General features: G+C 41.1%; 35 protein-coding genes and 1 other RNA gene. 15 read left to right on the top strand and 21 right to left on the bottom strand.

Annotated elements, in window-relative coordinates; all coding sequences use genetic code 11:
- Positions 1 to 11 precede the first annotated feature (11 nt).
- The 4 genes from V7K61_RS07225 to V7K61_RS07210 all read left to right on the top strand — a co-directional run bounded on the left by V7K61_RS07225 (position 12) and on the right by V7K61_RS07210 (position 10,179).
- Complete coding sequence (locus V7K61_RS07225; protein ID WP_335052247.1) at positions 12 to 2,822, top strand: ATP-binding protein; 2,811 nt, start codon at positions 12 to 14, stop codon at positions 2,820 to 2,822.
- Positions 2,823 to 3,209: 387 nt separating this feature from the next.
- Positions 3,210 to 6,158 (top strand): COR domain-containing protein, encoded by a 2,949-nt coding sequence (locus V7K61_RS07220; RefSeq protein ID WP_335052245.1) that lies wholly within the window; start codon positions 3,210 to 3,212, stop codon positions 6,156 to 6,158.
- Positions 6,159 to 6,385: 227 nt separating this feature from the next.
- A complete protein-coding gene (locus tag V7K61_RS07215; protein WP_335052243.1) occupies positions 6,386 to 8,479 on the top strand; it encodes a hydantoinase/oxoprolinase family protein in 2,094 nt (697 codons plus the stop codon).
- Positions 8,480 to 8,613: 134 nt separating this feature from the next.
- Positions 8,614 to 10,179 (top strand): hydantoinase B/oxoprolinase family protein, encoded by a 1,566-nt coding sequence (locus V7K61_RS07210; RefSeq protein WP_335052241.1) that lies wholly within the window; start codon positions 8,614 to 8,616, stop codon positions 10,177 to 10,179.
- 4 nt (positions 10,180 to 10,183) lie between these two features.
- Here the strand turns inward: V7K61_RS07210 and V7K61_RS07205 are convergent, their stop codons facing one another.
- The 3 genes from V7K61_RS07205 to V7K61_RS07195 form a co-directional block, all read right to left on the bottom strand.
- Positions 10,184 to 10,999: an alpha/beta fold hydrolase gene (locus V7K61_RS07205; RefSeq protein WP_335052239.1), complete on the bottom strand. Its 816-nt coding sequence runs from the start codon at positions 10,997 to 10,999 to the stop codon at positions 10,184 to 10,186.
- Between the two features lie 55 nt (positions 11,000 to 11,054).
- Complete coding sequence (locus V7K61_RS07200) at positions 11,055 to 11,447, bottom strand: carboxymuconolactone decarboxylase family protein (protein ID WP_292728612.1); 393 nt, start codon at positions 11,445 to 11,447, stop codon at positions 11,055 to 11,057.
- Between the two features lie 145 nt (positions 11,448 to 11,592).
- Positions 11,593 to 12,249, bottom strand: a complete 657-nt coding sequence (locus tag V7K61_RS07195; RefSeq protein ID WP_335052237.1) for a class I SAM-dependent methyltransferase — start codon at positions 12,247 to 12,249, stop codon at positions 11,593 to 11,595.
- Between the two features lie 92 nt (positions 12,250 to 12,341).
- On the opposite strand from V7K61_RS07195, the gene V7K61_RS07190 reads away from it, so the two are divergent.
- Positions 12,342 to 12,758, top strand: coding sequence for a (2Fe-2S) ferredoxin domain-containing protein (locus V7K61_RS07190; RefSeq protein ID WP_335052235.1), 417 nt, complete (start codon positions 12,342 to 12,344; stop codon positions 12,756 to 12,758).
- A 149-nt stretch (positions 12,759 to 12,907) separates the two neighbouring features.
- Here the strand turns inward: V7K61_RS07190 and V7K61_RS07185 are convergent, their stop codons facing one another.
- From V7K61_RS07185 to V7K61_RS07175, 3 genes are all read right to left on the bottom strand, one after another.
- Positions 12,908 to 13,570, bottom strand: coding sequence for a nuclear transport factor 2 family protein (locus tag V7K61_RS07185; RefSeq protein ID WP_335052233.1), 663 nt, complete (start codon positions 13,568 to 13,570; stop codon positions 12,908 to 12,910).
- Positions 13,571 to 14,002: 432 nt separating this feature from the next.
- Complete coding sequence (locus V7K61_RS07180) at positions 14,003 to 19,429, bottom strand: trifunctional serine/threonine-protein kinase/ATP-binding protein/sensor histidine kinase (RefSeq protein WP_335052231.1); 5,427 nt, start codon at positions 19,427 to 19,429, stop codon at positions 14,003 to 14,005.
- 185 nt (positions 19,430 to 19,614) lie between these two features.
- Entirely contained in the window at positions 19,615 to 20,151 is a 537-nt protein-coding gene (locus V7K61_RS07175) for a nucleotidyltransferase family protein (protein WP_335052229.1), read from the bottom strand.
- Positions 20,152 to 20,345: 194 nt separating this feature from the next.
- Between V7K61_RS07175 and V7K61_RS07170 the strand changes: the two genes are divergently transcribed.
- From V7K61_RS07170 to cobO, 3 genes are all read left to right on the top strand, one after another.
- The gene (locus V7K61_RS07170) at positions 20,346 to 21,614 is read left to right on the top strand and encodes a plasmid pRiA4b ORF-3 family protein (protein WP_335052227.1); all 1,269 of its coding nucleotides are present in this window, start codon (positions 20,346 to 20,348) and stop codon (positions 21,612 to 21,614) included.
- Positions 21,615 to 21,855: 241 nt separating this feature from the next.
- A complete protein-coding gene (locus V7K61_RS07165) occupies positions 21,856 to 22,311 on the top strand; it encodes a GFA family protein (protein ID WP_335052225.1) in 456 nt (151 codons plus the stop codon).
- 340 nt (positions 22,312 to 22,651) lie between these two features.
- Positions 22,652 to 23,329, top strand: a complete 678-nt coding sequence (gene cobO, locus V7K61_RS07160) for a cob(I)yrinic acid a,c-diamide adenosyltransferase (RefSeq protein WP_335052223.1) — start codon at positions 22,652 to 22,654, stop codon at positions 23,327 to 23,329.
- A gap of 279 nt (positions 23,330 to 23,608) precedes the next feature.
- On the opposite strand, the gene V7K61_RS07155 is transcribed toward cobO, so the two are convergent.
- Both V7K61_RS07155 and V7K61_RS07150 read right to left on the bottom strand, forming a co-directional pair.
- Positions 23,609 to 24,439, bottom strand: a complete 831-nt coding sequence (locus tag V7K61_RS07155; protein ID WP_335052221.1) for a peptidoglycan-binding domain-containing protein — start codon at positions 24,437 to 24,439, stop codon at positions 23,609 to 23,611.
- A gap of 265 nt (positions 24,440 to 24,704) precedes the next feature.
- Complete coding sequence (locus V7K61_RS07150) at positions 24,705 to 25,256, bottom strand: 2'-5' RNA ligase family protein (protein ID WP_335052220.1); 552 nt, start codon at positions 25,254 to 25,256, stop codon at positions 24,705 to 24,707.
- A 210-nt stretch (positions 25,257 to 25,466) separates the two neighbouring features.
- Here V7K61_RS07150 and V7K61_RS07145 point away from each other — a divergent pair, with 210 nt between their 5' ends.
- The 5 genes from V7K61_RS07145 to queF all read left to right on the top strand — a co-directional run bounded on the left by V7K61_RS07145 (position 25,467) and on the right by queF (position 27,340).
- A complete protein-coding gene (locus tag V7K61_RS07145) occupies positions 25,467 to 25,733 on the top strand; it encodes a YciI family protein (protein ID WP_335052218.1) in 267 nt (88 codons plus the stop codon).
- Between the two features lie 37 nt (positions 25,734 to 25,770).
- Positions 25,771 to 25,867, top strand: an RNA gene (ffs, locus tag V7K61_RS07140) — signal recognition particle sRNA small type.
- 25 nt (positions 25,868 to 25,892) lie between these two features.
- Entirely contained in the window at positions 25,893 to 26,279 is a 387-nt protein-coding gene (locus tag V7K61_RS07135; RefSeq protein WP_335052216.1) for a phasin family protein, read from the top strand.
- A 157-nt stretch (positions 26,280 to 26,436) separates the two neighbouring features.
- Positions 26,437 to 26,838, top strand: coding sequence for a hypothetical protein (locus V7K61_RS07130; RefSeq protein ID WP_335052214.1), 402 nt, complete (start codon positions 26,437 to 26,439; stop codon positions 26,836 to 26,838).
- Between the two features lie 121 nt (positions 26,839 to 26,959).
- Positions 26,960 to 27,340 carry a preQ(1) synthase gene (queF, locus tag V7K61_RS07125; protein WP_194046690.1) on the top strand — a complete coding sequence of 127 codons (381 nt, stop codon included), beginning with the start codon at positions 26,960 to 26,962 and terminating at the stop codon, positions 27,338 to 27,340.
- A 37-nt stretch (positions 27,341 to 27,377) separates the two neighbouring features.
- On the opposite strand, the gene pstS is transcribed toward queF, so the two are convergent.
- The 3 genes from pstS to V7K61_RS07110 all read right to left on the bottom strand — a co-directional run bounded on the left by pstS (position 27,378) and on the right by V7K61_RS07110 (position 30,826).
- Positions 27,378 to 28,475 carry a phosphate ABC transporter substrate-binding protein PstS gene (gene pstS / locus V7K61_RS07120; protein ID WP_335052211.1) on the bottom strand — a complete coding sequence of 366 codons (1,098 nt, stop codon included), beginning with the start codon at positions 28,473 to 28,475 and terminating at the stop codon, positions 27,378 to 27,380.
- Between the two features lie 182 nt (positions 28,476 to 28,657).
- Positions 28,658 to 30,055, bottom strand: coding sequence for a cytochrome c biogenesis protein (locus tag V7K61_RS07115; protein WP_335052208.1), 1,398 nt, complete (start codon positions 30,053 to 30,055; stop codon positions 28,658 to 28,660).
- 30 nt (positions 30,056 to 30,085) lie between these two features.
- Entirely contained in the window at positions 30,086 to 30,826 is a 741-nt protein-coding gene (locus V7K61_RS07110; RefSeq protein WP_099101020.1) for a cytochrome c biogenesis protein CcdA, read from the bottom strand.
- 182 nt (positions 30,827 to 31,008) lie between these two features.
- On the opposite strand from V7K61_RS07110, the gene V7K61_RS07105 reads away from it, so the two are divergent.
- Complete coding sequence (locus tag V7K61_RS07105; RefSeq protein WP_335052207.1) at positions 31,009 to 38,133, top strand: AAA family ATPase; 7,125 nt, start codon at positions 31,009 to 31,011, stop codon at positions 38,131 to 38,133.
- A 146-nt stretch (positions 38,134 to 38,279) separates the two neighbouring features.
- Here the strand turns inward: V7K61_RS07105 and V7K61_RS07100 are convergent, their stop codons facing one another.
- The 7 genes from V7K61_RS07100 to V7K61_RS07070 all read right to left on the bottom strand — a co-directional run bounded on the left by V7K61_RS07100 (position 38,280) and on the right by V7K61_RS07070 (position 51,543).
- Entirely contained in the window at positions 38,280 to 44,939 is a 6,660-nt protein-coding gene (locus tag V7K61_RS07100) for a HAMP domain-containing protein (protein WP_335052205.1), read from the bottom strand.
- 451 nt (positions 44,940 to 45,390) lie between these two features.
- Positions 45,391 to 45,615, bottom strand: a complete 225-nt coding sequence (locus V7K61_RS07095; protein WP_196525443.1) for a hypothetical protein — start codon at positions 45,613 to 45,615, stop codon at positions 45,391 to 45,393.
- On the bottom strand, positions 45,599 to 46,084 hold the full coding sequence (locus V7K61_RS07090; RefSeq protein WP_335052203.1) for a PIN domain-containing protein: 486 nt from the start codon (positions 46,082 to 46,084) through the stop codon (positions 45,599 to 45,601). The genes V7K61_RS07095 and V7K61_RS07090 overlap by 17 nt, the downstream gene beginning before the upstream one ends.
- A 65-nt stretch (positions 46,085 to 46,149) precedes the next feature.
- Positions 46,150 to 46,386, bottom strand: a complete 237-nt coding sequence (locus tag V7K61_RS07085) for a type II toxin-antitoxin system HicB family antitoxin (RefSeq protein ID WP_335052201.1) — start codon at positions 46,384 to 46,386, stop codon at positions 46,150 to 46,152.
- Positions 46,387 to 46,454: 68 nt separating this feature from the next.
- Positions 46,455 to 46,859 (bottom strand): hypothetical protein, encoded by a 405-nt coding sequence (locus V7K61_RS07080; RefSeq protein ID WP_335052199.1) that lies wholly within the window; start codon positions 46,857 to 46,859, stop codon positions 46,455 to 46,457.
- Positions 46,860 to 47,003: 144 nt separating this feature from the next.
- Positions 47,004 to 50,720, bottom strand: coding sequence for a magnesium chelatase subunit H (gene bchH / locus V7K61_RS07075; RefSeq protein ID WP_335052197.1), 3,717 nt, complete (start codon positions 50,718 to 50,720; stop codon positions 47,004 to 47,006).
- Between the two features lie 565 nt (positions 50,721 to 51,285).
- A complete protein-coding gene (locus V7K61_RS07070; protein WP_335052195.1) occupies positions 51,286 to 51,543 on the bottom strand; it encodes a hypothetical protein in 258 nt (85 codons plus the stop codon).
- 559 nt (positions 51,544 to 52,102) lie between these two features.
- Here V7K61_RS07070 and V7K61_RS07065 point away from each other — a divergent pair.
- Complete coding sequence (locus tag V7K61_RS07065; RefSeq protein ID WP_335052193.1) at positions 52,103 to 53,044, top strand: N-acetylmuramoyl-L-alanine amidase; 942 nt, start codon at positions 52,103 to 52,105, stop codon at positions 53,042 to 53,044.
- On the opposite strand, the gene V7K61_RS07060 is transcribed toward V7K61_RS07065, so the two are convergent.
- The 3 genes from V7K61_RS07060 to V7K61_RS07050 form a co-directional block, all read right to left on the bottom strand.
- Positions 53,033 to 53,182, bottom strand: coding sequence for a hypothetical protein (locus V7K61_RS07060; RefSeq protein WP_335052191.1), 150 nt, complete (start codon positions 53,180 to 53,182; stop codon positions 53,033 to 53,035). The genes V7K61_RS07065 and V7K61_RS07060 overlap by 12 nt on opposite strands.
- Positions 53,183 to 53,529: 347 nt before the next feature.
- On the bottom strand, positions 53,530 to 55,188 hold the full coding sequence (locus V7K61_RS07055) for a mechanosensitive ion channel family protein (protein ID WP_335052189.1): 1,659 nt from the start codon (positions 55,186 to 55,188) through the stop codon (positions 53,530 to 53,532).
- Between the two features lie 142 nt (positions 55,189 to 55,330).
- Positions 55,331 to 56,914: a mechanosensitive ion channel family protein gene (locus V7K61_RS07050; protein WP_335052187.1), complete on the bottom strand. Its 1,584-nt coding sequence runs from the start codon at positions 56,912 to 56,914 to the stop codon at positions 55,331 to 55,333.
- Positions 56,915 to 57,671: the final 757 nt, after the last annotated feature.

Here is a 57,671-nt window from a genome sequence, read left to right as displayed (position 1 = left end):
CACTGCTAATCATGTCCAACTTTGCTCACTCCACATTGGGCCAATCTTCTTACCCTCGCTTAACTAGAAGCTTGAGTGCTGTTGAAAGTTGGGGCTTTGGTTTGACAGCTCATATTTCTTGGACAGCATTGGTTCCAGCGATTCATGCTGCTCTCGGTTCCCAAGCTATTTTTGTTTGGATACCTGCGGTGATTTTTGGAATGCTGCTTAATTATCAGGTAAAACGCTTAGGTATGCATTTCATCAATGTAGCTGGAGGAACACCTAACTATGCTACCAAGCTACTGCAAAACTACCCAGGACTAGCTCGTTATGCAGCAATTGGATACCTCCTCAACTGGGTTTCTTACCTGTCAGTGAATACAATCGTACTCAGAGATTTAATTAAAGTAAATTTGGAGGCGCTGGGTATTGTCTGTCCAGACATATTTCTGGATATTAGCTTTACACTGTTGCCCTTTATTGTGGCCTTTAGTGGGACTCGCGCCCTGAGTATTTTACATTTGTTTTTTGTCATTCCAGCCTTTGGATTGCTAATGACCTTCTGTGTGCAAGGTCTTGGCTGGTTGGCATTTTCTCCTGTTAGTCCTGGGTTTTTTCCTAGCAGTTGGTCATCTTTGAGCTTTGTAGATTGGGCAAAGTGGTTCTTTTTCGTCACCTATGCAACCTACAGCTGTGAAACAGCTTCTTCATTTGTTGCCGATAGCCGCAACCCCACTCAAACACTGCGCTTTCTAGACATTGCCGCCTGGATGATGCCACCCATCTTTTTGGGAGGGTCTTGGGTAGTAATGCGGTTGGCAACAAATCCCAACCTGAAAGACAATGCTTTCTTGAATCTTGTGGCAGCTTCCCAGCCATTTTGGGGAAGATTCGCTGGTGTAAGTATTTCTTTTTTGCTAGTAGCTGCTTGTCTACTCGGTTCGGCAACGGTGGTTTCTAATTGCCCGCGAATTTTGTATCAACTGGCTTTAGATAACCACATTTCACCAGTATTTTCCGTTGTCTCCCGTCGGGGCGTGTTTGTCCCAGCATTGACATTGACAATGCTATTGTGCTTAATCTATTTGATTTGGGGAGATGTGGCGCGAATCGTCGCTGTTGGGAACATCGGTTGGTTTGTCTCCTTTATGTTACTGCATTTGGGGCTTTGGCTCCGGCGCGATCGCCCGGAAGTTTTGTTTCCTCGCATATCTCTGGCCATTCTGCTATTAGAAGTTGTAGTGCTGTTCGTGGGCGGATTTGCCTGGGGTTGGCTCAACTTGCTAATTGGGCTATTATTTCCCATTGGTGTTATGGGCATAGATGCAGTAATTCGCCGTGTGGACTTCCCTGCTTTCCATCCTGATTGGTGGATGCGGCGATATCGCACGCGCCCTGTAGTAATTATCAAAGATTCAGTTATTCTTCAGGTGAGTATCCTGATTTTTTTACTGTGCAGCGCCGTGGCAGTTGGTTGGTTATTTGGCGTCAAACTTAATAAAGTAGCAACTGCGGGCGGTGAGAATATATTTGTGGTGCTACTGATGAGCGTGGCATTTGTGGGAGTAGCGATCGCTTGTTGGACAAGTTTACCGCAAGTGGTGGCGATCGCAGAAGCCAGAGAATCTGCTGAACACCTGTTTACTGTCGCCCAGGATGGTATTTTAGTCGTAGATAATCAAGGCATTATCCGACAAGCTAACCCAGCCACCGAATCGTTCTTTGGTGTCAACCCATCTGAGTTACCAGGAAATCACCTCAACAAATGGCTACCTGCATTAGTCTACTATCCAGAGCAGTGGACAAAGCGTAGCGAACAAATTTTAATCGGTAATGGGAAAAACAGAACTCTAGAAGTTTCCATCTCAGATAGACCCCATCAGAATTTTCAAGAATATGTCGTCATTCTCCACGACATTACCCAGCGCAAACAAGCAGAGCAGATATTGCGATATTCAGAAGCACAATTGCGCCAAGAAGCAAAGCAGCTAGTATCTCAACTAGTGCATAGTGAAAAAATGTCCAGTTTGGGGCAGTTAGTAGCAGGTGTAGCGCACGAAATCAACAACCCAGTCAACTTTATTTATGGCAATATCAATTATGCCAATCAATATATCCAAGATTTATTGAGACTGCTGCAACTATACCAGCAAAACTATCCTAATCCAGTCACGGAAATTCAAAAACAAACAGAAGCAATCGACTTAGATTTTCTGATTGCAGACTTGCCCAACTTGCTAACTTCGATGACAGTTGGTGCGGAACGAATCACAGAAATTGTCTTATCTCTGCGAAACTTTTCCCGGTTAGATGACGCAGAGATGAAAGCTGTGAATATCCATGAGGGTATAGATAATACCTTGATGATTCTGGAACATCGCCTCAAACCTAAATCTAACAATCAAACAATTGAGGTAATTAAAGAATACGCCGACCTGCCATTAGTAGAATGTTATGCCGGACAACTCAATCAAGTATTTATGAATCTTCTCGCAAATGCGATCGATGCTTTAGAAGAGGCAGTGGACAATGGTGAGTGGGAAGTAGGGGAAAAAGCGCTTTCTACTCCCCAGATACGCATTCAGACTAAACTTACTAGCGACAATCAGGTAGTTATTTGCATTGGCGACAATGGTATAGGCATTCCAGAAAAGGTACAAAAACAATTATTTGAACCATTTTTTACGACTAAACCAGTTAATAAAGGTACTGGGTTAGGTTTATCTATTAGTCATCAGATTATTACCCAAAAACATCAGGGAAAATTAGAATGTATTTCTGCTCCTGGAAAGGGGACAGAATTTGTAATTGTAATTCCGCTAAATCAGCAAGCTATCTAATTGTCAGCATTATTTGACGTGGTTAAACTTTTAACCAAAATAAAATATAGCGTTTATTGTTTGCATACAATACACTTTGACCTCTCTCCTTTTAGGAGAGATGCTTTAAGTCTTACTCCCCTTCCCTTGCAGGGAAGGGGCTGGGGTTAGGTCTGTATTTCATACAATTGAGAACCACTAGAGGTACAGTTTTGCGTAAAAGCGTAGCGTTTTTAATACAGGATGACGCATTAATAATGCAAGGCGACGCATTAACAATGCAAGGTATCGCCAAATTTAATTTGCTATAAATTAATGAAATTCTGTACCAAGCTGAATCTACTTTTGACATTAGAATAAAAGTCTGGTTATTACTCCGATTTTGGTAGTGAGAGAAAGGATTTGCTCATGGCAAGAGATAAGGCTTATCAAGAAGCAGAGCAGCGCATTGAAAAGGCACGGCAAGAGGGAGCAATAGAACTCGATCTCAGCAACATAAAACTTACTGAGATACCAGAAGCGATCGCATCCCTGACTCAGTTGCAACAGCTTGACCTCCGCAACAACCAACTGACCGAACTGCCAGAAGCGATCGCATCCCTGACTCAGTTGCAAGAGCTTAACCTCCGCAACAACCAACTGACCGAACTGCCAGAAGCGATCGCATCCCTGACTCAGTTGCAAGAGCTTTACCTCTTCAACAACCAACTGACCGAACTGCCAGAAGCGATCGCATCCCTGACTCAGTTGCTACAGCTTTACCTCGACAATAACCAACTGACCGAACTGCCAGAAGCGATCGCATCCCTGACTCAGTTGCAGGTGCTTTCCCTCGACAACAACGAACTGACCCAATTGCCAGAAGCGATCGCATACCTAACTCAGTTGCTACAGCTTTACCTCGCCAACAACCAACTGACCGAACTGCCAGAAGCGATCGCATCCCTGACTCAATTGGAAGTGCTTTCTCTTCGCAAGAACCCTCTTAACCCTGACCTTGCAGCCGCTTACGAACAAGGCACAGAAACTGTTTTGCAATACCTGCGGGCACAGGCAGAAGAAAAAATAACTCTGAATGAAGCCAAGCTGATCCTAATTGGTGAGGGTGAAGTGGGCAAAAGTTGTCTGTTGGGTGCATTGCGGGGAGATGAATGGGTGGATGGTCGCCCCACGACTCACGGGATTGAAATTAAATCTGTAATCGTCACCGATCCCGACAGTGGCACAAAGATATCACTCAATGGTTGGGATTTTGGCGGTCAACGGGTTTATCGACCAACGCACCAGTTGTTTTTCAGCGCGCCAGCCGTGTATCTGGTGGTTTGGAAAGCACGGGAAGGCCCACAGCAGGGCTTTGTCAAAGAGTGGATTACGCTGATCAAAAATCGAGAACCAGATGCAAAGGTGTTGGTAGTTGCAACCCACGGCGGCCCCGGACAGCGACAACCAGACATTGACAGACAAGAAATTCTCGATCAATTCGGCAAAGATACGGTAATCGATTTCTTCCATGTAGACAGCAAACCCAACCAAGATACGACGCATTGCACTGGGATTGCAGAATTAAAAGATGCTATTGCTCGTATCGCTGCATCTCTTCCCGAAATGGGGCGCTCCGTTCCAGCAAAGTGGCAACGGGTGCGGAAAATCTTACAGACAAGTGACAAAGCCTATCTGCCCTACAATGATGTCATTGCCATCTGCGCTAAACAGGGAATCGATGAGGAGCAAGCAGAACTGTTCCTTCGCATCTCCCATATATTAGGGCATTTCATCCATTATCATAACGACTCAACACTACGCAATATCGTCATCCTCAAACCCGACTGGCTGGCAAAGGCGATTAGCTTCGTGCTAGATGATGCAATGACACGTAAACGCAACGGTTTGGTGGAATTTGAGCATCTCAGTCAGTTGTGGAGCCATCCACCATTTGCAGGCGAAGAAGGCTACCCCTCAAAATTGCATCCAATCTTTCTGCGACTGATGGAACGCTTTGATCTATCCTACAAAGTGGTTTTCGATCCGGCAGAAACTAGCAATACCAGCCTCATTGCTCAACTCGTTCCCGACACACGCCCAGAGCCATTACCCAATTGGGGAGAGCAACCGGAAGCGGGAGACAGACAACAGGTGCAAATCTGCCGCATTGTGGATAGTCGCGGACAGTTTGCAGTTGCAGAAGGATTGTTTTACCAGTTGATTGTCCGGTTGCACAAATACTCACTGGGGCGGACTAATTACGAAGACAGCATCCACTGGCAACGCGGCTTAATGCTTGACAATGACTACAACGGTCGGGCATTGCTGGAGTATGTTGGCACTGATGTAAAAATTACAGCCCGGGCAGCTTATCCTGAAAGATTCCTGTCTTATCTCACGGAAGAGATTAAATGGCTAGTCGAGAATTTCTGGGAAGGGTTGCGTTGTAATGTGATGGTTCCCTGCATTGAAACTTGCGGTATGAATGCCCCTGGAAACGGACTGTTTGAGGTACAAAAACTAATTGAAAGCAAAAAGAAAAATCGCCATGAGTTCCCGTGTCCCATTTCCGGGTGTGGTGAATGGCAAAACATCGATCAATTGCTGAATAACGCGCCGACTGCTCAACCCCCATCTCAAGCAATTGGCATTGAGCAGTTCCGATACATTGTGAAAGACGAGTTAAACGTCATCCGCCAAGATTTGGTTATGTACGATCGCCTAGATCAAGCACGCTTTCAGGTATTATCTCAGGAGCAACGCACCATTTTAAGCCAAGTCGATCAGCAGTTTGCAGAACTGATGCAGATGCTCACCGATGAAGCAAAAGACGGCCCGCGCCTGTTCAGCTTTCAGCCTGTCGATCCGAAATTTTTCGATCGCCCCAAATGGATCAGTGCCAAGTTTCAACTCACCCTCTGGTGCGAACACGCACGTCAGCCACTTCCAGCCTTAAATCCCAACGACAAGAAAAAGGGAGTCTATGAATTAGACTTGCCGCGTGAGTGGTTCACCAAGGCAGTCCCCTATCTCAGAATTTTGACTGGAACTTTGAGCTTAGTCTTACCTGTGGCAGGTTCGGCAACTAAATTTATACTGGATGATACTACCTACAAAGCCATTGAAGAACAACTCGATTTGGGACAGAAAAGCATCGAGTCTACTTTAAAGGGAAGTGATATGGCTTTGGCTGGAAAGTCCAAGAGCGATGCCTCATTCTTGGAAGGCGATGCAATCCGCGCTCAAGGCTCGATTTTGCGAGAATTACACGCCTTATTGAAAGAAAAAGATCCTAGTTTTGGTGGTCTAGTGCGGGTGCAGAACAAACGCCGCGAATTTCTGTGGGTTCATCCTCAATTTGTAGATGAATATTAATTGACAACGGATATTAGAGAATGTTTGAAAAGTGTTTGACTGTGATTTTAATCACCCCCCTTAATCCCCCCTTGTAAAGGGGGGAAACAAGAAAAATCCGGTTCCCTCCCCTTTACAAGGGGAGGGTTAGGGAGGGGTAAAAAATATTTGATACATCAATCACGACTTTTCAAACATTCTCTTAGAGCTATTTCGTAATTTTTCATGATTATACAGGAAACAGAATAATGTTGAAGGTTTTTGCTGACCGTGGTGGTACATTCACAGATATTGTTGTTGTTACTAATAATCAAGCAATTATCGATGGAGTTTCAAAACATCCCGAACGTTTTTTAATTGTCCCTCTGCCTAATCAGCAATGGATTATAGTCTACAAACTACTTTCAGAAAATCCCGAACAATATCAAGATGCAGCCATCCAAGGTATTCGAGATATCATGGGGATTGCTAGCAACGAACCCATTCCTACTGAAGCGATAGAAGTTGTAAAAATGGGGACAACAGTAGCAACAAACGCGCTGTTAGAAAGGAAAGGCGATCGCGTCGTTCTTCTCGTCACTAAAGGATTTAAAGACGCCCTACGAATTGGCTACCAAAACCGTCCTAACATCTTTGCCCGTCATATCATTTTACCAACAATTCTTTATGAACAGGTAATTGAAATAGATGAACGCTACGATGCTAACGGAAATGAATTAATACCCATAAATATTGAACAAGCAGGAAATAACTTACAAGCAGTTTACCATACAGGAATTCGGAGTTGTGCTATTGTTTTTATGCACAGCGATCGCTATCCTAAACACGAACAACAAATAGCCCAGCTTGCCCAAGAAATCGGCTTTACCCAAATATCCATATCACATCAAGTTAGTCCGTTAATGAAATTAGTCAGCCGGGGAGATACAACAGTAGTCGATGCTTATTTAACTCCTATTCTGCGCCGCTACGTTAACCAAGTAGCGAGTCAGTTACCCAGCATCAAATTAATGTTTATGAAATCTGATGGCGGTTTAGTCGCAGCCGAACAATTTCAAGGAAAAGATAGTATTTTAAGCGGCCCGGCTGGTGGTATTGTTGGCGCAGTTCAAACTAGTAAAAGAGCAGGCTTCGAGTTAGTTATTACCTTTGACATGGGAGGTACAAGTACAGATGTTGCCCACTTTAAAGGAGAGTATGAACGACAACTAGATTCAGAAATTGCTGGGGCGCGGATGCGAGTTCCTGTATTAGCAATTAATACTATTGCTGCTGGTGGTGGTTCAGTTCTCTTTTTTGATGGTTCTAGTTATCGTGTCGGCCCTAAATCTGCTGGTTCAAATCCTGGGCCTGCTTGTTATCGGCGTGGCGGGCCATTAGCGGTTACTGATGCCAATGTGATGTTAGGTAAAATTCACCCACAATATTTTCCCTCAGTTTTTGGCATTGATGGAAATTTACCTTTAGATAAGGATATTGTTATTCAAAAATTTACCCAATTAACCCAAGACATTCAAGCCGCTACATTAAATGATTGTACTCCCGAACAAGTAGCCGCAGGATTTATTGCGATCGCAGTGGAAAATATGGCGAATGCAATAAAAAAAATCAGTCTGCAACGCGGTTATGATGTTACCCAATATGTGCTTTGTTGTTTTGGCGGTGCAGGTGGGCAAGTTGCTTGTTTAATTGCCGATACCTTGGGAATGAAAAAAATATTTCTACATCCTTATGCTGGTGTTCTATCTGCTTATGGAATGGGATTAGCTGATGTGCGGGCGATTAGAGAAGGAGGAGTTGAACAACCTTTAACTCAAGCATTGATCTCTCAACTACAGCAGTTAATGGCTTATTTAGAAACCCAAGCTAGAAGGGAAATAAATGAGGCACTGAGTCAAGTAGAAGTAATCCGAAAAGCTAACTTAAAATATCAGGGTACTAACTCTACCTTGACCGTTAATTTTGCCAATAATGTGCTAGTAATGCGACAAAAATTTGAGACTGAACATCAATCTCGCTATGGTTTTATTCAATTAGATAAAAACTTAATTGTCGAATCTGCTTCAGTGGAAGTAGTTCAGAAAATGGATACTCCCGAAGAACCTTTAATTATTCGTATCCGTTCTCTAGATGAAGCTCCCGTATCTGTTGAGACAGTAAGGATATTTACTGCTGATAGATGGTATAATACTCCTGTTTATCGACGGGAAGATTTACAACCAGAAGATAGAATTAATGGCCCTGCGATCGTTATCGAAAAAATTAGCACAATTGTAGTTGAGCCTAACTGGCAAGCGAGATTAACTGCACAAAATCATCTAATTTTACACCGTAAATATTAATTAATTCATCAGGATTAGTCTGTAATTTACAGGATAATCATCCAGGCATCATTCTATATAGTTTTTAGCATCCTATTACAATGCATTTTTAACAATTTGGCATAACAAGTACTGAATAACCATAAAATCTCAAAATGCACACAACATCTCAACCCGATCCTGTTCGCTTAGAAATCTTTAAAAATCTCTATCAATTTATCGCCGAACAAATGGGAATTGTGTTGCAAAACACGGCCACATCAGTGAATATCAAAGAGAGGCTGGATTTCTCCTGCGCTATTTTTGACTCATCGGGATTATTAGTAGCAAATGCTCCCCATATACCCGTACATTTAGGCTCAATGAGTGAAAGTGTCCGCAGTTTAATTAACGATAAAGGCGACACCCTAAAACCGGGAAATGTCTATCTATCTAATAACCCCTATAACGGCGGTACACACCTTCCTGATGTCACTGCAATTACCCCTGTTTTTTTGGAAAGTAGTGAAAATACTCTATCCTCCACTCCCCTATTTTTTGTTGCTTCTCGCGGACACCAAGAAGATATTGGCGGAATTACTCCCGGTTCAATGCCTCCCCATAGTACCACAGTAGAAGAAGAAGGAATTCTCTTTGATAATTTCCTCTTAGTGGAAGAGGGAGATTTTCGAGAATCCGCAGTCAGACAACACCTCTCAAATCATACTTATCCTGCTCGTAATCCCGATCAAAATATCGCTGATTTTAAAGCCCAAATTGCTGCAAATGAACGGGGAGTTCAAGAACTTTCTAAAATGGTTTTACAATATGGGATTGATACTGTTCAGGGTTATATGACATTTGTGCAAGCTAATGCTGAGGAGTCTGTTAGGCGTGCGATCGCAGTTCTCAAGGATGGCTCATTTACTTATAAAATGGATGATGGGGCACAAATTAAAGTTAAAGTAACTATCCACCCAGAAAACCGCAGTGCTACCATTGATTTTACAGGAACTTCTCTACAACTAAATAGTAATTTTAATGCTCCCAAAGCCGTAACTCAAGCAGCAGTCTTATATGTCTTCCGTACTTTAGTTGATGATAATATTCCTCTCAATGCCGGGTGTCTTAATCCTCTAGAAATTATTATTCCGGTTGGCTGTATGCTCAACCCAACCTATCCAGCCGCAGTAGTCGCGGGTAATGTCGAAACTTCTCAAACTATTGTCGATGCTTTATATGGTGCTTTAGGTGTTATAGCTGCTTCTCAAGGAACGATGAATAATTTTACTTTTGGGAATGAGCAATATCAATATTATGAAACTATCTGCGGCGGCTCTGGCGCAGGAATTGATTTTGATGGCACTGATGGTGTTCATTCTCACATGACTAACTCTCGTTTGACCGATCCAGAAGTTTTAGAAACCCGTTATCCTGTACTTTTAGAAAGCTTTAGTCTTCGTCTCGATAGCGGTGGCAAAGGAAAATATTCGGGTGGTAATGGAGTTGTCCGCCGCATTCGATTTCTTGAACCGATGACAGCGAATATTCTTTCTGGTCATCGGGTTGTTCCTCCCTTTGGATTAAATGGTGGGGAAGCAGGAAAAGTAGGACGCAACTGGATACAACGTCACAATGGAATTGAAGAGAATTTAGACAGCACAGCAACAATAGAAATGAAAACTGGGGATGTTTTTGTAATAGAAACTCCTGGCGGCGGTGGATTTGGTAAATGCTCTTAAATAATCAAAAATTGCTATAAGCTGGCTTCAACTTCCCCAGAAAATTGAGCATGGCCGAAACCACAGCATCCGGCGACTCAATCAAGAAGCCGTGACCACCGCGTTCGATGACTACAAGTTCAGCATTGGGAATACCTTGAGCAAGTTGTTGGGAAAACTTTAGCGGGGTGAGAATATCTTGTTTACCAACCATAACTAAGGTAGGACAATGAATTTGTTGGAGGCGGTCTATTGTGTTACTACTAAGGATGGCTTGGCTGTGATGATAGAGTGAGTGAGTTGCAGGTGGGAAAGGATATCTGATGGCAAATTCAATCAGACCTTCGATCATGTCAGGAATTGAGTAGAACGCATCTGTAAATATCCAGGGCAATATGACTTTTTCATAAAGTTTTAGGTCTACATTACTAGGAAGTTCGCCCCAAGTCTCGATGATGCTGTTGAATAATGCATCACCTTTTGCTAAAGATGAGAGTAGCATCAGACTTTTTACCTTTTCAGGGCGTGCTAACACTAACTCTTGGGCTATCTGACTACCCATTGAATGACCCGCTAGATGCACCCGATCGATTCCGATGCGATCGAGCAATGCTGCAACGTCACTAGCCATCTGCTTCAAACTATAGGGGTTTTCGGGAGCAGAACTTCTCCCCATACCTCGGTTATCCAAGCGAATGACTTGATACTGCGAAACCAGCGATGGCATAATTAGCGACCAATAAGCATGATCGCAAAGAAAGCCAGCTATTAATAGCAAAGGCTCACCCGTTCCCTTAATGTCGTAGAACAAATCAATCCCGTTAATCTGAACCTTGGGCATAGTAAATAATTCTGCTAAACCTTATTTTTAAGTAGGGATAGACAAGGCTCAACTCCTACGTCTTGAATTTCTCGTCCACCGGAATCTGATAGCCATTAGCAAGACGATTGGTCATATTGGCAGTAGCTGCGATCGCCATTAGCTCCCCGAACATAGTATCATTCATACCCTTGGCACGCGCTGCTGCTGTGTGCGAGGCGATGCAATACTCACAGCCATTCGTCGCACTCACGGCGATATAAATCAGTTCGCGCATCAGTGGATCGATCTCACCAGGGCTAACCATCACTTCCTTTAACGTTTGCCATGTTCGTTGCAGGGTGGGAGGATGGTTGGCTATAGCTTTCCAAAAGTTATTGATGTAGTCATTTTGACGTGTAACGCGGATGTCGTCATACACTGCACGTACTTCGTCGCTGGCTTCTTCGTATTCGATCAGCTTAGTCATGTTTTAATTCCATATAGTTTCCCCAGCGAGTGGGAACCCCTAGATTGTAATACTGAGTTGCAATTAAAGATAGTAATTTGAGTCTTCGAGGCTGAAACTTTTAGCCAATTTCAGGTTACTGAAACGACAGATTGACAGCGCACAACTAAAGCACTTTCTCAATCCAAGCAACACGAGTGAGTATCCAACCATCTAATTCTTGAGCGATAACACTCCCCTCTACTTTAAATCCAAGCTGTTGTAAATACCTTTCAATGTCCAGAGGAATTATTCCTCGGCTGCGACTACTGTAGCTGCTGACAATTAATCCTCCTGCTGGTGCAACCAGTTGTTCAAGCAGTCGCCTCAAGTACTCTAGATGTAAGTTTTCGGGGACATATTCCAGTAATGTGTGTACAAAGTCATACTGCATCGGTGTTTGCAAAGTAAATGCATTCGCAACGACTAAGTTAGTTGCAAACGCAGGTAATCTCTTACGTGCTAGTTCAACAAGCTGGAGCGAAATATCTACACCATACGGAGTTAGATAAAACCCTTGCTCACCTGCCCATTGCATCAAACACTCCAACAATAGCCCATTAGCACAGCCCAAATCGAGAAAAGTACCACTTTTATTGACTGCCTTTAGAATCAGCTTTCGCGCAAATTGCCAGCGTTCAGGTGTACTTCCCCAACCCGATTGTTGATAAGAATTTTTTGAAGATAGATAGGCAACTTCAATCTCGTTTTGTTGAGCATCAAACCAAGCTTTTAGTTGAGAGCTATTGGAAGCTTGTTCACTTTGATAGTCATTACTCTCCATATACGGGCATAAATCAGTTAGTTATCTACTTGAACAGACTAAACGGGAAACTTATATTATTCTGTCAGAGGGAGAAATAGGTAGGGTCGTCCATGAAAAAACTGATCCAGCGTATTAAAGCATTACTCAAACGTATCCTCAAGAGGTCTGCATCCAATTCTCACCAACCATCGCCTCTAATAAATACTCGATTAGAAACTTCTATTCCAACCGTTTCTCCCCGATGGGAATCTGGTTTAGTGCTTGTGTGTGCACAATGTGCAAACGAGCAATCAGGCTCAACCGCTTCTGAAGACTTAGAGAATTGGTTGAAATCTCGTTTAAAGTTTGAGGGATTATGGGGTGATTTTCGGGTAGTTAGCACCAGTTGTTTAGGAGTTTGTCCCCGCATGGGCATTAGTGTAGTTATTGTAAGTAATGGAAGTCACGGGAATAGTCCATGCTTAATTGTAAATCCTCGGAGCGATCGCGAATTTCTCTATTCATATATCAAGCAGAATAAAGACTGACTGCAAAGGTTGTTTATCTTGCACTATATTTTACTCAAGCGGCAAATAAAAAAAGGGGGTGAATATTTTAATTCACCCCTTTTTTCAGGTCATCAGGGAGGTAAAGAATACTTATCCAACCCGTATTAGTGTTATTCCCATCTAAAGAATTACTCTTTTAAATGAGGTATATTTGGTCTTACAAAGGTACCAGAGGAATTAGTGCTTCGGGCATTAGTGCTTGAAGAAGCAGTAGTTGGCGAACTGAGATTCAAGAAATCAATGAGTTTAAGGGTACGTTTACGAATTTTCCAGCGCCCATTTCTGTTGACGACTTCATCTTCATAAGTACCATTAGCGACATCAATGCTAGTTTCTGAACGTTTGTGAGTCGCATGGAGGTAAGAGGTCATCGTTGCTTGATTATTTTGAACTGAAATGTTTATCGTACCCATCAAGTGTTGGGTAGCTGTATAACCATTTCCTTGAAATACTGAATAGACAAAATCTGCCCAAGAATCTGTCCCATAATTTGTTTGAGTTGCCCCATCAGGAAAAATGGCAGTGAGAACTGCATCTTGAGTAAAACAATCTCGATAAATATTCTTTCCTTGTTGGAGATTTCCTCTACCAATGGCGTCAGTTCCCAACGAGTAACAGGATGTTAATTTTTGAATTTCTAGTTCTGCATTAGGTTGAGCCGCATTTGCTAGTTCAAACTTACCTCCAACAAACAGCACAAGAGTGACTGCAAGCACAATCAAAGTTATACGATTTAACAGAAACGAAATAGCCTTTGAAACTATTCCCCCATTTTCTCTTCTTTTTTCCACAAGATGACTTCCTTAATTATTTACGATTTTCGCATCTTGTACTTTCCCACAAACTAAAGTTTAGGCTAATACTTTTTAGCTTATGAAAACTGGCAATATGCTTGCAGATTTTACTAGCAATTATGTTTTATCTCCACTAGAAAAGCTCTTTTCTAGTAAATAACAAAGCTAGTATGTACAAGATTTGATGTATACAATTAGTTATAACAGTTAATTAATGAGCTACAAGTGTTAATTGCGACTAAGTTTGTGTTGATTTGATTAAGTAATAAAGTTACTACTTACATAGTTTAATTAACAACAAAATAAATTTCAGTTTGCCAATTTTCAGAAATTAAATAAAATTACTCTAGCAATCCTGGAAGATTCATGATAAGTTCTTCAACTGCTTGGAGAAGGTGAGACTCTGCGGCTACAACTATCAAAAGTTCCTTATTCTCCTAAAATGGGAATAGAAATTATAAATTGTGTTCCTTGTCCCAAAACTGATTCACAAGTCAAATTTCCACCATGATTTTCAACTATAATTTGCCGACTAATAGATAATCCTAATCCCGTACCTTTTCCTACACATTTGGTAGTAAACAAATTTTCAAAAATACATTCTTTAACTGCTTCAAGCATTCCTTTGGCATTATCTTGAATCTTAATTACCACCTTATCATTATCTACTTGTAGAGAAGTCTCAATAGTAATAGTATTCGGATATTTTTCTTGAATCTCTAAAAAATTACGACCAATATTTGCTTCTTCTAGAGCATCAATTGCATTTGCAATAATATTCATAAAAACCTGATTCAATTGTCCCAAATAGCATTTTACTAATGGGATATCTGCATAGTGCTTAATAATTTGAATGGCAGGACGATTATGATCGGCTTTCAGACGATGTTGTAAAATCATCAAAGTACTATCAATACCTTCATGGATATTAGCTAACACTTTAGAGGTAGTATCAGCACGAGAAAAAGTACGGAGAGAGGTACTAATATTACGAATGCGCTGTGTGCCTACCGTCATGCCATCAATCATTTTTGGTAAATCTTTTAGCAGAAAATCTATATCTATCTCTTCAGCTTTTTCTTCAATTTCAGCGCCAGGATTGGGGAATTTTTCTCGGTACAGTTGCAGATAGTCTATTAAATCTTTAACATTATCTTTTGCTTGGGCAATACTACCTGTAATAAAACCAATGGGGTTGTTTATTTCGTGTGCTACGCCTGCAACTAAATTTCCTAGAGAAGACATTTTTTCACTTTGGATAAGTTGTAGTTGTGCCTCTTGTAAATCTTTTATCGATTGTTCTAATTCCTTAGATTTGTCTTGCGCTTTTGTGTACAAGCTGGCATTTTCTATGGCAATAGCCATTTGAGAAACTAAGACTTTTAATACCTCTACCCTTTCTAGAACAAAAGCTCCTGATGATAACTGGTTTTCTAAATAAATAATACCAGTAAGCTGTGATTGGTACATAATGGGCAAACAAAAGATTGATTTTGTTTGAGATTTTTGGATATAGATATCAAAATTAAAAGGCTCTGTAGCTATTGCATCATTTAACACAATATACTGCTGCGTTCTGAGAACATAGTTAATTACAGACAGCGGTAAATCTTGATATGTTTCAACAGGAATAGAACGTAAAACCGTCACCACATCGTCAGTAGCATTTCCAGAAGCTTCAATATATAGATGATTATCTTTAAGTAGGAGTAGTGCTGCTTTTTGTGCGGCAGCATTTTCTAGTAAAATTTGGATCAGCTTACCTAATAGATTTTCTAAAACAATTTCATTAGTAATCGCTTGTGAAAACTTGATGAATGCATTAAAATCTAGAAAATCGCTCAAGCTGCTATTGGTAGTAGTGTTAGTGGTAATATGAGTGGTATCAATTTTTGAACTAGTGTTTTCTATGGTAGTAGTTTGTCCTACTAGAAAAACATACTTTGATTCTAAGTGTTTAACTTTAGCGATCGCACCCCAACGAATATAGGCATAATAGGCTTTAGTTATGTAAGTTTGATGAATTAATTCTTTACCTAAAGATTGATAGAATTTTCCAGCTAACTCATAGGCTAAAGCTTCTTCTTGAAGAAAACCGTTTAATTGAGATTTGGCAATCGAGTTTTCATAGTAGTCCATTGCTTCTAGCTTTTGACCCAAAACCTGATACCGTTCTGCCTCCACGAGATAAAATCTGTGTAAGTGATTGGTGGGAGCATGAATAGCCCAGAGTTCCATCTTTTGCTGATTAGCTTGGACTTTTTCTAGAATAGCTTGCTTCTCAGACTCTTTAGCAGTATGATATATTGCCAAGTGAGCTAAAGAATCGTAAAAATAAAACACTGGAACAACAAACAAGCCTGTAACACCACCTAAAGATTTTTCTGCGATCGCAGCATTTTCTACAGCTTTAAAATACTCCCCAAATATATAAGAGAGCATTAGCTTATTAACAAATAAATGGTTAATTGTGTAAAGATCGTTTACTTGCTGATGAATTGGCAGCATACTTTGTTCGTCGTAAGCTTCTCCAATTAAACAGTCCACATTTTCAAAACTTCCTTTCAAGTTCAAAACTGTTTGCAAATAAACTGAGTTCCAAGTGAAGGCTACTTGTTGCTTGATTTTTTTCAGTGAATCACAATAAGCTATCAGTTCTTTTTCTAAAACCCAAAGTTCCTTACCCATCCAAAATGAATGATAGGGATAAATGTAACCACAATAACCAGCATATTCTAAATCTCCAGTTTCCAGACCACTAGAATATCCTGACATTGATGATGTTAATGTCTCTCTAATATGCTCTTTCCAATGCATAACATGGGCACTAACAACCGTCAGAATTTTTGCCTTGAGTTCTTCAGCATTAAATTGTGATACCAGGCGTGAAGCTAATTTCCCAAATTTATAGCCAGAATCAATTTCTCCTTGAACTCCACAAAGAAGTAATCCATAAAGACTATAACCATAAGCAGATACAGCTGTATTTCCATAGCTTAAGGACAAATTTACCATTTTACAGACAATAATTGGCATCATTGCAGGAGCAGTTTGAAAAGCTGCGGGGAGAACTCCCATTAAGATTCTCATGGCTGCAATCTTGTTAGGATCGGTCATTAATGGTAAGTTAATTAAATCTGCAATGGCTTTCCCTTTCAAAGAAGCAGCGATTTCATCCATCCCCTGTTGAATATCAGTTGATGTCGGTTCGTCTGGAAAACTTATTCCTAACAATAGCAGAATTGATACTGCTATTTGAATGGCTTCCAGTTGTTTGCTTTGAATGATAGAAGCGATAATTTGTACTTCATAGACTTTCACTTTATCTAAAAGAATTTTGGCTTCTTGCTGCACCACCTCAGCCCACTGTTGCATCTGCTCAAAATCACCGCCCAGATAAGCTGCCTCTGCGGCTCCTTCATATAAACCGATGGTTAAGGCATATTCAGTTTGCCAAGCATCTATATTTAAAAGTTCTATCCCATTTGTGAAGTATTTAAGAGCAGCTTCGTAAGCTGTAGAAGCTTTAGCTTTTCGTCCTGCAATTAAATTTAATCGTGCCAATTCAGTTTTTTCAGATTGCTCTATCAGGTTAACAATACCTACATTTAACTGATTGACGATATCAAAAATATTAGCTTCTATTTCCTCTTTAGGTATATTTTGAAGAAGCAATTGCCCAATTCTCAGGTGAGTAGATTTCTTGAGTTCTTCTGGAATTAGGGAATATGCTGCTTGCTGTACTCTGTCATGCAAGAACTTGTAACCCACCCGTGAAGTGTCAAAATTTAAATTAACCGCTTCTTCTTGATTAAAAACTAAAGGAATGCGGTAAGCTTCACTTAAAGGCAGAATTAACCCCGCTTGCAAAGCCGAGTGTAAATCATTTGCTGTCAAAGAAGGTGATTTTTCATTGACTATCGATAAAACATCCAAACTAAATCTGTCACCCACACAAGCTGCTAATTTTAAAACATCTTGGGTGAACTGTGGTAATTTTTCAACTCGGCTGGCAACTAATTCAACTACATTCTTATCGGTAATTCCAATCGCTTGAATATCCTCTAGACTCCATTGCCATTTAGCATTAGCAAAGTCAAACGTTAACAGCTTTTCTTGATGAAGTGCCTGAATTAGTTGTGTTATAAAAAATGGGTTTCCACCTGTTTTGTTACAAATTAACTCAGCTAATTTAATAATTTCTTGATTAAAGACTCCTGTTTGTTCATCCTGCTTCACCTCTATTTTTTGAAGAGTTTCGGCAACTAGCTGAGTTACATTATCTAAATTCAAAGGTTGTAATACAAGATTATTAACAACCGTGCCACTGTCCTTAATTTCTTCTATCTTTTGGATTAAAGGATGTGTTGAACTAACTTCATTATCCCTATATGCCCCAATAAATAAAAAGTATTTGCTATCGGTATCAGTTATGAGTAGTTGAATTAGATTTAAAGTAGCTGAATCTGCCCATTGTAAATCATCTAAAAATATTACTAATGGGTGTTCTTTTTGAGTAAAAACTTGGATAAATTCTTTAAAAACATGATTGAAGCGATTTTGTGATTCTGTTGCCCCAATTTGGGCAACTTCCGGCTGTGTACCGATGATTAATTCTACTTCTGGAATTACGTCAGTAATAACTTTTCCATTTGTTCCTAAAGCTAATAATATTTTATTACGCCATATTTCTATTTTTTCATTATTCTCGGTCAGCAAATACCGCATTAAATACGCAAAGGCTTGAATTAAAGAAGCATAAGGTATATTTCGTTTTAACTGGTCAAATTTACCAGAGATAAAGTACCCTTGTCTACGAGTAATGGGTTTATTAACTTCATTAACTAGAACTGATTTGCCAATCCCAGAATAACCAGAAACTAGCATCATTTCACTAGTTCCAGATGTAACTCGCTCAAATGCAGCTAAAAGTTCATTAACTTGTTCTTCACGACCATATAATTTTTGAGGTATTAATAACTGGCTCAATATATCCAAACGACCTGGCACAAAATCAGTGATGATTCCCTTAGTTTCTAACTGCTTAAGACATGATTCTAAATCTGCTAATAATCCTATAGCACTTTGATATCTGTCTTCCGCATTTTTTGCCATCAGCTTCATCACAATCTCAGAGATGGCGGTAGGAATTTGTGAATTAAACGATTGCGGGTTTCTCGCTTGAACTGCAATGTGACTATAAACTACTTCTAGGGGATCTTGGCTAACAAATGGTGTTTTATCAGTGAGCATTTCATATAAAGTCACACCAAGGGAATAAAAGTCAGTACGATAATCAAGAATGCGATTCATTCTCCCAGTTTGTTCAGGAGACATATAGGCAAGTGTGCCTTCAACGCAGTTAGGGTTATTAAATTGGGGATTTTCCTTATTGAGACGGGAGGCTATACCAAAATCAGCAAGTTTAACAATACCTGTCTGGGAGTTAATTATGATGTTATTCGGTTTGATATCTTTATGAATAATCTGATTATTATGCAAATAATCTAAAGCTTTAGTCAGTTGAATAGCAATCTTTAGATGGTTAATGAAGTCAAGTTTTTTTGTTTGGATCAGTTGAGATAAAGACTGACCACCAAAGTCTTCTAACAATAATCCTACACGGTTTTCAAAGGTTTCTAGACTGATAGCTTTAACTATATTGGGATGGTCTAAACCTTGCTGAATTTGATACTCATTTTTAAGGCGAGTAAAGGCTTCAAGGGTCGGATATTCATTTTTAAGCAGCTTGAGGATAACTCGCTGTTGCGTCTTTGGCGTTTGTGCTTGATAAATAATTGTTTGGATTCCTTCGTGGAGAGTCGAGTTGATTTGGTATCCAGTACGATTTGGCATTGATTTTTGACTATAAAGTTATAAAATTAGCATCATCCCTGTTCTATCGTGAAAGGGATTCTAGTTTAATTATTCCCAGTACGTAGAAAATTATTAACATTGCGCTTCGGTATCCAAGGGTTGTAAATTAAAAAGCGATGATTTCCTGGTAACGAAAACTAACGGCTAAAATCTGACTGTAACTTTTACGCCAACCGCAGATAAGGACACTTCTGTAAAAATCCAGATGCCTTATTATGGGCATCCAAATTATGAGTATGCGTTGGCGTAGGTCGAATAATGCCGCCAAATAGGTCATCTAACCCGTAGGGTGTAAAAAATTGCCATTGTCTTTGAGCATTTAGTCGAACTCCCACAGCAGTAGCGGTGTGCAACCAATCCGTGATGCCATCCTCTGTACTAGTATAAGGTCTGCTACCAAGACGCCAACGAGCAAAACTGGCTTGATTTTTAACATCAAACTCGTCATCAGGAAATTGTTCTGTGAGAGTAGCTTTTGCTACTAGTTCTTGGGAACGGTTCCCCTCTATATCAAAGAATGCAATATCAAAATCTTTAATAATTAACCCACAGTCATTCCCAAAAATTGAAGACCAAACGGTGTTGCGGACTGCACCCCCAGCTAACCACCAGTTAGGTAGATTTAGTTGAGCGATCGCAGGTAATACTGTATTAATACGCGTATCAGCTAAAATCATCTGTAGGCGAGTGTTACTATTCATATCAAATTTCTGGGATTGTCAAGTAGAAGGTGAAAATATTATCATTCACATTTCATTAAACTTACGGTGTTGATAGTCCTGTTGTGACACTTTGCAAGCCAGTGTTTATTAGGAGAAATTCTGTAGTAATAGTATAAATAAAACAGGTTACACAGAAGGTTAAATTGTGAATTTAGAATTTATAATTTTTATTTATGGAAGATTTATTTGCGCGACTAGAACGCACACTCAATCCTGAACTGCCAACTCTTGCAGAGTCACAACAACAACTCCTCCAAGAAATCAGTATTGATGAAAATCAACCCGGTACGATTCTGCATGACTTTCAAACCCTGATAGATTTCTTACAACCAAACGGAGTGGAAGTTAGTAGTATTAATAACCTTCTACCGCTAAAAATCTTATCAGAAGTTAATTCTCGGTTAAGTCACCCAATTGAAACTAAACTCAAACGCCCCGTACAGAAATCATACCCCTACATTAATGGACTATATCTGTTATTACGCAGTTCTGGAATAGCCCAAATTAAATCCCAAGGGAAGAAGCAGGTTTTAGTTTTAGATGCAGCAACTTTGCAATCATGGTCAAGCCTCAATCTAACAGAACGCTATTTCAACTTATTAGAAGCTTGGTTGATTTGGGGAAATAACGAAGTTTTGGGCGAACATCAAGATTCATTAGGGAATTTATTTAGATGTATTCAACTTTGGCCTCGCGTCCCAGATAAAGGTTTAAAATTTCCTAAATATGAAGATCAAAACAATATTAGTTATTACCCCGGACTGCATAATGTTGCCCTGTTAGAGTTATTTGGATTGTTATCTATCAAACATGGGAAACCACAAGAAGGTAAGGGGTGGCGTATTACTAGCTTACAACGCTTGCCCTTTGGTGATGCTCTGTTGCAATTACTTTTTCCACTGGGTATACGAGGAGAATTACAGGATGATGTGAATGTGACTTTTGGAAAATTGCAGTCACATTTCCAACCATTTTTTCCAGAATGGGAGGATAATTTACTTGTTCCCAAGCAAGGCTTCACTGATGGTATTTATATTTTCAAAGTATCCCTTTCTAAGGCTTGGCGACGCATTGCCATACCAGCAAAAAAACCATTAAGCTGGCTAGCAGAAATAATTCTCGATGCTTTTGACTTTGATTACGATCACCTGTACGAGTTTAGTTATAAAGACCATTTTGGTCGCATCATAAAAATCGGTCATGCCTACATGGAAACACCCCCATTTGCCGACCAAGTGCAGATTGGTGATTTATCTCTAGAGCCGGGTGGTAAAATGACCTATCTTTATGATTTTGGTGACAACTGGAAATTTGATGTGCAGTTAGAAGCAATTAATCCACCTGATAACAAAATCAAAAAACCGAAGATTTTAGAAGTTCACGGAAATGCACCTCAACAGTATTGGAGTGAGGATGATGAATCGGATGAAGATGAGGAATGAGGAAGATTTAGGAAAGTGTAGATCATCAAAAATTTCTCGTATTCTCATGTCTTCTGTTTGTGTCTATTAAAACCTGCTTTAAGATTGAGATAGTGTTAGTTATAGCGGTTCTCGGTTAAGTGAGGTACAAGAACCCCACCCCCAACCCCCTCCCCGCAAGCGAGGAGGGGACTATGATGTACCTTTTATGATTAGGAAACGCTATACAATAAGTGATACAAATTGTTAGGAGATAAAACCTGTGAGTCTTCCATATACTGGAGGTTGTCAATGTGGACAGATTCGTTATGAAATTAATGCTGAACCGTTAACACTTTATCTATGTCACTGTCAGGAGTGTCAAAAACAATCGTCTAGTGCCTTTGGTATGTCTCTTACAGTACTACGAGATGCTGTTATAATTATTCAGGGAAAACCAAAAGCTTGGACTCGGAAAAATGATAGTGGACGTGAGGTAAATAACCTATTCTGTGGCGACTGCGGAACGCGATTATTTCATGAAAGAACTTACAAGCCAAATACTATCAATGTCAAAGCTGGAACCTTAGATGATACAAGTTGGTTACGCCCAGTGGGTAACATTTGGACACGCAGTGCGCAATCATGGGTGATAATTTCAGACCAATTGCTCAACTATGATGGGCAACCAGAGGATACGCAGCCTTTATGGGAAAAATGGAAACAACAACATCCATAAATGCATAACTCATGATATTAGACATAATACTTATGATACTTAAAGTATCTAACTTATCATTGTACTAAAGAAGATAATAATAAAATTTTACTGGTAAAATGCTTTAATGAACATATTAGATTATTTAAAACAGTAATAGTAAACTCAAATTATAAGTTCAGCTTGTGTATCATATATAGTTCCACCTGTCTGCAAATCATTAATAAAGCTAACACACTATTAATATTTCACATGAAAGCTTACTGGACATTTCCAATCAAGTAATGTAATTGAAATTGGATAAGTAAGGCGATTTTGGCTCATTTTCAACACTTTTAACAGTTATTTCTAGACAAGCTTGATGAAACACGATACACCAAAAGAATTGAACCCAGACCAAGAAATTGGGCGCTTAATTGATGAGGTAATGTCTTCATCTCTGACTGATGAACAGTACCGCAAAAAGATGCAGCGACGCAAAGAAGTGCAAGACAAACGCATAGCAGAAGCTGTACCAGAAAAAGGGTTAATTATTGTAAATACTGGTAACGGTAAGGGTAAAACTACTGCGGCTTTGGGGATGGTGTTGCGATCGCTCGGTCATGGGTATAAAGTAGCGATAATCCAATTCATCAAAGGTAGCTGGGAACCTTCCGAAAAAAGGGTTTTCAGCTATTGGGAAGACCAAATAGAATTTCACGCAATGGGCGAAGGCTTTACCTGGGAGACTCAAGATCGCGATCGCGATCTTGACAAAGCTAGCGCCGCCTGGGAAAAATCATTAGAATACATCCGCAACCCAGACTTTCATCTAGTGTTGTTAGACGAAATCAATATCGCCCTCAAAATGGCTTACTTACCAGTAGAAGACGTTTTAGCCGGTTTGGCACAAAAACCCGCTAACAAACACGTTATTCTCACAGGTAGAGGCGCACCACCTGCTTTAATTGAGCGTGCTGACTTAGTAACTGAAATGACCCTAGTTAAGCACCCTTTCCGCGATCAGGGTGTGAAAGCACAACCGGGAATTGAATATTAAATCAGAATTCAGAACTCAGAATTGTTAAAAAACAGGTTTCCGACTCAGCAGAGATTCAGAAACCTGGTTTTTAATTTTCGTATGTCATATCATGTCCGTTTGATTGCTTATTAAACCCAAAGAACCCCACCCCGCCAAAGCTACGCTTTGTCTCCCCTCCCCGCTTGCGGGGAGGGGTTGGGGGTGGGGTGTAATGACTGTGGTTAGCATAACTAATTATGAGGTACAAAGTTTTACTTCTGAATTCTGAATTCTGAATTTTGCTGTAAGTTCCCTTTGTTACTTCTTATTCCAAAGACTTAAAAATGCTTGAGAGATGGCTGGGGTAATCTGACTTTGTAAGTGATTTAATGCATCACGATGGTTTGCATTATTGTCATCATAATAAGTAAAAAGATTCGTCAGCTTCACAATCTCAGGATTTTGATCGTTTGTCCCCCTCCATTTGTTAGTAACTTTGTGTAAAACGTCCTTGGGTAGATTTTGTTGTAAGTTATTTAACGCTGCAATGTAAGAAGGATTTTGAGGATTTTTTTTGAATTGAAAGCACAAATCTATCAGCTTTAGTTGTGACTGAGGCGGAGTCTGGGGTTTATCTGTGAGACTTGGTTGCTGTAGAATTTGCCGCTGTTCAATAGTAGCAATCCCATTTTCAGTTAAACCCTGAGATTTCTGAAATTTCTTGACTGCTGTATAAGTAGCTGGCCCATAAAAAGGCAAGTCTGGAGGAATTTCAGCATTGGTTGCAAAACCGTGAAACTTCAATCTATTCTGAAGCCCTTTCACTGTATCTTCCATGACAGTTCGAGTCTCTGCATCAGCATTACCATTAACCACAAGTTTTTGTGAGTACTGTTTCTGAAACTTTTTAATAGCTTCTTCAGTAGGATCGTCTGTCAAAGAGTTGTTATTCCGCTTCCAGGGAGCAAATTTAGTCAGATCCGGTTTAGGATCGATCTCAGGAGCTAAATATCCCAATCCGATCAATATATGACGGATGACTTCAGGGCTACTAACGGCCATACTTTTTGGTTCCTTTGCGATTAAACTACCATTTAATGTATCTTGTTTTACAAAAATTAGGTAAGTAGAAATAAATAAATCTAACATTTCTTATTTGCAAGGCGTTCCGAAGCTTAACCGATGTGTGACGACAAGCTGCAACTCTTTGAGACTTCGATCTATGCGACTACAGAAAGTAAAAAAGAAAGAGATGCGATCGCTTATTCTCAACTATTAATGATACTACGTGTTAGGGACACACAGATGTGCGCAGACAATTTTACAAAAGGCTTCAGGGAAATATAATATTGGATATTATCGTCAAGGTAGCTCCAATATCAAACAGCGCCAGCGGCCATCGCAAAAACATCGCTCAATTACTACCAGACAAAAAAGCAAACTCCCGTTTAATATTCCAACGCTTCCCGTCGTGAAGCAGTAAGGTTAATTTGTCAGCAGTAAACTCAAAATGCAACTGACGATTTTCAAATTCTGGCCAAGCAGCTTTAAAATTCTGCTTTGTTAAATCCCGAAATGCAACCGTTAAATGGGGTGCAAAAGGGCGGCTTTTAGAAACCTTGTCAACAATTTGCAAGTTGCTTTCTGTATAAGCCATTAAATCAGCTTGCAAAGTTAAAAGCTCTTGACTTCTGACGACATTAATGTATATGACACGAGGTGCAAAGGCATTAAACCCTTTCAGTGTAATTGCTACTTGCTGTTGTTCGCTGGCAAACTCTTTCAAGGATGCTTCTAACAGTGGCAAGTTATCATCTGCCCATTCAAAGGGCGGTTGCAGGGTAATATGAGGCGGAGACTTTAGCGCCCCGCTACTAGTATAGCGATCGGCAAAATACTGCTTAATCTCGTTGGCGTAGTCTTGAATATCTTGTGGTGGTAAAAGGGCGACAAAAAAACGGCTCATTCAATTTTAGATTTTGGATTTTAGATTTTGGATTATGAAATCATTGCTGTTGAGTATTGAACGGCAAACGCTCAAAGGATATTACAGATATAGCAGTGCGTTAGGCTAAAGCCATAACGCACTTCACTTAAGATTTATTGTATTTGATACTCTGAATCAGCACTGGGTACTTTACGTAGGCTGTCTGTTGTAACTGGAGTTAAGAAGCCAATGCCGTGGTTTGTAAAAATTGAAGAGGGAAAAGTCGATAAACTTACCTTTGACCAATATATACCTGCTCACAAAGCCTACATTCGGGAATTAATTACTAAAGGACACAAAGCGCGAACAGGCTATTGGGTGGAGCAAAGAGGCGGAATGTTACTGTTTGAGGCAGCCTCAAAGGAGGAAGCGGAAGCAATTGTAGCTGATGACCCCTTGGTAAAACACGGCTGCGTCAACTATCAGCTTTATGAATGGCGAATTGTTATGGAATGACACACACTTACTGACTTTTCATGTTATGGTTATTGAAGACCTGGATCTATGCGATCGCAACACCCAAATCTTGTCAGAACCGGAAGGTAGCAGCAACACGGGAGGCTTGTGGTAGGCGTAGTCTCCGGGTCGCCCTATTTTTAGGAGCGGTCAGCAACCATGCCTGGTTTTGGAGATATTGTTCAAAAAGCTTTTTACCTCGGTGTTGGATTAGCTTCTTACGCAGGTGAGAAAGCAGGGGGAAAATTAGCCGAAGTGCGATCGCAAGTCCAAAAACTGGCAGATGAAATGGTGGCAAAGGGCGAAATGAACACAGAAGAAGCCCGCCGCTTCGTTGAGGACATGATGAAGCAAGCCCAACAAGCCCAACCATCTGTTGAAACCTCTGAGAAAACGCCCCCTTCTCAACCTCGCCGCATTGAAATTTTAGAGGAAGATGAAGAGCCAACGGTCAAAGAGGCGTCAAATGATGAGAATGTAGATAAATTGCGCGATGAAGTGCTAAAGCTACAAGACGAGTTAAAACGATTGCAACGCGATCAATAAAAAGCATTGTTTGAGCGCAATATTAAGTAATAAGTGGCATTTTGACATGACACTTCGGATAAAAACTTGATAAGATACATTGCCTAGTGTGTATTTTAGTGCTTCAAGCCAGATAACACAAAGCGTCCTGTTTATAGCCTGCAAAGGTGTCAAGTTTATGGAACAGTGGCAAAAAGATTTAGTAGAAATTGTCGAAACAGTGGCTGATGAAGTAGAGCGCTTCTTCCTGGGAATGAGTGAAGTAGTAGACGCATTTTTTGAGCTAACGGAAGAAGTCAGCGAGCAAGTACACAATAATATTGTTACGGAAGTCGATCAGTATCTACAGGATTTGGCTGAACCGATGTTAGAAGCTTACTGGGAACTGGAAGACATTGTAGCAGATGTCGATCCGGGTTTTCCTTATTCAGTTGAACCTACATCTGAAAAAAATCCTGCCTGTATTGGTTGTAGTCATTACCACGGTCAAGTTTATGGTGGTAATTTATTAGTTTGTGCTATGCATCCCCACGGTTGTGAAGATGAGAATTGTCCAGACTGGGAGAGGGAAGAGTATTGAGGAGGAGTTAGGAGTTAGGAGTTAGGAGTTAGGAGTTAGGAGTTAGGAGTTAACAATCTACAAAATTACTAAAAGGACGTAAAGATAAGTAGAATAACTAATGACAAATGACAAATGACAAATGACAAACCAAGAAATGAAGTATGGCGAACGCGACATTGCCGAAGGTAAACTAATTACCTTTCCGAATCCGCGTGTGGGGAGGCGATATGACATTAACATTACTTTGCCGGAATTTACTTGTAAATGTCCGTTTTCCGGCTATCCTGACTTTGCGACAATTTATGTTAGCTATGTGCCTGATGAACGGGTAGTGGAATTGAAGGCGCTCAAGCTTTATATTAATAGTTACCGCGATCGCTACATTTCCCACGAAGAATCTGCCAATCAAATTTTAGATGATTTTGTGGCTGCTTGCGATCCGTTGGAAGTCACGGTAAAAGCAGATTTCACGCCTCGCGGTAATGTACATACTGTAGTTGAAGTGCGTCACCAAAAGTAACATGATTGCCGATCAGCGCAGATGGCATTAATCGGCTTCATTCAGCAATTTTCTTCACGGCAGATTGCACTTGAAGCACAACTTTTTTTGATAAAGGAATATATCCAAGTTCCAAACTGGATTTTTGCCCGTCAATCACAGCCCAATTCACAAAGTTTTTCAGCGCTTTAGCTTTGACTCGGTTGGGATATTGGTGATAAGTTAAAAGCCAGCTGTAAGTGACAATGGGATAAGACTGGGCACCTGTAGGATCGGTGATAAAAGCAATCAAGTTATCACCTGGTAATTTCACTGCTTCTAAAGTTTGCGCTACAGATTCTGGTGTCGGCGTAATATAATTACCAGATTTATTTTCTAAAGCAGCCACAGGAAGCTTATTTTGTTTGGCGTAAATGTATTCTACATAGCCAATAGCTCCTGGTATCTGTTGAATCAGGGCAGTAACACCTTCGTTACCCTTTCCACCAACTCCCACTTGCCATGCTATCGATTTACCAGCCCCAATTTTGCTTTTCCATTCTGGACTTATGGCGCTTAGGTGTTGCGTAAACACGCTTGTAGTTCCACTACCATCAGTTCGGTGGACAACCTGAATTGGTAAATCGGGCAAACTTACACCTGGATTAGCTGCGACTATTTTAGGATGATTCCAATTCGTAATTTTTCCGAGAAATATATCTACGTAAACTTGGCGTGGCAGCCTGAGAGCAGTTTGCACATTGACTTGAGGCGACTGCTGTGCAACTGGTTTGAGGTTATAAGCTAACACAATAGAACCGGCAGTTAGAGGTAAAGCAATCACTCCCCGTTTGATTTTGCCTGCTTGTTCATTTGTAATTCCCACATCACTAGCTGCAAAGTCCACAGTACCTTCGATGAGTTGTTGCACTCCAGCACTGCTCCCTATAGCTTGATAGTTAATTTGTACATCAGGATGTTGCTGGTTATAATCTGCAAGCCAGCGCTCATATAAAGGTGCAGGAAAACTCGCCCCAGCACCAACGAGAGAAATATGTTTGATGTTTCGATTATTAGCAGTACAAGAAGTGATATTTAACAAGATAGCGATTAGGGGTAAAAGGTAAACGCGTCCCTTAAATTGAAGTTGAGCAGATATAGAAATCTTTTGTTCCAATGTTGAATAAATACCTCTAGTAATTTTCTAATTAATTGTAAATAACTTTGAAACGCAGAGGAGCGCAGAGGTTAACGCAAAGGTACGCAAAGTAATCCTCTGCGTACCTCTGCGATTTCCTTTGCGCCCCTATCCTCCGGGAAGGCGTTCGCGTAGCGTCTCGTAGAGAAGCGCCTATGCGTTTAAACTTCAATCGCTGTCTCTTTCTCTTCACCTTTTGGCTGTGAACTTAGCCGATCTAAAATATCTAAAACCTCTTGTTCAAAAGCAACTTGGGCGCGATTAGTTTTGCCACCAATATACAAGCGATCGCCTTTTTGTAATGCCCAGATTTGTGAATGAGAAAAGTAACTCATCACCACACCCAACATGAGCAAACCAAACCCTGTGTAAACAATTGGGATGCCTGGATCGGCTTTAATTTGTAAGCCAGTGCTACCAATGACATCCAAAATTTTCAGCTTCACGCCATTAACTTCGGTGAACATCCCCGTGCGGACTGTATCAACAAGTTTGCCAGTGGCATCATAAATTAATACCATCCCTTGCAAGTCTTTCGCCAACAGGGAGACACCCTCACTCAAATCCGGTTTAGTGGGAACCCAGGTTCCCCAAATGCGCCCGTTACCGTTGGTATTCAATTGCGCCATCGGCAGCTGAAAAATTGGGCTGTTGTTAAATTGGACGCGAACACCTGCAATTCCCCAATCAGTTTGATAGAAAGTTATGCCATGATAGCGCAGAGGTTCGTTGACAAAAATCTTCTTGTGGTCAATTTCCTTTCCCTGATTATTCAAGACAGACATATCTGAATAAAATTGATCGATGCCGCCAGATGGAGTGTAATCAATCCAAAAACGATTGACGCGCACAGACCAATCTTTCGATATTTTTGCGGCTATTGGGCCAGCATCGACAATATTTGTCACTTGAAATGTATCGCCACTGGCAACCATTTCCTGAGCCAGAAACCCAGTCATTGCCCCCCAAATTCCCCCTAGCAAAATACCGACGATGCCAATATGAACGATAATTGGGCCGATGCGTCCAACTATTCCTTTGCGGGCGTAAAGAAGATTTTCTTTTTCTTGATTTGGAAAAATTTTATAGCGGTGTTTTTGTAATATTTCGCTGAGGAAATTTAGGGAACCAGTATCTAATTCTGCACTTAAAGCTAATTTTTGAAATTGTCGTGGTTCTTCGTAATATTTCCACCGCTGGGCAGCTTTTAAGGCTGGTAACTGACGGGTAAATGAACAAGCAGTTAAGCTAGTACCAAATAAGATGAGTAATGACAGAAACCACCAGGTACGATATACGTGATCTAATCCAACTACTTGAATTACCTTCCAAGTTAAGAAACCAAACAAAGCTGGATGTTCTGGATAGTTGGTTTGGTAAAATGCGGGTGACTGACCTTGCTCAATGACAGTACCGGTGGAGCTAAAGATTGCAATCAATAGCAGTAGTGCGATCGCTAATCGTAAGTTGGTCAGTACAGGCAAAAGCTCTTGCCGTAAGAACTGCCCAGGTATTGCCCACCATTTTAATTCTTTGGACGCTGAATCTTCTAAAGTCATTAGGTGTAAAATCTAACAAAGGTATTGATATTAAAAACTGCCAAGGGGAATCCGAGAAATTAAGGAAAATACACCGAATCCTACCAATAGTGCCCCACTAACTGGATTAATCCAACCAGACCAGCGACGCAATTCCAGTAATTTTTTAATTGAAGCTGTAAAAGTACCCGCCAAAATCAACGGTGCTACATAACCGGCTGTGTAAGAAAGTAGCAAAACAGCGCCTAAAATTAAGTCTTGTGTACTAGCAATCCAACTTAACAAGCTCGCTAAAACAGGTGTGCTACAAGGGGATGCCACTAAGCCGAAAGTCAGTCCCAGCAAATAGGAACGCAATCCTGTTGGCAAATCTGGCGAAATCCAATTCGTTTCATTCAAGGATGGAAATTGTATAGGCAGTGCTTCTAATAAGTTCAGCCCCATGAGAATAGCGATAATGCTGACGATAATCGGCAAACCAATCCCCACTTGACCGTAGACTTTTCCAACTAAACCTGCTATAATCCCTAGCCCTGCTAATGTAGTTGCTAAACCTAAAGCAAACCAAGTTGATTGGGCAGCTGCTTGCAAGCGACTTTTAGCTTCATAACCACCGATGTAACCAATGGTAATTGGCAGCATCGAAAGCATACAGGGTGTGAGACTGGTGAGCAAGCCAGCCGCAAAGATGATACCAACGCTTACCACGCTAAGGTGTGTCAGTTGGTTAGAAACGAGGCTGTTGGCAAATTGTTCTAGTTGGTAAATTTGGGTTTGCAGGTTATCAAACATGGGGAGTCTCTGAGCGGGAAATGCTTACTCTGCTTGAATTTTAGCTTACTTTTGGTTTTTGAGTCAGAATAACCAAATTATCCAAACCTAATATCATCTAAATTTCATCTGCCCAAAGAAATGTATTTAAAATACAATTAAGCTCGGATTATCCCTGAAGATGCACGGCTGGAGTGTTTGGCATGATGATTGCATTACCCGGATTTCAGATTGTTACTTTGTTAAAAGCAGGGGTAAAAGCAGTCATATATCGTGGAATTAAGGTTAAAGATCGGTGTCCAGTAATTATCAAAGGGCTACGTCCAGAACAGTGTACACCCAATAATATTGAACAACTCAAACATGAGTATGCGATCGCACAAAGGTTAAATACCACAGCAGCAGTCAAAGCCTACGCCTTAGAGATGCACCAGGGAATTCCTTATTTAATTATGGAGGATTTTCAGGCGCGATCGCTCGATCAGTTGCTAGACCAATTTCAACAGCCTGTGCCGTTTCTGAAGATTGCGATTGAAATCACTAGCAAACTTGCACAAATTCACACTCATCACATTGTCCACAAGGATATTAAGCCGCAAAATATTTTAATTAACCTCGAAACTAATCAGGTCAAAATTGCCGATTTTGGAATTGCTGCCTTCATTCCATACCAACAGCAAATAGTTAGCAGTTCCAGTCGCATTGAAGGCAGTCTACCTTATTTATCACCTGAGCAAACTGGGCGAATGAATCGAGGAATTGACCATCGCAGCGATTTGTATTCTCTGGGAATCACTTTTTATGAGATGCTCACAGGTCAGCTACCATTTCAAGGTAAAGACCCCTTAGAGTGGGTGCATTGTCATATTGCCAAATCCCCACTATTCCCAAGCAAGCTCAACTCTGATATTCCCCAAATGCTCTGTGAGATTATCATGAAATTGCTGTCGAAGGTTGCAGAACAGAGATATCAGAGCGCTTTAGGTTTGCAATTTGATTTGGAAAAATGCTTAAAGCAATTGGAGATAACCGGAGAAATTCAATCCTTTATTTTGGGCGATCGAGATATCTCAGAACGCTTTCAAATTCCGCAAAAATTGTATGGGCGAGAACCAGAAATTGCCAAGCTTTTACAAGCATTTGAGCGAGTTGTTAATCAAGGTAAACCAGAAATCGTGTTAGTTTCTGGCTATGCTGGCGTTGGTAAATCTTCTCTGGTGAAAGAGATTCACAAGCCCATTGTTAGAGAACGTGGGTTTTTTATCTCTGGTAAATTCGATCAGTATAAACGAGATATTCCCTATTCCACAATTGTTCAAGCTTTTCAAACACTCGCGCGACAAATTTTAACTGAGCCGGAAGATAAACTTTATACCTGGAAAAAGCGAATAGAAGCAGCATTAGGGAACAATGGTAAGCTAATCACAGATGTAATTCCAGAAGTTGAACTAATTGTTGGAGAACAGTCTCCTATACCAGAGTTGGGGCCTGCCGAATCTCAAAATCGCTTTAACTTGGTGTTTCAAAACTTTATCAGCGTCTTTGCTCAAAAAGAGCATCCACTCACTGTTTTTTTAGATGATATGCAGTGGGCAGATACCGCTACTTTGAATTTAATTCAAACTATTATTGCTGGCTCTAGTATCCAGTATCTCTGCTTTATTTTAGCCTATCGAGATAACGAAGTAGATGTTGTACATCCCTTTAGTTTAATGATAGAGAAGGTTCACCAGTATGGAGCAAGAACGACTGAAATCCTACTTAAACCGTTGAATCTTGTTTATGTCAATCAGTTAATTGCTGATACCTTACATAGTTCAGCAGAGCAAGTAGAATCCCTTGCTCAATTGATTATCCAAAAAACTGACGGTAATCCTTTCTTTGTCAATGAATTTCTCAAAATGCTGCATCAAGAGAATCTGCTGAATTTTGACCCTCTTCAATTCCCCCTTGGTAAGGGGGGACAGAGGGGGGTAAAAGGGGGGTGGCGATGGGATATAGCTGAGATTGAAGCCCAAGGTATTACAGATAATATTGTCAATCTAATAATTGAGCGGATGCAAAAACTGCCACTTGTAACTCAACAAGTACTTAAATTAGCCTCCTGCATTGGTAATCGCTTTGATTTAGAAGTTTTGGCACTGGTTGGCGAACAATCTATTGAAGAAACAGCAAATGCACTTGTTGAAGCAATTTTAAGAGGATTAATTATTTCTATCGAGTCAGATGAAAGTGTTGATAAAAACTATCGTTTTTACCATGACCGAGTTCAACAAGCAGCTTATGCCTTAATTGCCGATGAATCAAAATCGGCTGTTCATCTGAAGATTGGGCAGCTTTTGCTGAAGAATGCGAATGCTGAACAAGTGAAAGAGCAAATTTTTGATCTAGTCAATCAACTAAATCTCGCGGTGGATCTGATTATTGAACAAACAGAAAAAGATGAATTAGTACGATTAAATTTAATCGCTGGTAAAAAGGCAAAAGCTTCCACAGCCTACACTCCTGCCAAAAGATTTTTTAGCGTTGCCATAAATCTTTTGGCTGAAAATGTCTGGATGGAACAATATGACCAAACATTTACTTTATTTAGGGAACAGGCTGAGTGTGAATTTTTAACAGGGAATTTAGAACAAGCGGAAGAATTATTTGATTTACTATTGCTGAAAGCAAAATCTCATCTAGAGAAATCAAATATTTATATGCTGCAAATCAGACTCTATCAAGTTGCAGGTAGATATGAAGAAGCACTGATATTAGGATTAGAAGCTTTAAAACTTTTTGGGGTGAGATTCCCTGCTACAAATGAGGAAGTGCAAAGTGCGATCGCAATTGAAAAAAACCAGGTATTAATCAATTTAGGCGATAGACAAGTCTCTGATTTAATTAATGCTCCAGCAATTCAAGATCAAAATATTAAGACACTGATTAGTCTATTGACCACTTTGGGGCCACCTACCTATCTCGGTAGACCTGATCTCTTTCCCTTAGTCGTACTTCAAGCTGTTAACTACTCACTCAAGTTTGGTAATACGGAAGATTCCTGTTTTGCTTACAGTATGTACGCCATGCTGTTAGTTTCTATCTTTCATGATATTCCTACAGGTTATGCATTTTCCGAGATGACAATTCAATTGAATGAAAAGTTGCATGATTTGAAACTTAGAGGAGTTGTTCTACACATTCATGGAAGTCATATTAACGTTTGGTGTAACCATATTGCCAGCGATATTCCATTTTTAGAGCGGGGATTTATCGGCTGTGTAGAAGCGGGTGATGTCACGATGGCAAACTATAACGGCTATCAAGGCTCGTGGCAAATTATCCAGTTAGGCTATCCACTTACAGATACATATAAATCTCTAGAAAAATACACTGCATTCGCTCGTCAGTCTAAACATGATGCTGTCTATCAGACAATCAGACTAGAGCAAATGCTACTGATAAATCTGCGGGGATTGACTCACCATAATCTGACTCTAAGTAGTGATAATTTTGATGAATCGCACGCGTTATCTATTATTAAAGATGCAGGTTTTGTCAGTGGAATTATTTTTTATCACATTATCAAGTTAATTATATTTTTTACATATCGACAGTATACAGAGGCGCTGAGTTGTGCCTTAGAATTAACAAATTTTCCAGTTACGACACTAGCATTACCAATTGAAACAGATTATGTTTTGTATTACTCACTAACTCTAACGGCTCTTTATCCAACAGTATCTTTTCAAGAGCAAGAACAGTTTTTGGAAACCCTAAAATCTCATCAACAGCAATTGCAAGATTGGGCTAATCACTGCCCTGAAAACTTTTTACATAAGTCTCAGTTAGTAGCTGCCGAAATAGCTTGCATCGAAGGTAGAGAATTGGCAGCAATGCGTCTGTATGAACAATCAATTGCTTCAGCCCGTGAGCAGGGATTTGTACAATATGAAGCTTTAGCTAATGAACTAGCTGCTAAGTTTTACTTGGAGCAAGATTTTGAACTAATTGCTAAAACCTACTTGGAAGCAGCTAAAAATACCTATATGCGTTGGGAGGCATTTGCTAAAGTCAAGCACTTAGAAGAATCCTATCCTCAGCTATTGCCACAACAACAGCTTGTCTCTAATGGAACGTTTATTACCACAGGTGAGCATTTAGACTTTTTGTCAGTAGTTAAAGCCTCTCAAACTATATCTAGTGAAATTGTATTTTCGCGTTTGTTGAAGACATTAATGCAAATTGTCATCGAGCAAGCAGGAGCAGAAATTGGTTATTTGTTGCTGGAACACGATCAAAATCTGGCGATTGAAGTAGAAGCTAAGGTTAATCCCCAAGCAGAAAAGCTCAATGTTTCTCGACTTGTATTAGAGGGTGAAATTTCACAGGTAATTCCTCAATCAATACTGAATTACGTCCAGCGAACCCACCAGACAGTGATTTTGCAGAATGCCACTGAGCAAAATTTGTTTTCTAAAGACGAATATTTAATTCAAAAGCAACCTAAATCTGTACTTTGTTTGCCGATCGCTCGTCAGTCAAAATTACTTGGTATTTTATATTTAGAAAACAATCTGATCTCCAGTGCCTTTACACAGGAAAAACTTTCTGTACTGGAAATTTTGACAGTTCAAATTGCTATTTCTCTAGAAAATGCTCGTCTTTATCAAGGTTTAGAAGACAGCCAAGCACAACTCAGCTTGGCATTGAAATCTGCCCAAATCGGTGTTTGGAGTTGGGATATTGCCAGCGATCGCTTTGATTGGGATGAGCAGATTTATCAACTATTTGGGTTAACACCGGAAACCTTTGCTGGCACTTCTGAAGCAATTTTAGCTCGTCTGCATCCAAACGATCGCGGATTGCTGGCTCAATCGTTGAGTCGAGCAATTAACGAAGGCGTGGAGCATAATTTAGAATATCGAATTATTTGGGATGACGGCAGTATTCGCTACGCAGCCTGTCGGGGAAAAGCCTTTTTCAATGAAGCAGGTAAAGCTACACACATGAGTGGTGTTGTGCTTGATATCACCGATCGCAAACAATCTGAAGCTGAACGAATCCAACTGATTCAAGAGCAAACCGCCCGACAGGAAGCAGAAGCCAATCAACAACGAGCCGGGTTTTTGGCTCAAGTCAGTGCAACACTCGCTTCTTCCCTAGATTACGAAAGTACGCTAGCAAGTGTGGCAAACCTAGTTGTGCCTTACTTCGCCGATTGGTGCAGCATCGATCTATTGCAAGACAACCAATCAATTAATCGGGTAGCAGTTGCTCACCGAGATTCAGGGAAAGTGAAACTCGGTTGGGAACTTCATCAGCGTTATCCGAGAAAGTTGGATGAACCTCAAGGCGTGCCGAAAGTGCTGCGTACAGGAATTGCTGAAATGGTAACTGAAATTCCAGATGCAGCTTTAGTAGAAGGCATCCCAGACGCAGAACATTTAAGGATTGTGCGTGAACTTGGTTTAAAGTCCTGTATAATTTTGCCCTTGATGGCACGTGAAAGAATTTTTGGTGCAATTTCCTTTTTTACTGCGGAATCAGAACGCCGTTACGGCACGGCTGAATTGTCATTAGCGGAGGATATTGCCCATCGATCTGCGATCGCGATTGATAATGCCCGCCTTTACCAAGAAGCGCAGCAAGCACAAAAAACGGCAGAACGAGCATTGGAGCGCATTGCCCGTCTTCAATCGATCACGGCTGCTCTTTCAGAATCCCTGACACCAGCCCAAGTCTCTGATGTGATTGTAGAGCAGAGCATGGCTGCCTTGGGAGCCAGTTCTGCCCTTGTTGCTTTGTTGAATGAAAGTAAAACTGAACTGGAAATTGTGCGGGCGGTTGGCTATAAGCAAGATTTAATAGACACTTGGCGTACTTTTGCCATCGATTCACCCTCTCCCTTGGCAGAAGCGGTGCGAACTGGGAAATCTATTTGGGCTGAACCAACAAAAAATCGGGCAGATCGTTACCCACATTTAGCAGAAATTTACGCCCAATATGATTTTAATGCCTGGATTTCTATTCCATTGATGGTAGAAGGTTGGGCAGTTGGCGGTATAAGTTTGGGATTTGCCCAGCCTCAACAACTCAGTGAAGAAGATCAAGCATTTATCTTGGCTGTTGCTCAACAATGCGCCCAAGCGATCGCTCGTGCCCATCTCTACGAAGCCGAACGAACGGCACGAAACGCTGCTGAATCAGCAAACCGCATCAAAGATGAATTTCTCGCTGTGCTGTCTCATGAATTGAGAACACCGCTTAACCCAATTCTGGGTTGGACAAAACTGATGCGAACCCGCAAGCTAGATCGAGCAACAAGCGATCGCGCCCTAGAAACCATTGAGCGCAATGCCAAGTTACAAACCCAATTAATTGAAGATTTGCTTGATGTTTCCCGTATCCTTCAGGGTAAACTTAACCTCAACTTTTACCGGATTAATTTAGTATCAGTGATTGAAGCTGCGATCGAGACAGTGCGTCTATCGGCAGAGGCTAAATCTATCCAGATTCAGACAATTCTTGAATCTGGTGTTGGGGAAGTTTTAGGCGATGCCAATCGACTACAACAAGTCATTTGGAATATCCTTTCTAATGCGATTAAGTTTACTCCCATCGGTGGACAGGTAAAAATTAAATTAGAGCAAGTTGGTTCACAGGCACAAGTCGGCGTCACTGACACAGGGAAGGGAATTGCACCTGAGTTCTTACCATTCGTCTTTGATTATTTTCGTCAAGCAGATGGTGCGACAACTCGAAAATTTGGCGGTTTAGGCTTAGGATTAGCGATCGTCCGCCATCTCGTGGAACTTCACGGGGGAACTGTGCAAGCAGAAAGTGTGGGCGAAGGACAAGGAGCAACTTTCACCGTCAGACTTCCATGCTTACAGGATGAAAGCAAAAAAATCAAGGATGCAAGAGATAACTCCTCACTGGTGGCGGATCAGTCCTCGCCCCTGTCTGGCTTAGAGATTCTGGTGGTGGATGATGATGCAGATATGCGAGAATTTTTGCCCTTCATGCTGGAGCAATATGGTGCAACTGTTACCGTTGTCGCCTCAGCCATTGAAGCTTTAACTGCATTGAGTCAATCCCAGCCAAATCTAATTATCAGCGATATTGGGATGCCAGAAATGGATGGCTATATGCTGATGCGACAGATCAGAAGTCTGGAACCAGAGCAAGGAGGGACAATTGCCGCGATCGCTTTAACTGCTTATGCTGGTGAGATCGATCAGCAACAAGCGATCGCTGCGGGATTTCAGCAGCATATCTCTAAGCCTGTAGATCCAGAGGAATTGGTGAGGGCGATCGCGTCATTGGTTCTCGATTTGGCATGATGGTGGAATATAGGTTAAGACAAGAGACGCGATGAATCGCCGTCTCTACAAAAGATATTGTAGAGACGGCGATTTATCGCGTCTTTATTCTTTATTCTGACCGTTGGCTGTTAATTCAAAAATGCAGTAAAGGTTTTACAGTAGTATCAACGATATAGCCAAACACGCAACAGCGACAGCAATTGCTCAGTATCTACGGGTTTAGTAATGTAGTCTGATGCGCCGGCTTCAATACACTTCTCGCGATCGCCTTGCATAGCTTTAGCGGTGAGTGCAATAATCGGCAAAGACTTAAATTGCTCGTTTTGGCGGATCGTGCGTGTTGTTTCGTAGCCATCCATTTCTGGCATCATTACATCCATCAAAACCACATCAATATCTGGTGTATTTTCTAACAGGGTGATTCCCTCTCTGCCGTTTTCAGCATATAAAACCTGGATTTGATAACGCTCCAGCATACTGGTGAGGGCGAAGATATTCCGCATATCGTCGTCTACAATTAGCGCTGTTTTACCAGTGAGTAAGTAGTCTTGTGAATGCAGTTGTTCGAGTATTTGGCGCTTCGGTTCAGGTAAATTTGCTTGGACTCGGTGTAAAAATAATGCTGTTTCATCAAGGAGACGTTCGGGCGATCGCACATCTTTAATAATGATTGTCTCGGCAATCCGTCTGAGTTCTGTTTCTTGAACTTTGCTAATTTCTTTACCTGTGTAGACAATAATTGGTAAAGTTTTGCCATGAGGTAAAAGCTTTATCTGCTCGATAAGTTCAAACCCGGTCATGTCGGGTAGGCCTAAATCGAGGACGAGGCAATCAAAATGCTGGGTGCGAATAGCTTCTAGAGCAGTTGCACCGTCAGCCACAGCAGTGGTCGAAACATCGCTGTTACCTATCAACTCAACAATACTCAGCCGTTGAGTGTCGTCGTCTTCTACTACCAATAAATTTTTCACTTGGCGCTCAACAAAACCTTTAATTTTGGTCAACGCCTCGGATATTGTCTCGCTGGTTAAAGGTTTTTGCAGATATGCGATCGCACCTAGTTGCAAACCGCGTTGTCTGCCTTCCTCAACAGTCATAATATGTACGGGGATGTGACGGGTATTTGGGTTATGTTTCAGACGATCCAATACCGTCCAACCATCCATTTCTGGCAGCCGGATATCTAGCAAAATGGCTGAAGGTAGAAATTGCTGCGCTAACATCAAACCTGTACTACCGGTTTGGGCAGCTATCACCTTGAATCCTTGCTGTTGCGCCATATCTAGAAGGATACGCGCAAAATTAACGTCATCTTCGACAATTAATAACACGCGATCGCCTCTTTCTATAGTCGTGCGATCGTCATTTAGGAGTGCTGAGTGCTGAGTGCTGAGTGCTGAGTGCTGAGTGAGGAGTGGGGAGTGGGGAGTGAGGAGTGGGGAGTGAGGAGTGAGGAGTGTCGATCTAGACTCAGCATTCAGCACTCGGAACGGGCTAAACGCCCCGCTATCGCTAACAGCACTCAATTGTGGCAAGTAGAATGTAAAAGTGCTACCTTCACCGGGTTGACTGATTAGTTTAATTTCGCCGCCGAAGAGACGAGCGATTTCGCGGCTAATTGATAAGCCCAATCCGGTGCCGCCGTATCTGCGACTGGTGGAGCCATCGGCTTGTTGAAATGCTTCAAAAATCACTTTCTGTTTTTCGGGGGCAATACCAATGCCTGTATCGCTGACTGAGAAGGCAATTACAAGCTGGGCACGATTTAAGGTTTCGTTGTCGTTGCTCCACCCTAGCTTCGCCACCGCAATCCGTAAGCGTACCTCCCCTTGCTCTGTAAATTTAAATGCGTTGGAGAGGAGATTTTTCAATACCTGTTGTAAGCGTTTGACATCTGAATAGATGGTGTTTGGCAATTCGGGAGTGAATTCAATTGTAAAGGCAAGTCCTTTGCTCTGAGCAATTTGCCGGAAGGTGCGCTCAATCACATCACCCAACTCTGCCAATGGCATTGGGATCAAATCAATGGACATCGTTCCAGATTCAATTTTAGCGAGATCCAGAATGTCATTGATTAACGTCAACAAATCAGTACCGGCTGAATAAATTGTTTGGCTGTATTCGACTTGCTTGCTGGTGAGATTTTGCTCGATATTATCTGTCAACAATTTCGCCAAAATCAATAAGCTATTCAGCGGTGTCCGCAGTTCATGGGACATATTGGCGAGAAATTCTGATTTGTATTTTGAGGAGAGGGCGAGTTGTTCAGCCTTGTCTTCTAAAGATAGTCTTGCATGTTCAATTTCCCGATTTTTGCGCTCGACTTCTTTCTTTTGCATCGCCAACAACTCTGCCTTTTCTTCTAATTCGGCGTTGGTTTGTTGGAGTTCTTCTTGCTGTCCTTTGAGTAAATCTTCGGAGGTTTTGAGTGATTGGGCTTGCTGTTCTAAGCGCTTGTTGGTTTCGCGGAGTTCGCTTTGCTGGGTTTGGAGTTCTTCAGCCAAAGATTGCGATTGTTTGAGTAATTCTTCAGTTCGCATCGATGCGGCGATCGTGTTGAGGACGATCGCGATACTTTCGGTAAGTTGGTCGAAGAATGTCAGATGAATTTCGCTAAAGCGGCGGAAGGATGCTAATTCAATCACTGCTGTCACCTGTCCTTCAAAAAGTACAGGTAACACCACGGCATTCAGGGGTGTGGCTTCTCCTAAACCAGAGGAAATTTTGACATAATCGTTTGGTACATCCGTCAGTAGAATTCGCTCTTTCTCTAAGGCGCATTGTCCCACCAAACCTTCACCCAATTGGAAGCGGTTAGCTAGATGTCTGCGTTCGCGGTAAGCGTAACTACTGATTAGTTTCAAATACGGTGTATGTTCAACAGACTCCATGAGGAAGAATACGCCGTGTTGCGCTCCTACCAAGGGTGCTAGTTCTGAGAGAATGAGTTTAGATACGGTTTCCAAGTCTCGCTGCCCTTGCAGCATTCGGGTAAACTTGGCTAGGTTAGTTTTCAACCAATCTTGTTCGGTGTTTTTCTGCGTTGTCTCCCGCAGGTTGGCAATCATCTGGTTGATGTTATCTTTGAGTATCGCTACTTCCCCTAATGCTTCAACGGCAATTGAACGAGTTAAATCACCTTTAGTTACAGCTGTAGCAACTTCTGCGATCGCTCGCAACTGAGTTGTCAATGTAGCAGCAAGTTCATTTACATTATCCGTCAAATCTTTCCAAGTTCCAGCCGCGCCAGGTACTCTCGCTTGTCCACCCAACTTCCCTTCGATTCCCACTTCCCGCGCTACTGTGGTTACTTGATTGGCAAATGTCGCTAGGGTATCAATCATCTCGTTGATTGTCTCTGCCAAGGTTTCAATTTCTCCCTTGGCATCTAACATCAATTTCCGTTTTAAGTCACCGTTAGCAACTGCGGTTACAACTCTGGCAATACCGCGCACTTGTGCCGTTAAGTTACCCGCCATCGAGTTCACGTTATCTGTTAAATCTTTCCAAGTCCCCGCCACACCTTGGACTTGCGCTTGTCCGCCCAACTTCCCTTCAGTTCCCACTTCTCGCGCCACCCGCGTTACTTCACTGGCAAAGGAACTGAGTTGATCTACCATCGTGTTGGTGGTATTCTTCAAATCCAAAATTTCGCCTTTGGCATCGACGGTAATTTTCTTAGATAAGTCGCCATTAGCTACCGCTTTCGTAACTTCGGCGATATTGCGAACTTGTCCGGTGAGGTTCCCCGCCATCGAGTTCACGTTATCTGTTAAATCTTTCCAAGTCCCTGCAACTCCTCTGACGTAAGCTTGCACGCCCAATTTACCTTCAGTTCCCACCTCACGGGCAACCCTGGTAACTTCTGATGCAAAAGAATTTAGCTGATCCACCATTGTATTAATGGTGTTTTTGAGTTCTTGAATTTCACCTTTCACATCGACGGTGATTTTCTTGGATAAGTCGCCGTTTGCTACGGCTGTGGTAACTTCGGCAATGTTCCGCACTTGCGCCGTCAAACTTCCCGCCATGAAGTTTACGCTGTCGGTTAAATCTTTCCAAGTGCCGGCGACACCTTTAACTTCTGCTTGTACCCCCAGTTTCCCTTCAGTTCCCACCTCACGCGCAACTCTTGTAACTTCACTTGCAAAGGAATTGAGTTGATCTACCATTGTATTAACGGTGTTTTTCAACTCTAAAATTTCACCTTTGACATCAACAGAGATTTTCTTAGATAAGTCGCCATTAGCTACGGCGGTGGTAACGGCGGCAATGTTTCGTACCTGTGCCGTTAAACTTCCCGCCATGAAGTTTACGCTATCGGTTAAATCTTTCCAAGTTCCAGCCACGCCGCGCACATCTGCTTGTACGCCGAGTTTACCCTCACTTCCCACCTCACGAGCAACCCGCGTTACTTCGCTTGCAAAGGAATTGAGTTGATCCACCATAATATTGATGGTATTCTTGAGTTCGAGAATTTCGCCTTTGACGGCAACAGTAATTTTTTTGGATAAGTCACCATTTGCGATCGCAGTTGTCACTTCGGCAATGTTCCGCACCTGTGCTGTCAAGCTTCCCGCCATGAAGTTTACGCTGTCGGTTAAATCTTTCCAAGTGCCTGCAACGTCTTTAACTTCTGCTTGTACACCAAGTTTACCTTCAGTTCCCACTTCTCGCGCAACTCGCGTCACCTCACTTGCAAAGGAACTGAGTTGATCCACCATTGTATTAATGGTATTTTTGAGTTCCAGAATTTCACCTTTGACATCCACAGTGATTTTCTTGGATAAATCGCCTGTTGCAACCGCCGTAGTCACTTCGGCAATATTCCGCACTTGCGCCGTCAAGCTTCCCGCCATGAAGTTTACGCTATCGGTTAAATCCTTCCAAGTTCCAGCCACGCCGCGCACTTCTGCTTGTACGCCCAATTTACCTTCGCTTCCCACCTCACGCGCAACTCTTGTAACTTCTGATGCAAAAGAATTGAGTTGATCCACCATTGTGTTAATGGTGTTTTTCAACTCTAGAATTTCACCTTTGACATCAACGGTGATTTTCTTGGATAAGTCGCCTGTTGCAACGGCAGTAGTTACTTCGGCAATATTCCGCACCTGTGCCGTCAAACTTCCCGCCATGAAGTTTACACTATCAGTTAAATCTTTCCAAGTTCCAGCTACACCGCGTACATCGGCTTGCACACCCAATTTACCTTCACTACCAACTTCACGGGCAACTCTTGTGACTTCACTGGCAAAGGAACTGAGTTGATCCACCATTATATTGATGGTATTCTTTAGTTCGAGAATTTCACCTCTAACATCGACGGTGATTTTTTTAGATAGATCGCCATTGGCGATCGCAGTGGCAACTTCGGCAATATTTCGCACCTGTCCGGTGAGATTACCCGCCATTAAGTTAACGTTATCAGTTAAATCTTTCCAAGTCCCCGCTACTCCCCGGACTTCTGCTTGTACCCCTAACTTCCCTTCAGTTCCCACTTCACGGGCAACTCTTGTTACTTCTGATGCAAAGGAATTCAGTTGATCCACCATTGTATTGATGGTATTTTTCAACTCCAGAATTTCACCTTTGACATCCACAGTGATTTTCTTAGATAAATCGCCATTTGCAACCGCCGTTGTCACTTCCGCAATATTCCGCACCTGTGCCGTCAAGCTTCCCGCCATGAAATTTACGCTGTCAGTTAAATCTTTCCACGTACCCGCTACGCCGCGAACTTCTGCTTGACCGCCTAATTTACCTTCTGCACCCACCTCACGCGCAACTCTTGTTACTTCCGATGCAAAAGAATTAAGTTGATCCACCATGATATTAACGGTGTTTTTCAACTCTAAAATTTCGCCTTTGACATCAACAGTTATTTTCTTAGACAGGTCGCCATTCGCTACCGCCGTTGTTACTTCCGCAATGTTACGGACTTGGGCTGTTAAATTTCCAGCCATCAAGTTAACGTTGTCAGTTAGATCCTTCCAAGTTCCTGCAACTCCTTTAACTTCTGCTTGTACGCCCAACTTCCCTTCAGTTCCCACTTCACGGGCAACTCGCGTCACTTCACTCGCAAAAGAATTAAGTTGATCTACCATCGTGTTGACGGTGTTTTTGAGTTCGAGAATTTCCCCTTTGACATTAACGGTGATTTTTTTCGATAAGTCACCATTTGCGATCGCAGTGGCAACTTCGGCGATGTTGCGAACTTGTCCAGTGAGATTACCCGCCATCAAGTTAACGTTATCAGTCAAATCTTTCCAAGTACCAGCCACACCTTGCACTTCGGCTTGGACACCCAATTTCCCTTCAGTTCCGACTTCACGGGCAACCCTGGTAACTTCACTCGCAAAGGAACCAAGCCGTTCTACCATCGTGTTGACGATATTAGCAGTTTGGAGAAACTCACCTTGCAGGGGTCTGCCGTCAATTTCTGTGGCGATCGTTTGGGATAAGTCACCATTGGCGACCGACCGAATTACCCGCGTAGTTTCAGCTGTTGGTTGAACTAAATCTGTAATCAGAGTATTGACAGAAGTAACACAATCTGACCAAGAACCCCGAACATCTCCGAGAGAGGCGCGATCGGCAATTTTGCCTTCTTTGCCGACAACGTTACCAATCCGTTGTAGCTCCGCCGCCATCCGCTCATTTTGATCGATAATATCATTGAGCGTATCAGCTATTTTACCCGCCACACCAGTATGGTCTATGGGCATCCGAGCAGAAAAGTCACCCTGTTTGACAGCATTCAGCGTTCTTAGTAGCTGATTTAAATCTAGATTGTCGCTGTCTCTAGTTAACTGTTCGGTTGCCATAGCTTAATCTCTAAATAATTTTCTAAGTTTTCGTATTTAAAAAAGGTTTTCTCAGAGCAGAAAGTTGATTTTAACTCTCATTAGTGTTTTTAAGTTTTCTGGTACTCACCATAGCAACAAATCTTTGGTAATTTGATTAGCTTGAAGTACGTAGTTATTTAAATGTCGAATCTCCCTGGTAGTTACTGATACTGAGGTTTGCACCAGTAAGACGTACTCATTCTAATGATAACGGGGGAAATTAAAATTTCTCAACGGACAAGGCAAGAGGGCTTGGTTAGGAAATACCTCAATCTACACGTAGTGATGCGTCCCAAACTGTCAAAGGCATAAAATTACTGGGTGAAGCGATCGCGATTCGCGATTAAATAAAGATTTAATATTATAATTGATGCGTTATTGTCCGCCGACTTGACTCATTACAATCTCAATTAAAATATTCTCTAAGTCGCTACTCAATAATTTCGTCATATTGATTAGCGTCGTCTTCGGGTAATTCTTTAATTTCCACTAATACATCCGCCAAAGTTTTTTCATCTAGCCATTGATGACGTTCTTTGGTGTAGTCTCCTTTACCCGGACTGAAATATTGAATAAACCGAATAGTATCAGCAACTCCCAGAGAATTGATTAAGGCATCGTAGCCCTGTTTAATAATTTCATTTTGGGTTTTCATCATTACTTTCCTCGGCTTGTATTACTTCAGCCAGCCATTGAACAGGATTATTAATCAATACGTTAATTAATTGAGAGTTTTTTTGAGCTTTTTTGAAGAGTCTGTCATCTGTTGTGAGAAATACATCAGCCTGACTTCTTTCCGCGCTGGCAATGTGGGTGGCATCATAGCTGGAGAATCCTAATTTTTGAAGTTCAGCGGCTCTATGTTCAATGAAGGTGCTATTAATAACTTTAATTTTAGCAATGTCGAGTAATTTTTTGACGTTTTGTAGTCTTTCTAAATCAGGTGTTTGGTTTAATTCGGCGATTAAAGCACTGCTATTGATAAGTTTCCAAGTCGCTGATTGACATTGACTTAGAATTGTCATAACTGCCTGTGCTTCTAAATAAATACGGGATTGCGTCTGGTTATCAAAGGGACGATTTAAACAACAAGCATCAAGATAGATTTTATATTGTTTGCTCATCTAAATCAAATTTAAGTCTGGTTAACTCTTCTTTTCCAAATGGCGAATCAATTCACGTCTTTTGACTATAATTTGACAGTAATCTGTTCACGGACGACATCTTTACCGGAAATTTGTTGCTCTGCGAGTTCCCGATTTGAGATTAGAATCAACTCTATCGCTTCCCGTAGACTTTCTCTAGCTTCTTCCAGTGTTCTCTCTTGGACATTAGTGCCGGGTAACTCTTGGACATACCCGATATACCAATCATCTATCTTTTCAAATACAGCAGTAAAAGAATTTTCCATTGTTGGATGCTTCATAACCAAAGTTTATATTTTACCTTGCATAACTAAGAGATTAAGCCAAAATTTGTTTTTTATCTAGTGGCTTAAGTGTCGCTTGATCCTTGCTTATCAAAATATGTTGCCTTGATTTTTCGTAGTTGATTTTTCTGCGCGATTGCATCTAGAAACTCTTCCTCTATAGTATGGATGGAAACTATATTCTCTTTAGGTAAAAAGACATAACCATCTCCATATTCTTCAGCAATATATAAAACTACACCCTCAACGGAAATTTTTATGATATCCCATGCTTCCCTTGAGTAAATCTCCAAGTAACCCCTTTGCTCTAATTTGAACAATATTTCCGGTAGTTCTTTCAATTCTATATAAAACAAGTTTTTTTCTATACCATTACCAAAGGTCATGCCTGATTTTTTAAGGTACTCAGTTGTATCTTCTAAATCATCGTCTTTAATAGTAAAAAACTTTCCAATAATTGTCTGACTCATTGCAATATCCTTTTTCAGTCCTTACCTCTAAACGTTCTTTGATTGTCTATTGAATATTTTACTCAGCTTCTTGTTGCGTCTTTCCTTAACCCATCTTCATCGAAAAAGATAGTAATCAGAAACTTCATAATTTATCCCTATTTACTAAACTGTAACGCCCTCCAACTCTTCATCTGTCAACTCATATAATTGGCGTAGCTTATCTAACTTATCACCATCAGCTTCCCAGAAACCCCGCCCATGCGCCTCTAACATTCTCCCTAAAATATTGCGAAAAGCTTCAGGATTTGCCTTGCGTAATTTATCCGCCATCTCTGCATCTAATGCATAAGTATCAGCCGCTTGATCGTAAACCCAATCATCGGTAAAATCGGCAGTACCACCCCAACCAATCAACGCCGTCATCCGTTGGGAAATTTCAAAAGCACCACCAGAACCTTGATTCGCCATTGCTTGCGCCCATTTGGGATTTACCAACTTGGTGCGATACTCCATTCTGAGTAAATCATCTAAATTGCGCGGTGTGGTATCTTTGGAGAAACTTTCCACAAAGCTGGTTGTAACTTTTTTCCCACCTTGTTTTTCTGCTGCCCTTTTCAAACCGCCAGTATTGGCGTAATATTCTTGAATATCAGTTAAACCATATTCTACCGAATCGATTTCTTGAATAATGCGATCGCTAGTTTTTAACAACGTATTCAAAACTTCCGGTCTAGCTTGACCTTTATCTTCTCTCCCGTAGCTGAATACATTGCGACTTTGCCAAGTATTCCCCAACTCCTCACCAGATTCCCAGTTACCATCAACCACCCGATCATTCACCAAAGAACCAAAATCACCCGCCGGATTAGAAAACAATCTCGCCGATGCATTTTCCACACCTTGGGCTTTTAAAGCTAAAGCGTGTCTTCTAATAAAATTCCGATCGTCCGGTTCATCAGCATCAGCCGCCCGTTGAAATAAATCATCCAACAATTCGATGATATTGACAAAACTATCCCGGAAAATCCCAGACAAATTACCCAACACATCAATCCGGGGATGTCCCACCTCAGCCAACGGCTTCAACTCATAACGAACAACCCTACCAGTTCCTTCCTTAACAGGTTCAGCCCCCACCAATTCCAACAGAATCCCCAGAGATTCACCCTTAGTTTTAATCGCATCCAATCCCCATAACATCACCGCCACCGTTTCAGGATATTTCCCGTATTCCTCCAAATGCTGGGCGATAATTTTTTGACCAATTTCCCGCCCCCGTTCATACGCCGCAGGCGAAGGCATCCGATAAGGATCTAAAGCATGAATATTCCTCCCAGTTGGCAAAACACCAGCGCCATCCCGCAACAAATCTCCACCAGGCGCAGGCGGAATATACTCCCCATTCAACCCTCTTAACAAATTCGTTAACTCATCCGTAGATTGCATCAACAAATCTCTTATTAGTCTTTCTTCTTTTTCTCTTTCTTCAGGTATTCCTTTCTCATCGCCAAAATAAGCTTCCAAATACGATCCTAATTCCTCCTCACTCGGCTTTTCCCCCAAAGTATGCAACCCCGAAGAAAACAAACGATTTTCTAAAACCTGTAAATATTCGTACAACTCCACCAAATAATCATCAAAAGCATGACTGCTAAACATCCGCACATTTTCGGGAGTAAACGCAATACCCAACCTCTTCGCATCCGCAAACGGACAATCTGCATCTAAACCAGAGTCTACAATTTTCTTACAAATCCCTTCCTTCAAAACATAATTCTTTTGTGGATCTTCCCGATACTCCGCAATCAAATCCCGCAACGCCACCAATTCCTTATACAAACCTGCACGACCATAAGGTGGTACATTATGAGAAATCAACACACCATAACCGCGACGTTTTGCCAACATCGATTCAGACGGATTATTCGCCGCATATATATATAGATTAGGCAAATTTCCTAACAGAATATCCGACCAAGAATAACCCGTATTCCCCAACGGAGAACCAGGCAACCATTCCACCGTCCCATGCATTCCAAAATGAACTAAAGCATCAGCTTCAAACTCATTTTGCAACCATTTATAATAAGCAGCATATTGGGGATGAGGCGTTAAATCTCGTTCAAACATTAAGCGCATCGGGTCGCCTTGTATCCCTAATGGTGGTTGTACACCTATCCACACATTGCCTAATTGCACACCGCCAATTTGGAATTCATCGCCATAAGTTTTAATTCCAGTTCCCGTGAGAGATTTCCATTGTTTTTCGATGCGGGAAGTTTGCAGATATCCCAACCATTTTTCTAGAGTACGAACATTGACACTACTTGTGGGGTGGGCATCTTGCCCGCCATTATCTAGGGGCAGGCGAGACGACTGCCCCACAAGAGAATTAGCTTCATCTGCTTCTTTCACCCAGCGAATCAATTCTTCGCCATCTTCTGGTAAATCTCCCACGGTATAACCTTGTTCTTTAAGTGCGTGGAGAAACTTCAGCAAACTACGCGGCACATTTAATAATGCAGCAGTCCCCACAGCACCATAACCTGGAGGAAATCCATATAAAATGATCGCAATTTTGCGTTCCGAAGCAGGTTTTTGCCGCAAAGCCACCCAAGTTTTTACCCTACCAATTAATCGCTGCACCCGTTCGGGAACCAGATAAATATTTTCGCCGACCAAACCACCAAGGGGAACGGTATCAATAGCCCCATCTAATTCTGGTAAGGCGTACAATACTACACTTTGCAAGCCGCCGATGCCTTGGCGTGTCCACGAGGAAATATCTTGAATTAATAGTGGTGCAGCAACAATATAAGGTACATTTTTGGCAGTAAGGATGCGTTTTGCGACTTCTATTTGACGGCCAGCTTCCATTGAACCAGCGGGGCCACCTACCAGAGGAAAGCCAATTGTAGAGACGATCGCATCTACTTTTACTGCTTCACTTGATAGTGAGGGAGTTTCTATATTACCTAGTTGTCGTTGCTGAATTTCATATTCAGTTGTCATTAAATCTCGTACCGCCACGTGTCCTTCTACGCCGTTGATGAAGATGGGTAAAGGAGTTAAGCCGGCTTTTTCAAAACTGCGAATTAGTTGGGGAATGTAGGGTTGTTTGGTGATGACGTGTTTTCGGTAGAGGAGAATTCCGATAACTGGGGAGACGCTATTAGGGAAGACGCGATTCATCGCGTCTCTACAATGGGTTTTATGCCATTCTAAATACTCGCGGGGCGATTCAAAAAACCCTGGATAATCGGGGTGGAGTAATCCGATGTTGGGGGTTTCGACTAGCGGGGGTATGTCGCCGACTTTTAAACCTAAGTATTTTTCTGCTAGTGTCCAGAATAATGAAGCGACATTTTCTGAACCGCCAGCATTCCAGTAACCATAAATAATTAACCAGTTGCGTAAGTCTTGCACTTTTTGCACTGGGACGTATTTTAGTAGTTTGGGGCCAATTTTTAAGAAGCTGATGTAACCAGCGAGTTTGTCTTCTTCTCGTCCGTTGCTAAATTTGTCGAGGATGAATTTAACTGGTTTGGGCATTCCTTTGGGTTTGTCGCCAATGGCAAATATACCCAGCTTGGTTAAACTCATCAATTCTAAGGCTGACTCAAAGACTAGACGGATGGGAATTTGGGAAATGCGATCGCGCAACCACACAACCTGGTCATAATCAAATAGTAGGCTACCGAAAAACACATCAGCGTCATGCAGTGCTGCTTCTACTTCGGCACGTTGACTGGTAAGATCGCGATCGCTAAATACCCGAATATCCAACTCAGGACAGCGAGAGTTAGCCAAAAAGGCTGCTTTTCTGTACAAGTCAGCGTTGAATGATTCAAACCCAGCAATCAAGACGATGCGTTTCATGCCTGTAAGCTACGAAATATTTCTTTACTTAAATTTTAAACGTGCTTTCAGGCTGATTGTTAAATATCTACCCACAGATTCCGGTCAGTAGTTCCTTGAGGGAGGTGGGGCTTCACTATCACCAACGCTTTTGGGATATTTTGATTTCACAAAATTTGTGATGTGTTGAGTCAAATTAAGTGCATCATTTAACTCTTTTGATTCTTGTAGCGCTTCATATAGTGAACGGATTTATGGTGGTGACAAGTTTGTAAAAGTACGCAACTCGGTAATATCTAATCTCCGGTTAAACTCACTAACATAAACTTAAAATATGTTGTTCTTTTTCACTTGTGCTGACACCTAAACTTACATAATGATATTTCTAATCTTTGATATTATTAGAATTAATTTGATGCCATCGATATCTAAAAGACTCTATAGGATTACTATTTGATTTTTGAACAACACGTAGGGTGTGTTATCGCGAAGCGTAACGCACCATTCTCAAGGGTTTGGTGCGTTAGACTAAAGTCATAACGCACCCTACAAATACTTAATTTTTTTCAGAAATCAAACCGGATTCCTATATGCTTTCTTTCATCACGAGATAGAAGTGATCGTTACAGGCATAATCCCAGGCGATCGCCCTGCCTATTCCCCAATAGGAAAAACCAGATAGAATCTCTTTTCCATTGCCTGTTACAGAAAATTCTCCTCTCAATTCTTGCGTAAGTTCTGCAAGTTTGCTAGATTGATCTTCCCCTATAAAACAAAGAGTCCACCCTAAGCCTGGTTCATTGATGGAATTCTCCAGTAGCTTCACAAAATTTAAAGATCCCATGTTGAGCCTCGTTTCTTGAGCAGTTTATCTGATAAATCTCGCACAGGTGTCTAGAAGCAAACGCGTATTCATTAATACTGTAAAGTATTATGTGTTAAGCTGCTCAGGGTTAACAGGAAGCCAAGGGTAGAGTCTGTTAAGACGTTAAGACCTTATAAACCCAGGTTCACATCAGGGGGTGTGTTCGGTTTAGGGATTTGGGCATCTAACTAAGTACATTTGTCATGGCTTTCCACTTTTATAAGGCGTTATTATCTAAATAATGGAGGCAATTGCTGGATTTCAATTTATTGGAAAAATTTACTGGTTATTCTCGATATTGATAACTTATAATAGTTGTGTTTTTGGTTGCAATATGGCTTTGAATTAGGGGATTTTACCAAATAAAAGTTCCTGTTCAAGTTTGCACAAAAACTTATTTGGTCTAATAGCATAGTAATGCTGAAAATAATGAAGCCATTGCTAACAAGTATTTTCACAAAGTTATTAACCAAACTTTGTTTATATAATTATAAGAGTTTTGAACTAGTGTAAAAACAAGTAAATTGAGGATGAACTAATGAAATTTGGAATTGATAGCGGGCACAATTGTCCACCAGATACAGGAGCTAGAGGTATTAAATTCGAGGATAATTTAACTCTAGATGTAGGTAATAGAGTTATAGCCAAATTAAGAGCTTTAGGAAATGAAGTCGTAGTATGTAGACCAAGTAGTGCTAATACAGTCCGTGACTCACTCTCAAAAAGATGTTCTACAGCTAATTCAAGCAGAGTAGATATTTACGTCTCGGTTCATTTTAATGCTTTTAACAACCAAGCTAACGGCACAGAAGTATATGCGACTAGCGATACTGGTAGAAAAATTGCTAAACCTGTATTAGATGAAATCGTCAAGTTAGGATTTTTTAATCGTGGCGTTAAAAGTGGTTCCCACTTGTATGTTCTGAAAAATACAGATATGCCTGCTATCTTGATAGAATGTTGCTTCCTCGATTCGCAAAAAGATATGAATCTTTTTAATCCTGAAGCAATGGCTAATGCAATTGTCAAAGGTTTAACTGGTAAAGTGCCAAGTGCCCCGGTTAACCCTGTACCAGATGAAGAGGAGAACATAGATGAAACTATTCTCAGACTGCAAAAATCCTTAAATAGACTAAAAATAACCGATAAAAATGGTAAGGTTTTAGTGGAAGATGGCTTCACGGGGGCTAGCACCAAATCTGCCGTAGAAAAATTTCAGACTATTGTCGCAGTTCAGCCGACTGGAATTGCTGACGCAACTACATGGAATGCCATAAATCTAATTTTGGCAAAACGAATTATCAGACCAAACCATGCCGGTGGTGCAGTTGTCAGATACTTGCAATATCGTTTAGGTGTTGAGAATGATGGCGTCTACGGGCCGCAAACTGAGGTTGTAGTTAAAAACTTTCAAAAGCAAAATGGTTTAGATGCCGATGGCATTATCGGCCCTGCTAGTTGGCAGAAATTAATTGGTTAGGCTGATGGGGACTAGACCCGGATTTCTCACGCATAGTGTAGGCTTCAGGGGAAGAGGAGTGTGGGGAGTGTGGGGAGTGTGGGGGGTAAAACTTCTTCCCCATCCTCCCACGCCTCCCACACCTCCTGGATTTCTCACTTGTGAGAAATCCAGGTAGAGACTAGAGATTGGGGTAGTAGTGCTGAGTAAAGAAGTTGGGAATCTGAACTTCTTTACTCAGAACTGGGAACGGGCTAAACGCCGCGTTACTGCTAACAGAACTGTTTTGCCTAATGAATCAGTGAAGGGATTAATTTTATCAACTTACAACCATATTTTGTTCATAATATCTTTGGCAAGGGCACAAACTGCCAAAGTATTTGAGATAGCGTTAATATCCCTTAAAGCTATTGAGAGAAAATAATTAAAAGAAATAACCAGGGCGGAGTTTAAAGATGAGATTCCAGTAAGACAGCGATCGCTATTCTCTGGTTTCACTGACTGAATCATCCTAGTGTGTAGATATAGGCTTGTCTTAACCGCCTTACCATCTCCCGACGTACCTCATTTTGGACACGGTTTCCACGTCGCCAGTGTTCTAACTGAATATTATCAACATAGAAACGGACAGAAAATTGCATAGCAGAGCCTTGGATATCAGTTAGCTGAACTTGTGGTTCTTTCCAGGCAGTATTAGACTCTTTAAAACTATCATGTAACCATTCGACAAATTTTAAGGAATAGTCATCTAATCTTGTTTCATCTACTCCGGGACTTGCGATTTTTTGAAATAATTTATTTAGCTTAATTTTCATAAGTTCAATTTTTTGCTCCCATTCGTCTGGTAAAAGATGTTGGTCTTCAATTACTAAATCAGGATCTTTTAACCAAGTTTGATACCATTGGCGAATCAAGCCAATTAGAGTTTGTTTTTCAGTCGGCTCTTGTTCTTCTAGGCGCGATCGCAGACGTTTACCCTTACGTTCTGTGATGACTACCAGCCCCACAATGTTCATTATTTCTAAATAGTTTTTCTGGAGAATTTTTAATTCTTCTGAATTCAATCCACCCTTTTCTACCTTTTTAACTTCTCTAACAAAATCTTCAAATGCTTGCTCAATTTTTTGCAGTTGCGTGTTCACATCTTTTTCAATTAATAAACGCAGCCGTCCTGCTTCTTTTTTTGACAATTTATCATCCTTGGCTTCTGTCAATGCAGCAAAATTGTCTAGATGTTGAAGTTTTTCATCAATATCGCCTAATGTGTCTGGATGACCAAGGATAATTTGTTGCAAAATGTTTGTTGCTACCACTGCGTCAGCATCAACTCTAACTGACACTTGAATCGTATAAGCGTAGTGAGTTGTAGGACGACTGAGATTGACTATGTTTTGACCTCCCAAAGTCGTGTTTGGTGTATAAACCTCGCAATGCTCGTTAATCAGATATAGTTTTGTTACCCGGATACCAATGTGTTTGATAATTGCAATTGAACCATCTGGCATGGAGATGACATCTCCAAATCTAAAGGGTGTATCAACTAGTAAAACTAACCCACTGAAAAAATCGCTTAAAATATCTTTTACTGCTAATCCTAACACTACAGTGATGCTACCTATTGCTAACCCAATTCCTGTTAAATCAACCCCAATGGTGCTGAAAAATAGAGATATGCCAATGAGGTAAGTGATGACTGGGATAAAATTTTGTAGGAGTGGAATTAATACGTCATCCCAGACAGCCTCAGTTTTTCGGGCGTAGTCTTTTAAGTAGTAGACTGCTGCTTCTGTAAACAATAAAGTTATGCCGTAAGTGAAACCAAGAATTAGGAAAGCCGTGAGTCCTCGATCGATCAAATTAATAATTCCCCCCGATCCGAGTTGAGTCAGAGAGAGTTTTAGACTAGCAAGGATAAAAATAGCGATCGCAGGGATTTGTAAGATTCCAAGGATAAACAGGGCTGTATCTTTTTCTGTGCGGCGTAGAAACGATCGCAGTAGATAGAAAAGTAATATATAGAGTACAAATACAACAACTATAGATGCACCGAATGTATAAAAGAAAGAGCTAATTTGTGCCCCCGTGGGAAAAGTCGGAGGTGGTGGTACTACAACAGAAGGTTTTGATGCAGTTTCTGCGGCTTGGGCGATAAGGGTATAATTCATTAGTGCCTGTTTCAATTATTGCAATTTCAAATAAGTCGCTCTAGCAATTTTGGATTTTTAATTTTAGATTTTTGATTGAAGGAAAAATCCACAATTAAATGACTCCTGAGTGCTTTTTTGTTAATTAAAAGAAAGTGCCAAATTAACCTTCGGCACTTTCAGCGCGCACGGGAATTACAATTCCTTCCCGCAGCAGTGCATTCGTAAAAATCTTCCGAAGAACGCGCTGAATCTGAAGATGTTTTCCTGGCTTTACTTTCGTCAATGTTCGCAGCAATAAGTTAGACTCTCCCAGACTTTCGACTCCATCCACCTGTGTGCCTTCGAGTACATCTGCATCGTCTGCTTTTAACTGCTGTCCCACCTCCTCAATGACTTTGTACACGTGCGCTAAGTTGGAATCATAAGGCACACCAACTTCTACTACTGCAAAAATATACTGTTTGGAGTAATTAGTAATTGAGCCAACATTGCCATTCTGAATAATCTGCAATTGACCATTAGGATGTCTGACACGAGTGGTTCTCAGTTCAATCGCCTCGACAATACCTTCGACAACTTTATCTTCAGCTTTTCCAGCTTCAATATAGTCACCGACTAAGTAGTAGTTTTCAAACAGAATAAAGAAGCCGCAAACAATATCGTTTATTAGTGTTTGTGCCCCTAACCCCACAGCGATGCCAACAATACCAGCACCTGCAAGTATGGGAGTGGGATCTATATTCAGGGCATAGAGAATGAAAACTGTAGCACCAAAGTAAATTAAGTATTGTAAGAAACTACGAAACAGAGGAACGAGCGTCAGGCGTCTACTTCTTTGAATATCAGTTAGAGTCTGGTCTTTGAACAGCACCTCTTCAATAAGTAAATAAACGACTTCAAACAACACGCGACTAATGAAGATGATACCGATTATCTTGATCATTCGCGGGCCAAAAGTTGCGACATTAGCAATTAGCTGCACCTGCTGAATCACTAATGTTGCCATGCAGACATAAATCACAAATTCCAAGCAGCGCTTTAAAAACGGTATCAGGTGTCGGAGGCGATCGTAGAATCTTAGCAGGTTATCAGGATTGGAGTATCTGATGCTGAGAGCGTCTAAGCTATCAACGATCGCAGCGACTGCTTTGAGTATAAGCAAGCCGACGGCAATGATTAGATAGATTCGTAGCGCGATGTACAAATATTCCGAAACCGTTGCTGGCAATTTGAGAAACTGGGCACATAAGATGGTAGCCCACAGCCAGATTCCACCACTGATTCTGTCATAGAAGGCCTTAAAGAAAGCATCAATACTTTCATCATCAGCAGTATTTTTTTCTAAGTTCTTGGCGCGAGTGCTGGCTACCTTCAGCCAATATTTGAGAAATTTCAGGGCGATCGCCGCTAAAATCAAAGTGCCAATACTCTGAGCTATGCCAATTCCTACTGTCACCCGAAATCCTGATGGGATACGCTCAATCAACAAGAGTGTGTATTGCTGAAGATTTTCGCCCCGATAAACTAGATAACCATTAGCACCCACAATCAGAATGCACGACACCACACAAGCAAGTAACAATAACCCTGTGATATTTCGGCGGAGGGTTTTGATACTTCTATTGTCGCTTTTAGGTGTAAAGGTTTTAGTAAATAGCTTGAATAATTTGCTGAAAGCCCAGTTCAGTAATACAAAAACAAAGATTATCAAGCTGACTTCAGCCAAAATAATTAATACATTCATATATGAATATCAAACTGAATGAATTTAACAGTTGTATATCAAAATCTATTGAGATCATCAAGTTTTTTTATACATAGATGATTATTATTTCATATAATCACAACTTGTCAAGTCATTAACATTTTATTCACAGGTTCACTTTTCGTTTTATCTTCACCGACTTTAACTAATATCATGTCCGCATAGTTAGTTATGCTAACCACAGTCATTACACCACACCCCTCCCCGCAAGCGGGGAGGGGAGACAAAGCGTAGCTTTGGCGGGGTGGGGTTCTTCGGGTTTAATAAGCAATCAAGTGGACATGATATAAGTGAGAATAAATAGAAGTAAATTAAGTAATGTAAAAAATATTGAGATTAGTTTGTAGTGAAAACTTTTAATTATTTATGCTGCTCTACTTAACGCTCTTTAATCACTCTGGTCAAAAAAAATCTCAGCCAACTTTTAAACAATAGACATAAATTAGGTTTGGAGCTTTGTTTGCTAACATTATGGCTAAAATCATCATTTTTGCCTGAATGACATGAGAGCATTTCTCTGGTGTTCACTGCAATAGTTGCGCGTAGATAATGGGTTAATGTGTCTTTTACTCCCCGTATATCTGCGTCTTTACATCTTTCTAGCGATTTGAACTATGCAACTTACAAGCGCATCAGCTTATTTCTGGACTTTAGACTAAAGGTGAGCGATCAGTAAGTGAGAGGGTGGGCAAAAAATAAAGGGATGCCTGTAATCACAAGCACCCCAGTAACGGAA

The sequence above is a fragment of the Nostoc sp. genome (genome assembly GCF_036918015.1).
GTDB lineage: Bacteria > Cyanobacteriota > Cyanobacteriia > Cyanobacteriales > Nostocaceae > Nostoc.
Note: the sequence above shows the minus strand (reverse complement) of the source record. Positions and strands in the feature narration are given on the sequence as shown.

Excerpts from the sequence above, each read along its gene's own strand:
- V7K61_RS07225 (WP_335052247.1), top strand. The coding sequence starts at position 12 with ATGTCCAACTTTGCTCACTCCACATTGGGCCAATCTTCTTACCCTCGC.
- V7K61_RS07220 (WP_335052245.1), top strand. The coding sequence starts at position 3,210 with ATGGCAAGAGATAAGGCTTATCAAGAAGCAGAGCAGCGCATTGAAAAG.
- V7K61_RS07215 (WP_335052243.1), top strand. The coding sequence starts at position 6,386 with ATGTTGAAGGTTTTTGCTGACCGTGGTGGTACATTCACAGATATTGTT.
- V7K61_RS07210 (WP_335052241.1), top strand. The coding sequence starts at position 8,614 with ATGCACACAACATCTCAACCCGATCCTGTTCGCTTAGAAATCTTTAAA.
- V7K61_RS07205 (WP_335052239.1), bottom strand. The coding sequence starts at position 10,999 with ATGCCCAAGGTTCAGATTAACGGGATTGATTTGTTCTACGACATTAAG.
- V7K61_RS07200 (WP_292728612.1), bottom strand. The coding sequence starts at position 11,447 with ATGACTAAGCTGATCGAATACGAAGAAGCCAGCGACGAAGTACGTGCA.
- V7K61_RS07195 (WP_335052237.1), bottom strand. The coding sequence starts at position 12,249 with ATGGAGAGTAATGACTATCAAAGTGAACAAGCTTCCAATAGCTCTCAA.
- V7K61_RS07190 (WP_335052235.1), top strand. The coding sequence starts at position 12,342 with ATGAAAAAACTGATCCAGCGTATTAAAGCATTACTCAAACGTATCCTC.
- V7K61_RS07180 (WP_335052231.1), bottom strand. The coding sequence starts at position 19,429 with ATGCCAAATCGTACTGGATACCAAATCAACTCGACTCTCCACGAAGGA.
- V7K61_RS07175 (WP_335052229.1), bottom strand. The coding sequence starts at position 20,151 with ATGAATAGTAACACTCGCCTACAGATGATTTTAGCTGATACGCGTATT.
- V7K61_RS07170 (WP_335052227.1), top strand. The coding sequence starts at position 20,346 with ATGGAAGATTTATTTGCGCGACTAGAACGCACACTCAATCCTGAACTG.
- cobO (WP_335052223.1), top strand. The coding sequence starts at position 22,652 with ATGAAACACGATACACCAAAAGAATTGAACCCAGACCAAGAAATTGGG.
- V7K61_RS07155 (WP_335052221.1), bottom strand. The coding sequence starts at position 24,439 with ATGTTAGATTTATTTATTTCTACTTACCTAATTTTTGTAAAACAAGAT.
- V7K61_RS07150 (WP_335052220.1), bottom strand. The coding sequence starts at position 25,256 with ATGAGCCGTTTTTTTGTCGCCCTTTTACCACCACAAGATATTCAAGAC.
- V7K61_RS07145 (WP_335052218.1), top strand. The coding sequence starts at position 25,467 with ATGCCGTGGTTTGTAAAAATTGAAGAGGGAAAAGTCGATAAACTTACC.
- V7K61_RS07135 (WP_335052216.1), top strand. The coding sequence starts at position 25,893 with ATGCCTGGTTTTGGAGATATTGTTCAAAAAGCTTTTTACCTCGGTGTT.
- V7K61_RS07130 (WP_335052214.1), top strand. The coding sequence starts at position 26,437 with ATGGAACAGTGGCAAAAAGATTTAGTAGAAATTGTCGAAACAGTGGCT.
- queF (WP_194046690.1), top strand. The coding sequence starts at position 26,960 with ATGACAAACCAAGAAATGAAGTATGGCGAACGCGACATTGCCGAAGGT.
- V7K61_RS07115 (WP_335052208.1), bottom strand. The coding sequence starts at position 30,055 with ATGACTTTAGAAGATTCAGCGTCCAAAGAATTAAAATGGTGGGCAATA.
- V7K61_RS07110 (WP_099101020.1), bottom strand. The coding sequence starts at position 30,826 with ATGTTTGATAACCTGCAAACCCAAATTTACCAACTAGAACAATTTGCC.
- V7K61_RS07105 (WP_335052207.1), top strand. The coding sequence starts at position 31,009 with ATGATGATTGCATTACCCGGATTTCAGATTGTTACTTTGTTAAAAGCA.
- V7K61_RS07100 (WP_335052205.1), bottom strand. The coding sequence starts at position 44,939 with ATGGCAACCGAACAGTTAACTAGAGACAGCGACAATCTAGATTTAAAT.
- V7K61_RS07095 (WP_196525443.1), bottom strand. The coding sequence starts at position 45,615 with ATGAAAACCCAAAATGAAATTATTAAACAGGGCTACGATGCCTTAATC.
- V7K61_RS07090 (WP_335052203.1), bottom strand. The coding sequence starts at position 46,084 with ATGAGCAAACAATATAAAATCTATCTTGATGCTTGTTGTTTAAATCGT.
- V7K61_RS07085 (WP_335052201.1), bottom strand. The coding sequence starts at position 46,386 with ATGAAGCATCCAACAATGGAAAATTCTTTTACTGCTGTATTTGAAAAG.
- V7K61_RS07080 (WP_335052199.1), bottom strand. The coding sequence starts at position 46,859 with ATGAGTCAGACAATTATTGGAAAGTTTTTTACTATTAAAGACGATGAT.
- bchH (WP_335052197.1), bottom strand. The coding sequence starts at position 50,720 with ATGAAACGCATCGTCTTGATTGCTGGGTTTGAATCATTCAACGCTGAC.
- V7K61_RS07070 (WP_335052195.1), bottom strand. The coding sequence starts at position 51,543 with ATGGGATCTTTAAATTTTGTGAAGCTACTGGAGAATTCCATCAATGAA.
- V7K61_RS07065 (WP_335052193.1), top strand. The coding sequence starts at position 52,103 with ATGAAATTTGGAATTGATAGCGGGCACAATTGTCCACCAGATACAGGA.
- V7K61_RS07055 (WP_335052189.1), bottom strand. The coding sequence starts at position 55,188 with ATGAATTATACCCTTATCGCCCAAGCCGCAGAAACTGCATCAAAACCT.
- V7K61_RS07050 (WP_335052187.1), bottom strand. The coding sequence starts at position 56,914 with ATGAATGTATTAATTATTTTGGCTGAAGTCAGCTTGATAATCTTTGTT.